Below are 55,609 nucleotides of genomic sequence, written 5' to 3' on the forward strand. Positions count from 1 at the left end.
CCCCGTGCGGATCGTCGACCTGGTCCGCGAGTACGCCCGCGCCGTGCACGTGCCCGACGTGGACATCCGCTTCACCGGCCTGCGCCCCGGCGAGAAACTCAACGAGACGCTCTTCGCGGAGCAGGAGCGCCTCGCCCGCACCTCGCACGCACGCATCCTCGCCGCGACCCCTGTCACCGCCTCGGCAGCGCCGATCAGCCTGCTCCCCGCCCTGTACGACGTCTCCGAGCGCAACGACACCGTCGGGGTCCGCCGGATCCTCGCCGACCTGCTCCCGGGCTTCCCGGCGCTCCCGTCCGCCGATCAGCGGCACGCCGGACTGGCCGACCCGTACCCGGACGGCTTCTGATGTCCGCGCACCGCGAGTGGCCGGGCTGGGAGCCGCGACAGAGCGTCCGGCACCGCCGCCGGCTCCTGGCCAGAGTGCTGGTCCTCGGGCTCGTCATCCTCCTCGTTCTCCTGGGGTTCGGCGCCGGCGGCCTGTGGTGGGCCACCGATCACTACGGCGACCAGGTCGCCCGGATACCCCATGCCTTCCCCGAGGGTCCGCGACCCGAGAAGACCGAGGGAACGACCTTCCTGCTGGCCGGCGTCGACAGCCGCTCGAAGACCCCGACCACCGGGAAGGACGCGACAGCCGCGCTGTGGAAGTACGGCGCCCAGCGCAGCGACACGCTGATGCTGGTCCATCTCGGTCCCGACGACCGCACGGCATCCGCGGTGTCGATCCCCCGCGACAGCTGGGTGCCCGTCCCCGGGCACGGCCACGCGAAGATCAACGCCGCGTTCTCCTGGGGCGGCCCGGCCCTCCTCGTCCAGACGGTCGAACAGCTCACCGCCGTGCGGATCGACCACTTCGCCGTCATCGACTGGCACGGCTTCCGGTCGCTCACCGACGCGGTCGGGGGTGTGCGGATCATGGTCCACGAGGATGCGTACGACCCGGAGCAGCGGCGGCACTTCACCGCGGGCACCCACACCATGAACGGCACCGAGGCGCTCGCCTACGTCCGTCAGCGCCACGGACTCCCCGGCGGTGAACTGGACCGGATCAAGCGCCAACAGCAGTACCTGCGCAGCCTCGTCGGTGAGATCCGCGCCAGCGCCACCAGTCCTCTGAGGATTCCCCGAACGCTCGACGCCCTCACCCACGCGGCCAGCGTGGACGACCAGTTCTCCAACGCCGACCTGCGCGGCCTGGTGCTCGGCCTGCGCCATCTGAACGCCGCGGATGTCTCCTTCGCCACCGCACCGATCGTCCGGTCGGACCTGATCGACCGGCAGTACGTGCTGATCCTCGACCGGAGCGGGCTGCGCACGCTCTGCCGGAGCATGACGACCGGCCATCCGCCCGGCACCGGAAAGTGAGGCGGGCCCGTGCGCCTCAGCCGTCAGGCGCTGCGACCTTTCCGTCCAGCGGCCGCACCGGAGACAGCCGGGCGGACCGGACCGGCCGACCCGCACGGCACCACGCCCGGCGCACCGGCACGGCGCCTCTTCCCGGGCATGGGCTTCAGCGCGCTGGCACAGATCGCCCCCCTGCTCACCAACCTGGCACTCACGCCCTACCTGATCCACCACCTGGGGCTCGACCGCTTCGGCGTGTGGTCACTGATCCTGGTGTTCCTGGCCACACTCTCCGTGCTGGACGGCGGCATCGGCGCCTCGCTGGCCCGCTTTCACGCCTACCACGGAGCCCGCGGCGACAAGGACGGCAGCGGCCGGCTGGTCGTCGGCTCGCTCGCGGTCTTCGTCGCACTCGGCGGGCTCGTCACCGGGCTTGGCGCGCTCCTCGCCCCCGTCCTCGTCTCGTCGCTCGACATAGCGCCGCATCTGAGGGAAGAGGCCCACCACCTGCTGATGGCCCTCGGCCCCCTGCTCACCCTCGCCCTGGCCGCCAACTCCGCCATCGCGCTGCTGCAGGCCAACGCCCGCTTCGCGAGCCTCGCGGCCGTCAGCGGCGGGTCCTGTCTGGTCTACGGCGCGGCCGTGGTGACGATGATCGACAACGGCACCGACCTCACGCTGCTCGCCCTGCTCACCGCGGGCCGGTATCTCCTCACCACGGTCGGCGGTCTGGCGGTCGGGAAACGGCACATCCGCATCCGGCGCCCCCTGCTGCCGCTGCGGGAGGAGCGCCGCGAGTTCACCGGCTACGCCTCCCGGATGCAACTGGCGGGGTTCACCGTCTTCCTCAACGGAGAGGTCGACGCCGTGGTGATCGCCGCGCTGCTGCCGGTGCGCTACGTCGGGATCTTCGCCGCCGGCTACCAGGCGGCCACCGCTCTGCGCAGCCTGCCGCTGTACGCGTTCCCCCCGATCCTGACCAGGATGACCCACGTCTACGTGGGCCACGGACTCCCCGGCGCGGTGCGGGAGTTCCACACCCTGCAGTTCCGCTGGCTGCCGGCCGTGCTGATCTACGGGGCGGCGACGACCGCGGCGGTGAGCCTGGCGGTACAGGTGTGGCTGGGCCCCGAGTTGGCGCTCAGCGGAGCGGTGGCCGCCGTCCTGCTGGCCGGATACGTGGTGCAGGTGGCCTTCACCGGGATGCGCACCTGCCTCGTCCGGGCCATCGGCCGCCCCGGACTGGAGACGCGCTACTCCTGGTGTACGACAGCTGTGAACCTCGTCCTCACAGTGCCGCTGACCATCGCGTTCGGGGTCGTCGGCGTCGTCCTGGCCACCTCGCTCGGGCTCGTGGCCGGCTCCCTGTACTTCGTCGTCCTGTGCCGACGACTGGCCGGCCTGCGCGAACAGCGCCTGCCGAGACGGTGGGTGCCGGCCACCGCGCTGGCCGTGACCACAGCCGTCGTCGGGGACCTGCTGGTTCTGCGGCTGGGATGGCACGGCGCGCTGCCGCTGCTGCTGGCCGGCCTGCCGGTGGCCGCGGGCCTGACCCTCGCCTGGCTGCTCATCGGCCGCGAACTCGTCAGCAGTCACCGCACCCGGGCGCACCGCACGCCCGCCTGAGGAAGGAGACATCATGACCGCAACGACCTCGCGGGGGCGTGGCGACGCCGGCCCCCGGCGCGTCCTGATCGTGGCTCAGCTCGACGGGTACGCCAACAGCGTCAAACCCCTGGCCATCGAGCGGTATCTGCGGGACCACGGTCATGACGTACACATGGCGGACACCTACTGCCTGGCGCGGGCGTCCAGGACCCCGGGCTCCCTCGGCCGACTGCTCCCGGGATCCCCGCGTCCCCTGAAGCTGATGCTCTACGCGAACGACGTCGCCTCCAAACTGCTCACCCGGCGATGGGGGTTCGGGCGCCGTCACCTCTCGCGCCACGTCCTGCTGACGGACCACCGGCTGCGCCGACGCATCCTCAGCCGCGATCTCGCGCTGGACGACTTCGACCTCGTCATCTGTGAAACCCCCTATGACGCGGGAGTGCTGAAGACGGCCACGTCCGCCCAGACCCTCTACGACTGTCCCAACCCCTGGGCCGACGAAGTGCTCAACGAGGGCAGGCTCACCGCCCGCCAACACCGGAAGTTCCGTCACTGGGAGAAGGACTTCCTCGAAAGCATGGAGTACCTGTCGTTCTCCTGGGAGACGTACGGCCGGTACGCGCAGGCTCAATACGGGCTCAGCGGGAACAACTTCCTCCAGCTCAACTGGGGGTGCACACCGTCACCCGAACGCGCGCGCTTCGCCGGACCGCCACGCGTGGCCTACCTCGGCTCGCTCGCCGGGCAATTCATCAACCTTCCCCTGCTCTCCCGGCTGACCCGGCTGTATCCGCACATCGACGTCTACGGCGGACCGCCGCCCGACCCGTCCCTGGGACTCAACTACCGCGGCTACGCGACCGCCGAGATCCTGCGCGACTACCAGTTCGGGCTGATCACCTGCACCCGGGACCCCATCCGCGAGGAAGGCTTCTCGGCCAAGCACCTGCACTACCTGGCGTACGGTCTGCCCGTCCTGGTCCCCGGCTGGCGGCGCAACCTCGACCTACTGCAGGGGTCGGTGCCCTATTCCGAGGATGATTTCGTCTCCGTGGTCGAGGCACTGAGCGACGAGGAGAAGTGGCGGACGGTCAGCGACAAGGCGTACGACCAGGCACGGCGGTTGGACTGGAACCGAACCCTGCAGCCGTTGGGGCGACTGCTGGACGGACTGCCGGAGGACAAGGGACGGGGTCGGGCACGAGCTGTCACCGGCCAGGTCTGACTCCGACACCCGAGGCCAGCGAGTCGAACCCCTGTCGGGCAGCGCGTTGCAGAGCGAGGGGAAGCCACCGGCATGCAACGGACTTGGCCCGGCTCAGGCCCCTGCTCGTGATCGCGTCCGCCAGCGTCGCGGAACGAGCTCTGCGATGTCGTACAGCCGAGTACGCAGCACGCTTTTGAGGTTGTGGATGACGGCTCGCCAGTCGCGGACGTGTTCAAGCATCTCGGTGGTCACGACGACGCCGAACGATTCGGTGCCGAATCGTTCAACAGCCGGACCCAGCGATTCCGCAATTCGCCGGATGGTGCCATTGACGTCACACGAACCGACTTCCAGTACCGACTGACCGGAAATATCCGCCCGGCTCGGGTGAGATCGTGCAAATTCGATGCATCCGCTAGTGCACATGTCGTCTCCTCGACGTTTCCGGCCGGCGACTGTAGTTCTGCCGCAACACGGTGACCACGTATTGCGCGTACCACCGGAATGCCGCTACGACGGCGCGGAGTTCATGTCCCCTTCTCCTTGCCAGGGCGAGCGCGATCCGGCAAGGGAATTCAATGAGAAGCGTCATGGCCGTCAGGGCCAGAGTCCGCCGGCGCGGCCAGTACAGTCGGGCGAATTCCGTCCTGCTGCGCAGGACGTGGAAGAGGCGGGGGCCCAGGACCTGTGACGAACTCACATTGCCCTTGTGGATCACGGGGGCATCCGCGAGGTAATAGCTGAGAAACCCCGCTCTTCTGGCCCGGTATGCGAGCTCGATCTCCTCGTAATAGAGGAAGAAGCGTTCGTCGAAGCCTCCCAGGTCCTCGAACAACGGCCGCCGCATGAGGAAGAAGGCGCCGATCACATGGTCCACCGGTTGGCTTTCCCTGAGCTCGTCGACCGAGATCCACTGTCTCGGGGCGAGGGAGGGGAGCAGTTGGGCGACACCCGTGGCCTTCGCCAGGAACATCGACAGTCGGGGAAACCGGGAGCACGACGGCTGGAGCCTCCCGTCGTCACTGATCATCTGTCCCCCGCAGATACCCACGCGCGCCGCCTCGGGGAGGGCCAGGAAACCGAGGACCCGGTCCAGTGTCTCCGGAAACAGCGTCGTGTCCGGGTTGAGGAACAGCACGAAGGGTGCCGTCCCCTCTTTGGCGCCCTGGTTGCACGCGGTGGCGAATCCGTGATTCTCGGCGTTGTGAATGACGTGCAGGGGGAGCGGCAAGTCGGCGGTCCGGTCGGCGGATCCGTCGCTGGACGCGTTGTCCACCACGGTCACCGAGTCCAGCGTGAAGGCCGCGTGCCGGGAGGCCACGAGGGAGAGCAGGCAGTTGCGCAGGTACGCGCCCGTGTTCCAGTTGACCACCACGATGTCGAGGCCGGGCAGGGGGCCCTTTGCCCCGACGGACGGTGAAACGGACGGGGAAGGAGCGGGGCTCGTCCTGTTCCCCGCCGACATCTGCCGCACCATGACCTCAGCCTTCCTGGCAGGCGGCTAGTGGGCCCGCACCCGCCGCCGTACGTTGCGCGCGGCGTCCAGGAGGGCGGGCGGGGTCACGCGCTCGACAGTCCTGCGGGTGCGCCTCTGGCGTTCGCCCGGACGCCGTTGATAGAGGGTGCTGTGCTCGGAACTGCGTTCCTCCGCCGGGCGGCCGTTGCTGTAGTAGTAGAGGGCGAGCGAGCGCCGGGTCCGATCGGGCGGGCAGGCCAGCGGCTCGGGGTGGCCGTGGTAGGCGAAGTCCGTCGTGGCGAAGACGACGAAGCGGTTGAAGACGGGAAGGACTTCCGTGACCGCGTGGGTCATCTCCCGGTCCCACAGTTCCAGAGCGCCCCCGTACGACTCCTGCCAGTTCCTGTTCAGGTAGACGAGGACGTTCAGCCGTCGGTCGAGGCGCAGTTTGGGCTGCCGGTTGAAGTCGGCGTGCACCTTGAGGAAGCCGCCCCGTTCGATCTGGTGCAGGCCCCCGCCCTCGAAGTACGGGTCCGGTACGAGACCGTCGATTCCGGTCAGCCGTTCCAGGAAACCGAGGAAGGCCGCACCGTTGAACTCCGCCAGCAGATGACGTGTGAACTCCCCGAAGAGCGCGTCCCCTTCACTGGCCAGCTTCTTCGAGGTGGACTTGTCGAACTGCTTCCAGGGGCCGTCGCCGGGCCGGGGGAACTCGGCCACGACCTGGTCCAGGACCCACTCGGGCAGGAAGTCGTCGATGACGACATGGGGGAAGGGCTCGGTGCCGCGGAAGCGGTCGCGAGACCGGTCGGCCAGCGGGAGCAGGTGGTCGTCCGAGAAGTGGTACGGCTCAAACATCGCTCATCATCCTTGGCTTCGAGGGGTGTTGGTGTCCGGTTGCGCCGACCCGGCCCCGCGTCGCGGCCGGCAGGACCGTGGCCGCGACGAGTGCGAAGGTCAGCGAATTGCTGATGCCGAAGGACCAGGGGCGCTCCAGCACGGAGGCGAGCACCACGGGCAGCAGGACGCAGCTCGCGGCCGGAAATCCCCGGGTGCCGCCCCGGAACAGCAGGTACGCCAGCAGGGCGGCGAACAGGAGCAGTCCGATGATTCCGCCCGCGTACAGGACGTCGATCCACTGGTTGTGCAGCGAGGGCGAGGTCGCGGCGGGGATGTCGCCGCCTTGGTACTTGGCGGACCAGGCCTTGCCGCCGTACCCGAGGAGCGGAGAGCGCGTCCACTCGTCCTTGGCCTGGTCCCAGATCGCGGCACGCAGTCCGAGATCGCCGAAGCGCGCGTGGCGAATGGGCACCGCGAAGCCGAGGAAGGTCGCCGCGGCGAGGGCCGCCCCGGCCAGGAGACCGCGGCCGGGTGACACGCCCGCGACCGGAGTCCTGGCGGACCGGTCGGGCAGCGTCGGCCGCAGCAGCGCCAGCAGGGCCACCGACAAGATCGCCGTGGCACCCGCCAGATAACTGCCGCTGGCGAGCGCCACGAAGGCGAGGTAGCAGGCCAGCAGGACGCGCACCTTGCCGCGCAGCCCCAGCCAGACGAAGGGGATGCACACCACCACCAGCAGGCTGAAGGTGTTCTCGTTGGTGAAGACGCCGGCGTAGAGGATGTTCAGGACGCTGCACGGGTCGTCGGCGCGGCAGGGACGTACGACGGTGGCCTGCTCGGCGAACGACTCGATGCCGCCCAGCACGGTGTACACCATCGCGACGGCGGCACCACCGAGCAACGCGGAGCGTCCGGGACGGGCCACCGCCGCCGCGAGCAGGGCCGCGAGCAGGGTGAACTCTCTCGGCGTCCACAGCGGTTGTCCGTGCAGGCCGTCGGAGGCGATCAGGGTCAGCACGATCACGGTCGCGATGAGGGGGGCCGTGTTGACCCGGGCCCGGGCGACCAGCAGTCGGCCGACGAGGAACAGCACACAGGCCGCGAGCATGAGGGAGTTCGTGACGAAGTCGATCCGGTTCACCCAGCTCGGGAAGCCGATCACCGTGTCGCCGAGGGGGTCCAGGCGCTCTTTACGGCCGCTGACGATCACATACGCCGTGGACGGCAGGTTGGCCAGGACCCCGATCAGCAGGACCAGGGTCGAGGTCAGATCCCAGTCGCCGAAGACGTGGGCCCTGCGCAGGGCGATCGTCCAGGGGATCAGGGACAGCAGGGTCAGGATCCCGATGATCAGTACCGAGGTGGACTGCTGTTGTGTCATCGGGAGCCTCCCGTCCCCCTACCGGCTGTGGCCGGCCGGGGTGCGTACGGCGTCGTGTGCGGGCGCCTCCCGGTCCGCGGACGCCGGAGCGGCATCGTCCTGTGCCATCGCGCGGCTCCGTCGCGGACCCCCGCGCCTGTCGGACGGCGCCGCGGTGACGACGGCACCGAGGGTGCGCGCCCCGACGGCGGCCAGGCTCTCGAGCGCGCCGCGTACCTGGCCGCACCGGGTCCTGCCGGCCCGGACCACGAGCAGGACCGCCTCCACCTCGGCGGCGAGGATCGCCCCGTCGGCGAAGGGCAGCAGAGGCGGGCTGTCCAGCACCACGAGATCCGCGTCCGCCTCCAGGGTGCGCAGCAACTGCCTCAGGTAGCGGGACGACAGCAGCGCGGCCGGGTCGGCCGTGGGAGTGCCGCCCGGCAGCACCGACAGCCGTCCGGCCTCCCAGGTCTGCACGGCCTCGGAGAGGGGCGCCCGGCCCGTGACGACGTCGGTCAGCCCAGGAGCCTCGCGCAGCCCGAGCGTCGCGGCCAGGCGCGGCCGGCGCAGGTCTGCCTCGACGAGCACGACGCGCCGGTCCGTGCGCGCGACGTCGACGGCCAGGTCGAGGGCGGTGTCCGCCTTGCCCTCACCGTGCACGGCGCTGGTGACGAGCAGTGAGCTCGGCATGCCGTCGTGGGGGAGGCGAAGGCGCGTCCGCAGCCGGCTGAGCGCTTCACCGCGCCGGGTTCTGCCGCCCTGGGGGCCGAACCTCGGCGTGCGGGGGGCGGGCTTGGGAAGGGCGCCCAGTGTCGTGATGCCCAGGCGGCTTCGGAGGTCGTCCGCCGAGCGGACCGCGGTGTCGAGCGAATTGCGCAGCACGGCTCCCGTGAGGCCGACGACGATGCCGGCGAGCAGACCGATCGCCACGTTCAGGGCCGGCCGCGGGCTCGTCGGCGAGGTCGGCGGCTCGGGATTGCCGACCACGCTGGCCTTGACCACCGGCGGCGCCGTCGCCGAGGCCGTCTCGATGCTGTCGATGTACTCGGTGAACCGGGCGGCCGTCTCGTCGGCGATCGCCTGGGCGCGACCGGGGGACCGGTCCGTCACCTTGATGTCGACCAGGGTGGTGTCGAGCGGCGCCTGCGCCGTGATCTTGTCGGCGAGCTGTTGCGGTGTCGTGTTCAGACCGAGTTTGTCGATGACGCCGCCCAGGATCGCGGGACTGTTCGCGATCTTCGTATAGGACTTGACCCGCTGCTGGGTGAACAGGCCGCCGGCGTACGCGTCGGCGCTGTTCCGGTCGTTGGTGGCGATGAAGAGCTGGGCCTTGGCCGTATAGGTGCGCGGCATGACGGCGGTCACGGCGACCGCCGCCGCCGCTCCCAGCAGGACGCACACCACGACGAACCGCCAGCGCCGACGCAGGACATCGACGTATTCACGGAGATCCACAGGAGCCCCCTCCTCGACTGGGGCGGGCGACTTGACCGTCCACCACGGTGAAGGCATATTCTTGTTTACGTCGTAAATGTACGTTATCAGCGTATTGCGCGGGATGTGAAGTCATGGACGGTCTGCTCGAACACTGCGCGATCACCCCCTACGGGCGGCGGACCGGCAGCTCACGGGTCCGCGTCTTCGAGTGGCTGGACCGCGTCGGCATCGACTTCACCGTCAGCAGCTACGCCTCGCTCCCCGACGCCACCCCGTCCCGGCTTGCCCGGCACCCCCTGGCCGTGGCCCGGGCGGAACTACGCCTGCACAGGCTCGCCGCCGCACGGCCGAGGCGCCTGCTGCTGCACCGGGAGGCGTCCCCGCTCAGCCGCGGCTGGTGGGAGCGGCGCCTGCTGGCGGGCGCGGAGTTCTCCGTGTACGACTTCGACGACGCCCTGCAGTGGGACCGGGGTGCCGGAGGCGTGGCGCGCAGACTGGCGCCCAAGGCCGACAAGGCGCGCACCGCCGTACGGCACGCCGACCGCGTCATCGCGGGCAACGACATCCTCGGGGACTGGGCCGCGCAACACCACGGCGACGTCGTGGTGATCCCCAGTTGCGTGGCGCCGGGGGACTACACGCCGAAGGCCTCCTACGCGCTGCACGACCCACCGCGGCTGGGCTGGATCGGCTCCCGCGGCAACGAGGCCTACCTGCTCCTGGTGGCCGGCGCCCTGGAGGAGATCCACCGCCGCAGCGGCGCCCGGCTGACGCTCGTCGGTACCACGCGGCCTTCGCTGGGCCGTCTGGAGGCCATCATCGACCGCGTCGCGTGGACCCCGTACAACGAGCGGACCGCGCTGGCCGACATCGACGTCGGGCTGATGCCCCTGCCCGCGACCGCCTACAGCCTGGGCAAGTGCGGCTACAAGCTGCTCCAGTACGGCGCCGCCGGGGTGCCCTCGGTGGCCACACCGATCGGGGTGAACGCGGACATCCTGCGCCGGTTCCGGATGCCGGCCGCCCGCGGCGACGGCGAGTGGGCCGAAGCGGTCCAGGGGCTGCTGGACGTCTCGGACACCACTCGCGAGCGGCTGGGACGCGACGCCAGGGCCGTCGTCGAGCGACGGTACTCCTACGACGCCTGGCTCCCGCGGTGGACGGCGGCTCTGGAACTTTCCAGGACGGCGCCATGACCGCGGCGACCGGCGAGGGGACAGGTGAAGGGACACCCGCCATGGACACCACCGCTCACGCGCGGCCGCCGGTTCTTCGGCAGCCCATGACACCCGTCCGCCTCACCCGCCCCCGCCGTGCCCTCGACATCGTCGTGTCGCTGCTGCTGCTCACCCTCCTGTCGCCCTTGCTGCTGTTCCTGGCCGTTCTGGTGCGTGCCACGAGTGGTGGGCCGGCGCTCTTCCGGCAGCGGCGGATGGGGGAGGGGGCAAGGGAGTTCACCCTCTACAAGTTCCGCACCATGCGGCGGGACGCCGCGGGTCCCGGGCTCACTGCCGGCTCGGACGCGCGGGTGACCGGCACCGGGCGCCTGCTCAGACGCTTCGGTCTGGACGAACTGCCGCAGTTCTTCAACGTCCTGCGCGGGGACATGACGCTGGTGGGCCCGCGCCCGGAGGGCACCGCACTGGCCCTCCGCTATCCGCCCGAGTGCCAATGGGTGTTCCGTCACCGCCCCGGGCTCACGGGCCCCTGCCAACTGCGGTCACGCGCCGACGCGATGCTGCTCGACGGCAGGACGGACCCCGAGAGGTACTACCTGGAGGTCATGGTTCCGCGCCGGGCCGCGATGGACGCGGAGGTCCTGGCGCGCCTCACCCCGGCCACCGTGCTGCTCTTCGTCGTCCGCACGCCGTGGTACCTGGTGTCCGCCGCGTGGGAGGGATCCCGCAGGTCCGCCGGCCGGTCGGGCGGGGACGCCGAAGAGGGCACGGGGGGAGGCCGGTCCTGATGCGTGCCGTCGTGACCGGGGCGGCCGGGTTCATCGGCTCCCATCTGTGCGCACACCTGCTCTCCCACGGCGACGACGTGCGAGGCGTCGACGCCGTCACGGACTTCTACGATCCCGCGCGCAAGTGGGAGAACCTCTCCCCCCTGCTGGGCCGGGACCGGTTCACCTTCCGGCAGGACGATCTGCTGACGGCCCCCCTGGAGCCGCTCTTCGCCGACGCGGACGCGGTCTACCACCTCGCCGGACAGCCCGGCGTCCGCTCCTCCTGGGGCGCGGACTTCGCCCTCTACGTGGAACGCAACATCCTGGCCACCCAGCGCGTCCTGGAGGCGGCCCGCGACAGCGGACTGCCACGGCTCGTGAACGCCTCCAGCTCGTCGGTCTACGGCAACGCCGAGACGTACCCGACCAGGGAGACGGCACGTCCCGGACCCGTGTCGCCGTACGGCGTGACCAAACTGGCCGCGGAGCACCTGTGCGAGACGTATCGCACCGCCTTCGCCGTGCCGGTCGTCTCCCTGCGGCTGTTCAGCGTCTACGGCCCCCGGCAGCGACCCGACATGGCGTTCTCCCGGTTGCTCACGGCGGCCTTCACCCGGCGGCCGTTCGTCCTCTACGGAGACGGGGAGCAGAGCCGCGACTTCACCTATGTCACGGACGTGGTCACCGCCATGCGCCAGGCCGCGCTCTCCTCGTGGAGCGGTGTGGCCAATGTGGGCGGCGGCTCCGAGGTGACGATGAATCAGGTCGTCGGCCTGCTTCGGCTGTTGGGGGCCTCCGTGCAGGTGGTGCGGGTACAGGGGCGGCCGGGTGACGCCCGTAGGACCGCCGCCGACATCGCCCTCGCCCGCGAGGCCTTCGGCTACCGGCCGACGACGGGCGTACGGGACGGACTCGCGGCGATGGTGGCGGCCGCACGTGTGGGCCGGCCGGTACCGGCCGTGTGACCGCAGCCGTATGGCCGCCCAGGGGTCGTGTCAGACCTGCGCCCCGCGGTAGTAGGCGACGATCTCCCTCGCCGACATCTCGTCGTCCCGTTTGCGGCCGAGGAAGTAGTAGGCGGCGGCGTCGTCCATCGCGTAGCTCGCCGGCACGAGGCGGTCCAGCCCCCGCAGCCAGAACAGCAGCCCTCGCGCCGCGCGGCCCGCGAGGGCGGAGCGTGTCAGCCCGCGCACCAAGTGGTCCGCGCTCCACAGCAGTTGGGTACCGGGGCCGGCGACGGGACCGGCGCCGAGTTCCTGGAAGCGGCGGAAGAGATAGCGGTGGCCGCTGGCGGTGAAGCGGGTGAAGTCGTGGGCACCGGCGTGTACCTGCTGCAGGAAGGGGGTCTCGGCGTAGACGAGTCCGTCCTCCTTCAGCACCCGGTGGACCTCCGCGACGACCCGGGCCGGATCGAGCACGTGCTCCAGCACCGCCTGGACCACCACCGCGTCGACGCTCGCCGGGGGCAACGGGATCTGGTGGGCGTCCGCGACCAGCTGCGTCACGGCGCTGGCGACGATGTCGAACCCGATGACCTGGACGCGCGGATCGCGGTAGACGGCGTCCACGCCGTTGCCGACGGTGGCCCCGCCCACGACGAGCAGCCGCGGCGCGCGGCCGGGCAGGCCGCGCAGCAGCAACTCGACGTTCCGGGCCGCCACATGGTTGGGCGGCTTGAACACGCGGCGCAGCGGGGCGGGAAGTGCGTCGGCGCCGCCACGGCGCGGCCTCGCGGGATCCGTGCCGCCGGCCGCCGCCAGGGCCGCGTCGCGGTCCACGACGCTGCGCTCGAAGTCGACGAGGACCGGCCACCGGCCGACGACGGGAAAGGCCAGGTGGGCGTGGTAAAGGCAGTCGGGGTCGGTGCAGTTGAAGCCCTTGGGCCGCCCCGCCAGCGGCGCCCGACAGCGCGGGCAGACCAACAGGGGCTCGATCGCCTCTACGTCCGCCAGGACCATGGGCTCTTCTCCTGCCGTCTGCCGTCTGCCGTCTGCCGTCTGCCGTCTGCCGTCTGCCGTCCGCCGTCCGCGGACAGGCGTCCTGTCCATTCTCTGATGAATTGACCTGATGTGCCCAAAGGGTGATGATGTACGTATACGACGTAAATATACGGCAATGGGTGATCGGCCATGTGGAACGCGACGCTCGTGACCGGCTCGGGGCGGTCCGACGGCCAAGTGGCGAGCTGGCCCGCGTCGCCGCCGCAGGTGACACCGGCGGCCACGCTGCCTGCGCCGCCGGTGCTGCCTCGCATCAAGGTCCTGCACGTCGTCACCCGCTTCGTGGCGGGAGCCGGCGGCAACACGCTGCTGTCGGCCCGGGGCATGGACCCCGAGCGGTACGAGGTGTGGATCGCCGGGGTCCCGGGGGGCGACCTCTGGGACCGGGCCCGCGCCGCCGGTCTGCGCACCGTCCAGATACCGGGCTTCCGGCACACCCTGACCCCCGCGGACCTGCTGGTGCTGGGGCGGCTGGTGCGCCTCATCCGGCGCGAGCGGTTCGTCGTCGTGCACACCCACTCGGGCAAGGGCGGATTCCTGGGACGGGCCGCCGCGCGGCTGTGCCGTACGCCGGTGGTGGTGCACACCTTCCACGGCTTCAGCTTCCACCCGTACATGTCCCGCCCCAGGCGCACCCTGTACCGCCGACTGGAACGGACGACGCGGCGATTCACCCATGCCTTCCTCGCCGTCTCACCGCGGGTTGCCGAGGAGGCGGTCGCGGAGCGCCTCGCCCCGCCGGGCCGGGTCCACGTGGTGCCGTCGGCGGTGGACCTGGAGCACATACCCGAGCGGTTCGACCCCGCCGCCCGCAGAGTGCTCGGCGTCCCCCGCGAGACGCCCCTCATCGGCACCGTGGGCCGGCTCGACGCCCAGAAGGCGCCCCACGACTTCGTCCGGATGGCCGCCGCGATCCGTGCCGTACGCCCCGACACCGCGTTCGTCATGATCGGCGACGGGCCGCTGGAGGACGAGGTCCGGCGGCTCGCCGCCGATCTGGACGTCGACGTGATCTTCACCGGCCATCGGCCGGACGCGTCCTGGCTGGTGGCAGGAGTGGACGTCTTCGTGACGACCTCGCTGTACGAAGGCCTGGGCCGCGCCCTCACCGAGGCGCTGGCCACCGCCCGCCCCGTCGTCGCCACAGCCGTCAATGGCGTGCCCGACCTGGTCGAGCACGGTGCCACGGGCCTGCTCGTGCCGCCCCGCGACCCGGAAGGCGAGGCCCGCGCGGTCGGCTGGCTGCTCGACCACCCGGGGGACGCCGCCGAGATGGCGCGGCAGGGCCGTCAGCGGGTGCGTACGTCCTTCCACCCCCGGGCCATGTGCGCGGCCGTCGACGCCTGCTACCGCGAACTGCTCGGCCTGCCGCCCCTCCCGGCCCGCGTACCCGCCGTTCCCTCGTGATATCTCTCGGACCACGTCCCCATGGAGACCACCATGCGTCTGACAGTCATCGGCACCGGCTACGTCGGAGCGGTCCACGCCGCCTGCATGGCGGACATCGGGCACGAGGTCCTCGGCGTCGACGTCGACGCGGAGCGGATCGCCGCGCTCGCCGGCGGGCGGTCGCCCTTCTACGAGCCCGGCCTCTCCGAGATGCTCATGAAGGCGGTGGCCCTGGGCAGGCTGGGCTTCAGCACCTCGCCGGCCGAGGCGGCCCGGTTCGCCGACACGCACTTCATCTGCGTCGGCACCCCGCAGCACCCCGGCTCGGACGCCGCCGATCTGCGTCATGTCGAGGCCGCCGTCGACGGCCTGGCGCCGCATCTGCGCGACAGCGGGTACGAACGGGTCCTGGTGGTCGGCAAGTCCACCGTGCCGGTCGGTACGGCGGACCGCCTGGCCGGGCGGCTGCGCGCGGTGGCTCCGGGCGCCGAACTCGCCTGGAACCCGGAGTTCCTCCGTGAGGGCTGCGCGGTCCAGGACACCCTGCGGCCGGAACGCGTCGTGGTGGGCTCGTGCGCGGAGTGGGGCGAGGCACGGCTGAGGGAGATCTACGCACCCCTGCTGGGTGCCGGAACCCCGTTCATCGGCACCGATCCGGCCACCGCCGAACTGGTCAAGCTGGCGTCGAACTCCTTCCTCGCCACCAAGATCTCCTTCATCAACGCCATGGCCGAGATCTGCGACGCCACCGGCGCCGACGTGCTCACGCTGGCGGAGGCGATGGGCCGTGACTCCCGTATCGGCCCCTGCTTCCTGGCCCCCGGACTCGGCTTCGGCGGCAGCTGTCTGCCCAAGGACATCCGGGCCTTCGCCACCCGCGCCGAGGAACTCGGCCGGGGCGAGTCGGTGGCCTTCCTCCGCCAGATCGACGAGATCAACACGCGCCAGCGCGCCCGCACCGTCGACCTCGCCCGACAGCTCGCCGGCGGAGGCTTCGAGGAGCGCAACGTCGCGGTCCTGGGGGCTTCCTTCAAACCCCGCAGCGACGACGTACGGGACTCGCCCGCGCTCGCGGTCGCCGACGCGGTCCGGCGCCGGGGAGCCCAGGTCCGCGTACACGATCCCGAGGCGGTCGACAACGCCCGGGCCGCATACCCGGCGCTCCAGTTCGCCCTGGACGTGACCAAGGCGTGCGAGCAGGCCGATGTGGTCCTGCATCTCACCGAATGGCCGCAGTACCAGGAGCTCGACCCCGCCGCCCTCGCCGCGGTGGTGCGTGTCCCGGCCGTCGTCGACGCGCGCAACACCCTCGACGCGGCGGCCTGGCGCTCGGCGGGATGGACGCTGCGCGCGCCGGGCCGTCCGCGGCTCGGCTGACCGGGAGGAGGATCCCATGCGTGTCGTGGTGTCCGGTGGAGGCGGCTTCCTCGGATCGCATCTGTGCGAGGCGCTGCTCCGCAGAGGCGACAGCGTCCGCTGCCTGGACAACTTCACCTCCAGCAGCTCGGCCAACGTCGCCCCTCTCCTGCGCGAGCCCGGCTTCGAGTGCATCCCCTGCGATGTCACGGTCCCGTTCAGGGTCTCCGGGAGCGTCGACGCCGTCGTCCATCTCGCCAGTCCCGCTTCGCCGTTCGACTACTGCCGTCTGCCGCTGGAGACGCTGGCCGCCGGCAGCCGGGGCACGGAGAACATGCTGCGGCTGGCGGTCCGCCACCGGGCCCGTTTCGTCCTGGCGTCCACCAGCGAGGTCTACGGCGATCCCCGGGTGCATCCCCAGGACGAGGACTACTGGGGGAACGTCAATCCCATCGGACCCCGCAGCGTCTACGACGAGGCCAAGCGTTTCGCCGAGGCCCTCACCATGGCGTACCGGCGCAGCCAGGGCACCGATGCCGGGATCGTCCGGATCTTCAACACGTACGGCCCCCGCATGCGCGCGCACGACGGCCGCGTGGTCTCCACCTTCATCCGGCAGGCCCTCCGGGGGGAAGCACTGACCCTCTTCGGGGACGGCGGCCAGACCCGGAGTTTCTGCTACGTCGACGACATGGTCCGCGGCCTGGTGGCGATGATCGACACGGATCAGCCGGGTCCCTTCAACCTCGGCAATCCGGGGGAGCGGACCGTGCGGGAACTCGCCGAGCTGGTGCTGCTGATCACCGGATCGGGCAGCGGTCTGCGCTTCCTTCCGCTGCCCGTCGACGACCCGGTCCGTCGACGCCCTGTCATCACCCGCGCGCGTGAAGAGCTCGACTGGCACCCGCGCGTGCCGCTGGAAGCAGGGCTGCGGCACACCGTCGACTGGTTCGCGTCGCAGCCGGACACCCTCGCACGGCCGCGGGAGCGATCCCCAGTGGGGCCGCCCTCATGAATCCTTGATCGCGTTGTCAGTGCAGCCTGCCACCATGCGGTCATGCTTCACGACGATTCTCCGCCCGCTCCAGAGGGGCGCCCGACGGGCCTCGCAGCCCGGCTGATGCGTGCGCTGACCGACCCGGAGGTCCGGATCGAGATCCCGTACGACGACCTGCCGCGCCTCTCAGACGAGGAACTCGGCACCCTGCTGGCCGAGGCCCAGGCCGTCCGCACCTCGGCGCCGCACGAGGCGAGGATGCTCGCCCTCGCGCTCGAAGGCGCGGCCAGGGACCGGCGGCCGCGCTACACGCCCGAGGCGTGCCGCCGGATGATCGAGGCGCTCACCGCGCGGAGCGAGGACCATGACCGGGTGGACCTGACGCCGGGCGTGCGGGCGCTGGAGCACCGCACGGGTCCGCTCACCGAGGTGGCCGGGGCGTTGCGCACCCTGGTCGCCTCCCTCCTGGCGAAGGACTCCGTACGGCAGTTGTACGCGCTGATCACGATCGCCGGACTCGGGGACGAGGCACTGCTGCCCGAGGTGGTGGAGCGCCTGTCCCGGGACCTGGGCCCCATCCTCGCGGACGAGATCGCGGTCGTCGCCGGCCTTCCCCGGGCCGAACGGACGCAGCTGTCCGAGACGTTCCGCGAACACCGGCACATCTCCCCGAACTCCCCCGCGGACGTGTGGTACCGGTCCGCGGAGAACCCGGCCTACGCCGCCTTCGCCCGCCGCGCGCTGGAGGCGGCGGCGGAGCGGGCGGAGGCGATCCGGGCGGGGGAGATCCCCTACCGCGCGGACAAGGCGTTCACGGACCGGGAGATCACCACACTCGGACAGGCCGCGCGGGTCGCCCTGCGACGGGACGAGCCCTGGCTGCCGGACCTGTTCGACCGGCTGCTGCCCGGCATCTCCGTCGCCCCGACGGCCGCCAGGACCCTGCCCTCGCAGGGACTCCTGTACGAACTGGTCCGCGCCGCCCAGGACTTCCCCACCCCCGAGCTGGTCACCGCGATACGCGCGGTGCGCGGGACCGTCCGGCACGCCGGGGTGCCCAAGCAGCTCGACAAGATGCTCAAGAAGGTCGACGCGGCCCTCGCCGAGCGGACCGACGTGGCGCTGCGGCTGCCGACCCTGGGCTTCGACGCCGACGGCGTCCTGCGCAGGGAGCTGGACGGCGGCTACGCGGCCGTCGTCACGGTCGCCGAAACCGCCACGCTCGTCTGGGAGAAGGACGGCCGTCCGCTGCGCGGAGTCCCCGCGCCCGTCCGCCGCGACCACGCCGGCCCGGTCAAGGAGCTGCGTGACCTGGTGAAGCGGGTGAACACCCAACTCCTCACCCTGACAAGGGTGTTGGAGGGCGGCTTCACCGTCGACGCCGTCCATCCCTACGGCTGGTGGCGCACCGGGCTCGCCGGGCACCCGCTCGCCCGCACCCTGGTACGCCGGCTGATCTGGGAGGTCGAGGTCGCGCCCGGCACCTGGCGGGCCGTACTGCCGGAGACCGACGAGCTGCCCGAGGCGCCCGAGGATGCCTCCGTGCGGCTGTGGCACCCGATCCGTTCGCGGCCGGACGCCGTGCGGGCCTGGCGGGACCTGCTCGTGGAAGGCCGGATCCGGCAGCCGTTCAAGCAGGCGTTCCGGGAGATCTACCTCCTCACGCCGGCCGAGGAGGAGACCCGCGTCCACTCCAACCGCTTCGCCGCGCACCTCGTGCACTACCGCCGGATGTTCGCCCTGTTCCGGGCCCGGGGCTGGGCGAGCGACCTGCTCGGTCCCTGGGACGCCGGCGAACAGGACGCGGCGGAACGGACCCTCGGGGCGGGGCGGTGGCGGGTCCGCTTCTTCCACGCGCTGGCGGACCGGGACGGCGAGGGTGCGCTGGCCACGACCGACCAGGTGCGCTTCGCCCGGCTGGTCGACGGCGACTGGCGGGAGGCGCCGCTCACCGAGGTGCCGCCGCTGGTCTTCAGCGAGGCGATGCGTGACGTGGACCTCTTCGTCGGCGTCACCTCGATCGCCGCCGACCCCCACTGGACCGACGGGGGCCCCACACGCGCCTACTGGGAGCGGGCGGGCTTCGCCGAACTGCCCGAGAGCGCCCAGGCGCGCCGTGACGTCCTCGAACGGATCCTGCCGCGTCTGAAGATCGCCGACCGGTGCGCGCTGGACGGCCGCTTCCTGGTCGTGCGGGGCACCCTGCGCACCTACAGGATCCATCTGGGGTCGGCGAACATCCTGATGGAGCCCGACGGCTCCTATCTGTGCATCGTCGCGGCGCGGGGGAAGGGCGAGGGCAAGGTGTTCCTGCCGTTCGAGGACGAGCGGTTGTCGCTGATCCTCAGCAAGGCGTTCCTCCTCGCCGACGACACGGGGATCACCGACAGGTCCATCCTCAGCCAGATCACCCGAGGTTCCTGAGACGGCGCCATGCCGGACCGACGACGGCATGGCGGGCGTGACGACGACGGCATGGCGGGCGCATTGCAAGGTCGTGAAGCGGTGCGGGGGAGCCTTGACCGGCCTCCGGGCGGATGCCCAAGCTCATGAACATCCCCCCAGCCCCGCGAAGGGATCCACCATGACCACCACCGCGCCCGCCCCCACCACCGCCCTCACCGTGGAGCGCATCGGCGGCCGTATCGGCGCCGTCATCTCCGGCGCCCGCCTCGGCGGCGACCTGGACGCGGCCACCGTGGCCGCGATCCGCGCCGCGGTCCTGGAGCACAAGGTCGTCTTCTTCCGCGACCAGCACCACCTCGACGCCGACGGCCACGAGGCGTTCGCCCGGCTGCTCGGCGAACCGGTCGCCCATCCGACCGTGCCGTCCGTCGACGGCAAGTACGCCTTCGCCGTCGACAACGACCACGGCGGCCGGGCCAACCAGTGGCACAGCGACGTCACCTTCGTGCCCGCCTTCCCGGCCTTCTCCGTGCTGCGCGCCGAGGTCGTCCCGCCCTACGGCGGCAACACCCTGTGGGCCAACACGGCCGCCGCCTACGCCCATCTGCCCGCACCGCTGAAGACCCTGGCCGAGAGCCTGCGCGGGGTGCACACCAACGACTACGACTACGCGGCCTCGCGCCCGGACGCCCCGTCCGAGGAACTGCGGCAGCACCGGCAGATCTTCACCTCCACCACGTTCCGCACCGAGCACCCGGTGGTGCGCGTGCACCCCGAGACCGGCGAACGGGTCCTGCTGCTCGGCAGCTTCCTCCAGCGGCTCAGCGGGCTGCGCAGCGGCGACTCCCGCGCGATCGCCGGCGTCCTCCAGTCGCATGTCGAACGGCCGGAGAACACCGTGCGCTGGCAGTGGCGCGTCGGCGACGTCGCCCTGTGGGACAACCGCGCCACCCAGCACTACGGCGTCGACGACTCCGACGACCACCGGCGCGTCCTGCGCCGCGTCACCGTCGACGGCGACGTCCCGGTCGGCGTGGACGGCCGCCGCTCCACGCTCCTGGCACCGACCTCGGTGCCGGAACCCTCGTACGGGATCGCCTCCGGCGCCTCCACCGACGGCGGGCTCGCCGAGGCCTGAGTCACTCCAGGCCGATGCGCGCGCCCGGCCCCAGGGGCAGGTCGAAGCCGTAGAAGATGCCCAGGATCGCCAGCCAGACCAGCAGGAAGGGCACGGTGAAGATGGCCAGGCGGGCGATCAGCGTGCCCAGCCGGGCGTCGGGTTCATAGCGGCGCGGCAGGGCCAGCAGCAGGAACACGTACGGGTTCATCGGGGTGATGATGCCGGTGGCCGAGTCGCCGATGCGGAAGGCGGCCTGGCTGAGGGCCGGGCTCATGCCGAGCAGCATGAACGCCGGCACGAAGACCGGGCCGACCAGCGACCACAGCGCCGACCCGGAGACGATGAACAGGTTCAGACAGGCCGCCAGGAGGACGAACGCGACCAGCGCCCAGAAGCCGGTGAGGCCGATGGAGTCGAGCCCGGCCGCCGCCTTCACGGCGAGCAGGACTCCCACGTCGGACCAGTTGAACAGGGCGATGACCTGCGCCGCGACGAACATCAGGACGATGTAGCCCGCCATGTTCCGCACGGAGTCGGTCATCGCCGCGACCACGCCCTCCGCGCCCGTCAGCGCCTTCACCGTGAAGCCGTAGGTGAGCCCGGCGAGCAGGAACACCCCGAACAGCACCGGGACGACGCCGGTCAGGAGCGGCGAGGGGATCAACGCCCCGCCCTCGCCGCGCAGCGGGGCACCCTCGGGCAGCCACAGGCACAGGACCGCGGCCACGTACGACACGACGACCAGGCCGGTGAGCAGCAGTCCCCGGCGCTGCACCCGGGTGAGCGTGAGGTCCTGTTCCTCGGGCTCGTCCGGACCGGGCTCGTAGGTGCCCAGGCGCGGTTCGAGCACCCGGCCGATGAGGAAGCCGCCCAGCAGACCGAGCACCAGGCTGCTGGACGCGGTGAAGAAGTAGTTGACCAGCAGGTTCAGGTCGAGGCCCCGGGCGGCCGGCAGGACCGAGGCCGCCTGCTGCGTGATCCCGATGTAGAGGGCGTCCAGCGAACCGATCGTGAACCCGGCCGCGTAGCCCGCGCCGACACACGCGAACCCGCCGATGAGACCGGCCACGGGATGACGCCCCGCGCTCTTGAAGACCACGGCCGCCAGCGGAGGCAGCACGATCAACGCCACATCGCTGATCATGTGGGCCTGACAGGCGATCAGCGCCACCAGGTACGGCAGCAGCGCCCGGGGCGCACGGGCCAGGGTGGCCCGCATGACGGTCTCCAGGAGCCCGGCCCGCTCCGCGACCCCCACCGCCATGACCATCAGCAGCACGGCCGCGATGGGCGGGAAGGTCGCGAAGTTGGTGACGAGGTTCTCCGTCAGCCAGCGCACCCCCTCGCCGGTGAACAGCCCGGTCACGGCCTTGGTGTCGCCGGTGCCGGGCACGGTGACGGTCGTCCCGGTCAGCGCGAGCACGGTGGAGACGACCGCCAGGAGCAGGAACAGCGCGCTGAACAGCACGATCGGATGGGGCAGCGCGTTGCCCGCCCGCTCGACGACCCCGAGCACCCGGTCGACACCGGTGGGCCGCCGCTCCCGCGGGGACTCACTGCCCGGAGCGGGCAGGCCGGTGAGTGAGGTCATCAGCGCCGCCCTCCCGGCAGCAGGCGCCTTCCCGGCAGCAGGAGGTCCTTGCGTACGACGCCGTCCTGGACGACGCAGACGATGTTCGCGGGATCGCCGAGGACGCCGATGTCGGCCAGCGGATCGCCCTCGCAGACGACCAGGTCGCCGGTACGGCCGGCCGTGAGCGTGCCCAACCGGTCGGCGACGCCCAGGAGTTCGGCCGAGGTCCGGGTACCGGCGACGATCGCGGCCATGGGGTCCATGCCCAGGTCCACCAGATAGCTGAGCTCCATCAGGTTCACGCCGTGCGGGCCGACGGCGGCGTCCGTGCCGAGCGCGATGCGGGCGCCGTACTCGATGGCCCGCGCGATGTTCTCCTTCGTCGTCCCCGACCAGCGGATCTTCTTCTGGTAGTGGTAGTCGGCCATCGTCTCCTTGTCGATGCCCGCGTACACGGTGGACAGCGTGGGGACGACGAACACGCCCCGCTCGGCGGCCAGGTCCAACGCCCGCTCGTCCAGGCCGTATCCGTGCTCGATGCTGGTGACACCGCCGCGGATCGCGTTGAGGATGCCCGCGTTGCCCTGGGCGTGGGCGGCGACGGGCCTGCCCCCGTGCCGGCGGGCCTCGTCGACGACGGCCCGGATCTCCTCCTCCAACAGGCCCTCGTCGTCGGGATCGTCGTAGGGACTGCCCATCCCGCCCGTGGCGCAGACCTTCACCAGGTCGGCGCCGTCGCGCAGCACCCGGCGCACCGCGAGCCGGGCCGCGTCCGTGGAGTCGGCGATCTCCGACATCCCGGCGCTGAGGTCTGTGCCGTCGGGCAGGCGGACGTCGGCGTGGCCCCCGGTGTGGCTGATGATCCGTACGGCGGTGTGCAGGCGCGGCCCCACCACCCGGCCCGACTCCACGGCCGTACGGAAGCCCGCCGACAGGCCGCCCAGGTCGCGGGCGGTGGTGATGCCCGCGTCGAGGGTCTGCCGCAGCCGCGTCGCGGTGTCCAGGGTGACCAGCACCGGGTCCAGCTCGGCGCGGCGGCCGGGCGGCGAGCCGTGCGCGTAGGCGAGGTGGACGTGGCAGTCGAAGAACCCGGGCAGCACCGTGCGGCCGCCGGCGTCCACGACCCGGACCGGGGCGTCGGCCTCGCCGGCCGGGGGCGCGGCCGGCGCGGGTCCGGCGTAAGTGATGGTGCCCTGGGCATCGATCGTGACGACGGCATCGTCCACGGGGGACGAGCCGGTGCCGTCGATCAGCCGGGCGTGCTGGATCCGCAGGGCGGTGCGGGCGGCCTCGGGCGTCGTGGCGTCGGGCGTGGCGTCGGTCATGGGTCGTGGCACTCCTCGCTGTCGGCTACAGGCGATGGGAGTGTGGGATGGGCAGGAGAATTCGGTTCGAGGGTGCAGCTTTCGCGCCCGATTCCCCCGACGCGCGCAGGGAAGTGCCGCCCCGGGGGACGCAGGATCGTGCCGCCGCACCCGCCGGCGGGACGGCCGCCGTGGAACTCGACGAGCTCGACCGCGCCGTCGTACACGCCCTCCAGATCCACCCCCGGGCCCCGTGGACGCTGGTCGGTGACGTGCTCGGCGTCAACCCGGTCACCGCGGCCCGCCGTTGGCACCGGCTCCAGGCTGCGGGCTTGGCCTGGGTGACCGCCTACCCGCGGCTGGACAACACGCGGATCGTGGTGACCGGTGTGGTCGAGGTGGACGCCGCGCCGGGCCGCGCCGAGGAGGTGGCGCTGACGTTCGCCGCGCACCCGTCGGTGCCGAACGTCAAGCTCACCGCGGGCGGCCGGGACCTGGTGGCCGCCGTCCAGGCCCGCAGCCTGGACGAACTCGCCCGACTGACCACGGAGATGTTCCGGCGGACCCCCGGCGTGCGGGCGACCCGCACCCACGTGTCCACGGGGATCCCCACCGAGGGCAGCCGCTGGCGGCTGCGCAGCCTGGACGCGGCCCAGAGCGCGCGGGTCGAGGCGGCCCTCCCGCCGGCCGGCGGCTCGCCCGGCCCGGCCGCCGAGGTCCGCTGGGACGAGCTGGACGCGCGACTGCTGGAACTGCTGAGCACCGACGGGCGGATGTCGCTGCGCGACCTGTCGGACCGCACCGACACCAGCCTCACCACGGTCCGCCGCCGGACCCGGTCACTGCTCGCCCACCGGCTGAGCCTGCGCTGCGATCTGGCCCGGCCGTTGTCGGGGTGGCCGCTGTCCGCCGTGTACTTCGCCTCCGTGCCGGGCCGGTTCGTCGCGGAGACCAGCCGGGCACTGGCCGGTGTCCGGGAGGTGCGCTCCTGCGCGATCACGGCCGGGCCGCACAACCTGGTGATCGACGTCTGGCTGCGGCACCTGCACGACGTGCACGCCTTCGAGGCCCATCTGTCGCGGAAACTGCCCCGGCTCACCGTCGCCGACCGCTCGGTGGTGCTGCGCACGGTCAAACACATGGGGCGGCTGCTGGACCACGACGGCCGCTGTGTCTCGGTCCTGCCGCTCCGGCTCCTACGGGAGGGACTCGAACGCCGTACCGCCACGCCCGCCTGTATAACCGGACCATGATCTACCACGCCGTGCCGCTCGCCGACTGGAGCGCCGACCCGGACCGCCCCTACGCCCCCGCCTCCCTCGGCGAGGAGGGCTTCGTGCACTGTTCCCCCGACGAGGCGACGACCCTGGCCGTGGTGAACGCCTTCTACCGCGACGCGCCGAGGCCGCTGCTCGCGCTGGTCCTCGACGAGACCCGGCTCGGCGCGCGCACGGAATGGGAGGCGCCGGTGCCCGTACCGCCGCCCGGTGTCGCGGACGGCACCCTGTTCCCCCATGTGTTCGGGCCCCTCGACCGGGACGCCGTCGTCCGGGTCATGGAGGTCCGGTGGGACGAGGACGGCCGGGCCACCGGCCTGGCGCGGGCGCGCTGACCGGATCCGTCGTCCCCGTGGCGGGACGGCTCAGACCGAGCAGCCCACATGGGCCAGCGCCTGCTTGAGCAGGACGCCGTGGCCGCCCGGCATCTCGCTCTGCACCGCGGGGGACAGTGCGTCCTGCGGGCTGAACCAGACCAGGTCCAGGGCGTCCTGCCGGGGGCGGCAGTCGCCGGCGACCGGCACCACGTAGGCGAGCGAGACCGCGTGCTGACGCGGGTCGTGGAACGGCGTGACGCCCTGCGTCGGGAAGTACTCGGCCACCGTGAAGGGCTGGAGGGAGGCCGGCACACGGGGCAGCGCGACCGGGCCGAGGTCCTTCTCCAGGTGGCGCAGGAGGGCGTCGCGGACCCGCTCGTGGTGCAGCACCCGACCGGACACCAGGCTCCGGCTGACCGTGCCGTCCGGACCGATGCGGAGCAGCAGTCCGATGCTGGTGACTTCGCCGCTGTCGTCGACGCGCACGGGCACGGCCTCGACGTACAGGATCGGCATGCGGGCGCGCGCCATCTCGAGCTCGTCGGAGCTGAGCCAACCGGGCGTGGTTTCGGTCATGTCAGACATTGCTTGATCATACTTTCAGGTGGTGGCGGAAAAGCGGTAGACCTGGCGGGCATTGTCCGCACCGGCCCACGTGGCGATGCGCAGGGCGTCGGGCAGGCTCAGCTCGTCGGCGTCCACCCGCTCCTGGAGCAGCCCGGCCAGCCCTTCCCGGAAGGCCAGCGCGCCCAGGTGGTAGAACTCCGCCACACCGTAGGCGTCGGAGCTGTACAGCAGTTTGCGGAACGGCGTGATCTCCAACACCTCCGCCAGGACCGCCCGCGCCCGGGCGGGGCCGACGTAGTGCAGGGTGAGCCCCACGTCGACGTACACCTGTTCGAAGACGGTCGCCAGATAGGCGGCCTGCCGCTGATACGGCCAGCAGTGCAGCAACAGCACCGGGATCGTCCCGGCGGTCAGATGCAGCCAGTCCGTCAGGAGCGTGGGGTCCACGCGGTGCATCCGGATGTCGGCGTCGCCGAACCCCGTGTGCAGCTGGAGGGGCAGTCCCAGGTCCACGGCGGTCCACAGCAGATGCCGTACGAGCACCGGGTCGGCCAGCCTGCCGCCGGTCGCGAGCCAGTGCCCGGCCGCCGCGGTGACCTCGGAGCCGGAGGGGCGTGCCGGGTCCAGGGCGAAGCCGGTGCGGTAGGCGGCGACCGACTTCACCGCCACCACCCCCGGTCGCCGCACGGCCCGCTGCGCGGCCGCCCGGAACCGCTCGCCGTACTCGCCCGGCTCGACGCCCTCGGCCGCCACCGCCTCCGCCACGTTCTCCAGCCGTACGACCTCGAAGGCGCCGGCGTCGGCCACCGCGGCCAGTTCCCGTGGCGCGGTGAGGCGCTCCGTGGCGTATCCGGTGTCCACGCAGAACACGTCGGTGCCCGCGGCCGCCAGGAACCGGCGGTTGACCTCGTGCGCGCCGAGCGCGGCCCGGCGGGCGAGGTACTCCTCGGCGGGCGCGTGCCGGGGCAGGTCCAGCAGCGGGGCGCAGTGGCGGCGGACGGCGACGCCGACCGGGCTGTCGAAGGGGGAGACCCCCGGCCAGTCCTCGCCCTCGGTGAGCAGCGAGCGGAAGGCCGGGCCGTCCAGGTCGGCCGTCACGACCCCGTGGCAGTGGTGGTCCACCAGACGCAGGGCGGCGAGCGTGTCGTGGACGGGACCCGCGCCCATGTCAGTACTTCCAGCGGTACGCCGCCGCCACCTGGTCGTCGTCCAGCCCGGTCACGGCCGCGATCTCCCCGAGGCGCACGGCGGTCACCGCGTCGGCGAGGACCGGGCCCAGCGCGGCGCGCAGCACGGTGTCCCCGCGGAACTCCTCGACGGCCTCGCCCAGCGAGGCGGGCAGCCGCCGCACACCCCGGGCCGCCGCCTCCTCGGCGTCCAGCCGGGCCGGGTCGCCGGTGATCTCCTCGGGCAGGGGCACCAGGGAGGTCAGACCGTCAAGGCCGGCGGCGATCGCGCAGGCAAGCGCGAGATACGGGTTGGCGGCCAGGTCGACCGGCTTGACCTCCAGGTTCGCGGCCTGGTCGCGGACGCCCGCGGTGCCGGTGACCACCCGCACCGCGGCCTCGCGGGTCTCCCGGCCCCAGGCGGTGAACACCCCGGCCCACTGGGACGGCCTGAGCCGCAGATAGCTCGCCGGACTGGGGGCCGTGACGGCCGTGAGCGCCGGGAGGCGGGCCAGGATGCCGGCCGCGAAGGACTCGGCCTCGGCCGTCATGCCGTAGCGGCCCGTGCTGCCGGAGTGCAGGTTGACGCCGTCGCGCCAGGCGGAGAGGTGGAGGTGGCCGCCGTTGCCGACGCCCCGGCCGACGACCGCCGGGGCGAAGGAGACGGCGAGGCCGTGGCGGGCGGACACCGCGCGGACGGTCTGCCGCACCAGCACGCTCCGGTCGGCCGCCGCCACCGGATCCAGGGCACCGACCGAGATCTCGAACTGCCCCGCCGCGTACTCCGGATGCAGCTGCTCGACCTCCACGCCCTGCGCGGCGAGCGCGGCCAGCAGATCGGCCGTGCAGTCGCTCAGCTCGACCTGCCGGGCGGCGCTGTACGCCGGGCCGGTCGTCGCGGGCACGAAGTCACCGCCGGGCGGGCCCTGTCCCACGGACCACTCGATCTCGATGCCCGCCCGGAAGGCGAGGCCGTGCCGCTCGGCCGCCTCGGCGACGATCCGGCGCAGCACGGTACGGCCGCACCCCGGATGCGGCTCGCCCTCCTGTGTGATCCGGTCGACCGGCGCCCACGCCCAGCCCGGCTGGCCCACCAGGGCCACCAGCCGGTCCAGATCGGGGTAGAGCCGCAGATCGCCGTCGGGTGAGCCGAGCACGTCCGTCGTCACGATCGAGTCGTCGGCGAGGAAGGTGTCGAACACCGGGGACATGCCGACGCCCCAGGCCGCCGCCGAGGCGAGCCGCGCCGTCGGGACGGTCTTCACGCGGGTGACGCCCGCGGTGTCGACGTAGGCGAGGACGACGCCGTGCACGCCCCGCCCGGTCAGCTCACCGGCCAGCGCGGCGGCCCGTTCGACATCTCCCGGGCGCCCGCCGGGGACGGGGTCGGCAAGCGTGCTCATACGTCCTCCTCCGTCCTCCCGGGTCCTCCATGACTGGCGGCGGGTGCCGGGCCCGCCCGCGTCAGGGTTTGACGGCCACCGCGCCGAACTGCGGCACCGGGGTGGGGGAGCCGGACTCGGCACGCCACTGCGAACACGACACCAGGCCCGGTTCCAGCAGCGTCAGCCCGTCGAAGAAGGAGGCGATGTCCTCGCGGCTGCGGGCGGTGATCGGCGGGGTGGCGTTCTCGTTCCAGAACTTCATCGCCGGGATCTGGCCCTCGCCGCCGAGATCGGAGTCGAACGTGGGGTGGGTCAGGGCGAGATGGCTGCCGGCGGGCATCGCCGCCATCACCCGGCGGGCGATGTCCCGGGCCTTGTCCACGTCGAGGACGAAGTTGAGGATGCCCAGCATCATCACGGCGACCGGCTGGTCGAAGTCCAGGGTGCGCGCGGCGCGTTCGAGGATGGCGTCCGGGTCGTGGACGTCGGCGTCGATGTAGTCGGTGACACCGGCGGGGGTGCTGGTGAGCAGGGTGCGGGCGTGCACCAGCACGATCGGGTCGTTGTCGACGTAGACGATCCGCGACTCGGGGGCGATCCGCTGGGCGATCTCGTGGGTGTTGTCCACCGTCGGCAGGCCCGTGCCGATGTCCAGGAACTGCCGGATGCCCCGCTCCTCGGCGAGGAACCGCACCGCCCGGCCCAGGAACCAGCGGTCGGCGCGGGCGATCTCCCGGATGATCGGGAACATGCCGGCCACGTGCTCGCCGACCTGCTGGTCGACCTCGTAGTTGTCCTTGCCGCCGATCCAGTAGTTCCAGACGCGCGCGTTGTGCGCCACCCCCGTGTTCAGCCTCGCCGATGTGCTCGCCGGGGTGTCGCTCTCGCTCACGTCCTCGCTCCTTCTTCCATACGGCCTTTCGCCGCCATTGTGCCGTCCGATGATCAGCTTGTCCCGGAAACGGCGACAGCTTGTTCCGGGAAACGGCGGCGGCGAGGGGTGTCCGGCGCGCCCCGCCACTCGAACGCGCCGCCCGGCATGCCCGCCCCCGCGCCGGCGACGACACTGACCGGGCACGGTTCCCGGCCCCGAGGAGCGCCCATGCCGCCCGGATTTCTCACCAGGGCGATCGCGGCGCTGCTCGGCCGCGAGGGCCGGTCCCTGCATCTGCGGGCGGCCGGCGGGGCGACGTTCGTCCTGCTGGTGGTGATGCTCACCGGTTCGTGGGCCGTGGTCGCGGCCGAACAGGGCGCGCGGGGCGCCAACCTGACGACGTACCCGAGGGCCCTGTGGTGGTCGGTCGAGACCGCCACGACGGTCGGCTACGGCGACTTCTTCCCCGTGACCCCCTGGGGCCGGGTCGTCGGCACGGTGGTCATGGTCGTCGGCATCACCACGTACGGCATCGTCACCGCCGCCCTGGCCACCTGGTTCGTCGGCCGCGAGCAGCGGCGGCGCCGCCATGTCGCCCACGACGCCCACGTGTTGGGCGAGGAGACCGCCCGTGTCCTGCGCGAACGGTTCGACCGGCTGGAGCGGTTGGTGGCCGGGGAGGAGGCAGGGAGGGGGAGCGCCCCTGATCCGGGCCTCTTACCCGTTACCGACCAGTACCCCGCTGTATGACACAGGTGAACTCTGAGGTACGGTCTCCACCGATCCGCAACCACTCTCAGGCTCTGGGCCGCTACGGGCGGTGTCGAAGGGGGCGGCAACACACCATGGAATTCCACCTGGTCGACGAAGGGGAGTCGGCGCCGGGCGACGACGCGCCGCTGGAGGCGCTGGCTCCGGAACCCCTGCTGACCCGGGACTACGAGACGCGGCCCGCGCTCGTCTACGAGCGCCTGCGCCAGCGCCACGGTCCGGTCGCGCCGGTCGACCTGCTCGGCGTGCCCGCGTGGCTCGTGCTGGGCTACAAGGAGTCCCTCCAGGTGCTCCAGGACGACGCCGCCTGGCCCAAGGGCCTGGAGAACTGGCGGGCCCGCACCGAGGGCCGGGTGCCCGTGGACTGGCCGCTCGGCCCCTCCCTGGAGGTCAACCACATCCTGATCCAGGGCGGCCCCGGCTACCCCGCGCTGCGCGGCGCCTGGGACACCGCCCTGCGGCCGTTCCAGGACCCGCGCCACCCCCAGGCCAAGCGGCTGAAGTCGGCCGTCACGGTCTACGCCGACGAGCTGATCACCCTGCTCGCGCAGGGCGGCCGTACGGGCATGGCCGACCTGTCGGCGCAGTTCTCCCGCCCGCTGCCGCTGATGGCGGCGAGCCATCTGCTGGGCTTCCCCGGCTCGCAGGGCGACGACGCCCTGATGGACATGTGGCGGGTGCTGGACGCGGGCCCCGACGCCGAACCCGCCCTTGAACGGCTCCTGGAGACGCTCATGCGGCTGGCCGCCGCCAAGCGGGAGCGGCCCGGCGACGACTTCCCCTCCCACCTGCTGGCCGCCCACCCGGACCTGTCGGTGGACGCGCTGGCCCGGGAACTGTTCATGCTGCTCGGCATGACCTCCGACCACGTCGGCATCCTCATCTCCAACACGGTGGTCGAGGTGATCTCCGGGGAGAGCGAGGGCGGGGTGCGGGCCGCGCTGTCCGCCGGGATGGTCCGGGAGACCATGAACCGGGTGGTGATGCGCAAGCCGCCGCTGGTGAACTTCGTACCGAGGTTCGCGGCCCGGGACACCCGGCTCGGGAACTACACCCTCCGGGCCGGCGACCCGGTGTGGGTCTCCTCCGCCGCCGCGCACGCCGATCCGCTCTTCGCCGGGCAGATGGCACCGGGCTCCACCCTCAGCAGCAGGGCGCACCTGTCGTGGGGCGCCGGGCCGCGTCAGTGTCCCGCCCGCGAGCTGGCGTCCGTGACGATCGCGGCGGCCGGCGTGGGCCGTCTCTTCGAACGGTTCGGGCATCTGGAACTCGCCCTCCCGGTCGACCAACTGCCCTGGCGCTCCTCGCCGTTCATGCGCGGCCTGCGGTCGCTGCCGGTGCGCTACGAGCTGGCCTCGGCGACCGTGCCGCCGCTGCCGGTGCCCGCGGCGGCCGCGGCGGCCGCAACGGCGGTGGCCGACCCGGCCGAGAAGCGGCGGTCGTCGCTGTGGCGGTATCTGACCGGACTCATCCGGCCCGGCGGCTGACGGCCGGTCACGGAGCGGGCCGCACCTGCCCGTTCTGCCAGGCCCAGGCCGCGATCTCCACGCGGTTCCGGGCCGCCAGCTTGAGCTGGACGCTGGACAGGTGCGTCTTGACCGTGGAGAGGGAGACATACAGCTCGGCGGCGATCTCGGCGTTGGTACGGCCCTGGGCGACCAGCCGGACCACGTCGAGCTCGCGGTCGGTCAGCGGCTCGGTGACCGGCGCGGTCCGGGCCGGGACGGCCGGCGGCGGTGTCCTCGTCTGCGTGACGTGCTTGAGCAGCCGGACGGTGACCGAGGGGGACACCAGCGAGTCACCGGCCGCGGCGGCCCGGACCGCCTCCGCGAGCAGGGTCGGCCCGGAGTCCTTGAGCAGGAACCCGCAGGCGCCGCCGCGCAGCGCCCCGTACACGTACTCGTCGAGGTCGAAGGTGGTGACCACGACCACCCGCATCGGGTCGGCGACCTCGGGGCCCGCCAGCAGCCGGGTGGCCTCCAGGCCGTCCAGCTTCGGCATCCGGATGTCCAGCAGGCACACGTCCGGCCGGACCCGGCGGGCCAGCGCCAACGCCTCCTCGCCGTCGGCGGCCTCGGCGACGACCGTGATGTCGGGCTGCGCGTCCAGGAAGAAGCGGAAGCCGGTGCGGACCATGTCCTGGTCGTCCGCGATCAGGACGCGGATGGGGGCGCCGGGCGAGGTCGCCGGGGTGGGGCTCGTCATGGCTCGATCATGCCTCAGACCCTCCGGGGAGCCACGGGTGGACGGCTCGCCGGTGCCCGGTCGGCGGGCCGTCCGAGCGGCGGCGCAGCGCGGACCGCCTGTCGGGTCCAGCACCTTCGGTGGGGGGCCCGCCGGGCGCGGCAGGCCGTAGGTCCGCCGCCGGTCGAGGAGGCCGGCCGCCGCGGTGAGTGCGGCGGAGGGGGGTCGCGACGACGAAGCCGGGGCCGGGGCACGGGACGAAGCCCGGCGTCGGGGGCACGGGCCGACGAGGTTGCTCGCCCCGTCGGCCTCAAGGTCGTCGCCGGAGCCGCGCCCCTGCCCAGGGCAGCGGTGGTACCCCTGCCGCGGGTGCGGTCCTCGGCGACGGTGGCGGCCGGGGGCCGTGACACGGCCTGGGTGACACGTCGATCGGGTCGCTGTTCAATGGGGCTGCACAGGTCGGTCCGGGAGAGCGGGATTTCCGGGCCGGGAGAGGAGTCGCCCCGTGTCCCCTGCCGCCGTGCCGCCGGTCGGTGCGCGGATCCGCCGGGCCCGGCTCGCGCGAGGGCTCGGGCTGCGCGCGCTCGCCCGCGAGGTCGGGGTCTCCGCGAGCCTCGTGTCGCAGATCGAGACCGGCAAGAGCCAGCCGTCGGTGAGCACCCTGTACGCCATCACGACCGTGCTCGGCATCTCCGTCGAGTCGCTCTTCGACGCCGGGGAGGGCGAGGCCGCCCCCGTGGTCGCGGCGCCGGGCCCCGTCCCGCAGGCCCTCGCCGCGTTCGCCGCCGACCCCGGGCGCCGCATCGGCCCGCTGGTCGGGCGGGCCGAGCGGGAGACGCTGGAGCTGGACTCGGGTGTCGTGTGGGAGCGTCTCGGCCATGTTCCGGGCACCGATGTCGACTTCCTGCTCGTGACCTACCGGCCCGGCGGCGCATCCTCCACCTCCGGCCATCTGATGCGGCACCCGGGCACCGAGTACGGCTATCTGACCTCGGGCGAACTCGTCCTGACCCTCGGCTTCGAGGAGCACACGCTGCGCCCGGGGGACGCGGTCTGCTTCGAGTCGACCACCCCGCACCGCTACCGCAACGACGGCACCGAACCGGCCGTCGGGATCTGGTACGTGGTGGGCCGGAGTGTTCAGTAGCACTTGACACCTCTCCCGCCCGGTCGTTCACTCGGAGGTGGGGGTGGTCGTCATGGCGATCCGTACCTACGGCCCCAATGCCGTCGACTGGGAAGAGCGCGTCGACCTGGACCGGCTGCGCCGCCAGCGCCTGGCCCGGCTGCACGACACACTGAACCGCTCAGAGCTCGGCGCGGTGCTGAGCTTCGACTTCGCCAACATCCGCTACATGACCGCCACGCACATCGGCACCTGGGCGATGGACAAGCTGATCCGCTTCGCCCTGCTGGTGCGCGGCGGCGAACCGGTCGTCTGGGACTTCGGCTCCGCGGCCCGCCACCACCAGCTGTACAACCCCTGGCTCGACTACGGCGACGGCAAGGACGGCCCGCCCACCGGAGCCCGCGCCGGCATCTCCACCCTCCGCGGTGCCTTCCACCCCGACGCCGGCATCGCCGAGGACGTGGCCCGCAAGATCGCCGGCGAACTCCGCGAACACGGCCTGGCGGACGAGCCGTTGGGCATCGACGTGGCCGAGATGCCGGTCCTCGCGGCCCTGCGCGCCGAGGGCATCGACGTCGTGGACGGCCAGCAGGTCTTCCTGGAGGCCCGCCGGGTCAAGACCGGCGACGAGATCTCCCTGCTCACCCAGGCCTGCGCGATGGTCGACGCCGCCTACGAGGAGCTGTACGGCTATCTGCGGCCAGGCGTGCGCGAGAACGAGTGCGTCGGACTCGTCAGCAAGGTGCTGTACGACCTCGGCAGCGAGTACGTCGAAGGCGTCAACGCCATCTCCGGCGAACGCTGTTCACCCCACCCGCACGTCTACAGCGACCGCCTGATCCGCCCCGGCGACCCCGCCTTCTTCGACATCCTGCACAGTCACCTGGGCTACCGCACCTGCTACTACCGCACCTTCGCCGTCGGCAGCGCCTCCCGCGCGCAACGGGACGCCTACGTGCGTTGCCGCGAATACATGGACCAGGCAATCGCCCTCGTCCGCCCCGGCGCCACCACCGCTGACATCGTCCAAGTGTGGCCGCGCGCCGAGGAGTTCGGCTTCGCCGACGAGACCGCCGCCTTCGCCCTCCAGTACGGCCACGGCGTCGGCCTGTCGATCTGGGAGAAGCCCATCTTCAGCCGGCTCGTCTCGTTGGACCATCCCGAAGTCCTCGAAGAGGGCATGGTGTTCGCCCTGGAGACCTACTGGCCCGCCGCCGACGGCTGGTCCGCCGCCCGGATCGAGGAGGAGCTGGTCGTCACCGCCGACGGCTGCGAGGTCATCACCAAGTTCCCGGCCGAGGACCTGCTGGTGGCGGGCCGCAAGTACTGGACCGTGGGCGGCGAGCTGAACACCGCGCGCGAGGCCCAGTCCCACCTGAACACGGGGAACGCCGATGGACAGCGGTGAACTCCTCGCCCGGTACGAGCAGATGGCCGTCATCCGCCGTACCGAGAAGGCCGCCCACGACCTGTTCCTCCAGGGCCTGGTCAAGGGCACCACCCATCTCGCCGCCGGACACGAGGCGATCGCCGTCGGCGCGAGCGCCGCCCTGCGCGACGACGACTACGTCTTCGCCACCTACCGGGGCCACCACCACGCGCTGGCCCGGGGCGCCACCCCCGAGGAGTGCCTCGCCGAACTCATGAGCCGGGCCACCGGGTTGTGCGGGGCCAAGGGCGGCTCCATGCACCTGACCAAGGCGTCCACCGGCATGCTCGGCTCCTACGCCATCGTCGGCGCCCACCTGCCGATGGCCGTCGGCGCCGCCTGGTCGGCCCGGCTGCGCGGCAGCGGCCAGATCGCGGTCGCCTTCTTCGGCGACGGCGCGACCAACATCGGAGCCTTCCACGAGGCGCTCAACCTGGCCGCCGTGTGGAAGCTGCCGGTGCTGTTCGTGTGCGAGAACAACCTGTACATGGAGTACACGCCCATCGCGGACGTCACCGCGGTGGACCGTCCCGCCGCCGACCGGGCCCCCGCGTACGGCATCCCAGGCGAGGTCGTCGACGGCAACGACGTCGTCGCCGTACAGGAGGCGGTGGCCGCCCTCGCACGGCGGGCCCGGGCCGGAGACGGGCCCGCCGTGCTGGAGGCCGCGACCTACCGGCACTTCGGGCACAGCCGGACCGACCCCGCCACCTACCGGCCGGCCGAGGAGGTCGAACGCTGGCTCAAGCACGACCCGTTGGACCTCGCCCGCGGCCGGCTGACCGAGCTGGGCGTGCCCGAGGAGACGGTCACCGCGGCCGACGAGCGGGCGCGGGACGTCGTGGAGCGGGCGGTCGAGGCGGCGAAGGGCGCACCGCCGCCCGATCCTCGCGAGGCGCTGACCGACGTATGGGCCGACGGGAGTGCGGCATGGCGGACGTGATCACGTACCGGGAGGCGGTCGCCGAGGGCCTCGCGCGGGAGATGCGCCGGGACGCGTCCGTGGTGTGCCTCGGGGAGGACATCGGCGAGGCCGGCGGGGTGTTCAAGACGACCGCCGGACTGCTGAAGGAGTTCGGACCGGAGCGGGTGTGGGACACGCCGATCTCCGAACAGGCCATCGTGGGCGCGGCGATGGGCGCCGCGATGACCGGGATGCGGCCGGTCGCCGAGATCATGTTCTCGGATTTTCTGGCCTGTTGCTGGGACTACCTCGCCAACGAGATACCCAAGGTGCGGTACATGACGGGCGGTCAGGTCACCGTGCCCCTCGTCGTGCGCACCGCCAACGGCGGCGGGCTCGGTTTCGGCGCCCAGCACTCGCAGGCCACCGAGAACTGGGCCCTCACCGTCCCCGGCCTGAAGATCGCGGCACCGGCGACCCCGGCCGACGTGATCGGCATGATGGCGGCGGCGATCCGCAGCGACGACCCGGTGGTGTTCTTCGAGCACAAGGGGCTGCTGGCCTCGAAAGGCGCGCCCGCGCCGCCGGAGCACGTGGTCGAGCTGGGGCGCGCGGCCGTCGTGCGCGAGGGCGCCGACGTGACGCTGGTGGCCCTGGCCTCGATGGTGCCGGTGGCGCTGAAGGCCGCCGCGCTCCTCGCCGAGGAGGGCGTCGGGGCGGAGGTCGTCGACCTGCGCTGCCTGGTGCCGCTGGACATGAGCACCGTGCTGGCCTCGCTCGGCCGGACCTCGCGGCTGGTGACCGTGGAGGAGAACCCGTACCAGGGCGGCTGGGGCGCGACCGTCGTGTCGGTCGTCGCCGACGAGGGTTTCGGACTGCTGGACGCACCGGTACGGCGGGTGGCGGGGGAGTGCGTGCCGCTGCCGTTCGCCGACGCGCTGGAGGAGGAGGTCATTCCCACCGTCGACAAGGTCGTGGCGGCGGTCCGGAGCCTCGCCGCGTACTGAACACCCCTGGGAGGTAGAACGATGACCCGTCGGATACTCCTGCGCGCCGGTCATGTGCTGTCGATGGACCCCGCCGTCGGGGACCTCCCCCAAGGGGACGTCCTCATCGAGGACGGCACGATCGCGGCGGTGGACCGGGAGATCAGCGCCGACGCCGAAGTGCTCGACATGACCGGCCGGATCGTCGTCCCGGGCTTCGTCGACACCCACCGGCACACCTGGGAGGCACCCCTGCGCAACGTCGCCCCCGACGCCACCCTGGACGACTACTTCGTCGACATCCTCGACACCTTCGCCCCGCTCTACACCCCGGAGGACGTGTACGCGGGCAACCTCTCCGGCGCGCTGGAGTGCCTGAACGCGGGCATCACCACGCTGGTCGACTGGTCGCACATCAACAACACGCCCGCGCATCCGGACGCCGCGATCCAGGCGCTCACGGAGAGCGGCATCCGCGCCCAGTACGCGTACGGCAGCGCCAACACCTCCCTCGCCGACTACTGGTTCGACAGCGGGATCGCGATCCCGGGCGAGGACGTACGGCGCGTCCGCGACACCTACTTCGCCTCCGACGGCAACCTGCTGACCATGGCCCTCGCCACCCGCGGCCCCGGCTTCTGCACCGACGAGGTCGTCACCGCCGAATGGGCCCTGGCCCGCGACCTGGACATCCCGATCACCGTGCACGTGGCGATGGGCCGGCTGGCCGGCCGCTTCGGCATGGTCAAGCAGTTGCACGACCTCGGTCTGCTCGGCCCGGACACCACCTACATCCACTGCTGCTACCTCCACGAGGACGAGTGGCGGATGCTCGCCGACAGCGGCGGTACGGTGTCGATCGCGCCGCAGGTCGAACAGCAGATGGGGCACGGCTGGCCGCCCGTGATGAAGGCCCTCGAGTACGGACTGCGCCCCTCGCTCAGCATCGACGTCGTCACCACCGTGCCCGGCGACATGTTCACCCAGATCCGCGCCGCCTTCGGCGCCGAACGCGCCCGCGTCAACGCCGACTGCTGGAAGGCCAATCTGCCCGTCCCCGAGACGATGTTGACGGCACGTCAGATGCTGGAGATCGCCACGCTCAACGGCGCCCACGTCGCGGGCCTGGAGGACCGCACCGGCTCCCTGACCCCCGGCAAGCGCGCCGACGTCGTCGCGATCGACGCCACCGCGCTCAACATCGCCCCGGTGCACGACGCGGCGGCCGCGGTGACGCTGAGCGCCGATGTCTCCAACGTCGACACGGTCATCGTCGACGGCGTGATCCGCAAGCGCGACGGGAGGCTCACGGCCGACGTCGACCGGGCGCGCCGGCTGGTGGTGGAGTCCCGCGACCGGCTGCTGGCGGCGAAGGAGGCGAAGGGCGCCGTATGACCCGACATCTGGTGCGCCGCGCGGCCGACGCCCCCGACCTTCCCCACGCCCCCCACGGCCACCGGCGCCGGACGCTGGTCGGCGAGGAGGACGGCAGCGTGCACACCGGCTTCGGCCTGTGCGAACTGCGGCCCGACGGCACGGTGGCGGCCCATGTGCACTCCTACGAGGAGAGCTTCCACATCCTCGACGGGACCGTGGTCCTCGATGTGCCGGAGGGGTCGTACCTCCTCGAAGAGGGGGACTACGGCCTGCTGCCGACCGGTGTCCCGCACGCCTGGCGGGGCGCCGGGGACACCGTCGCGCGCTGGGCCGACATGCTCGCCCCGGTCCCGCGGGCACGCTACGGCCACGACACCCAGGCGGTGCCCGCGCTGCCCGCGCGCGAGCCCGTCCGGCTCGACGTCCGCGATCCGCGCACCCGGTCCTTCGGCCACTTCGAGCCCGCGCAGATGGATCCGGGCAAGCAGTCCCAGGACTTGCTCGCGGTGTCGGCGAGCATGCGGACCGCGCTGCTGGTCTACAGCGGCATCACGGTGAAGATGATGGTCGACGGCGATCTGGGCGCGGTCGCCTCGACGATGTTCATGGTGCAGTACGCCCCCGACGGCGTCGCGGGCAGCCACGACCACCCCTTCGAGGAGACCTATCTGTTCCTCGAAGGGGAGGCGGACGCCGTGTTCGACGGCGTGCGGTACCGGCTCGGTCCGGGCGACTGCGCCTGGGCGGGCGCCGGTTGTGTGCACGGATTCGCCAACGCCGGTACCGGACCGCTGCGTTGGCTGGAGACCCAGGCACCGCAGCCGCCGGTGCGCCACTCCTACCGGTTCACCCGGGACTGGGAGTACCTGCGTGAGGCACTGAGGGAGACGTGATGAGCAGTGTGGTGGTGATCGGCGGGACCTCGGGCATCGGCCGGGAGTTCGCCCGGTGGCGGGCGGAGCGCGGCGACACGGTGGTGATCACCGGGCGCGACGCGCACCGCACCGACACCGTCGCCAAGGAGATCGGCGCGAGCGGCCTCGCCCTCGACCTCGCCCGGCCCCGGGAGATCGCCGCGGCACTGGCCGGTGTGGGACGCGTCGACCATCTGGTGATCGCGGGCGTCGCACGGGACGACAACCGGGTCACGGCCTACGACATCGACGCGGCCGTCCACCTGGTCACGCTCAAGCTCGTCGGGTACACCGAGGTCGTGCACGCGCTGCGCGAACGCCTGCACGACGACAGCGGGATCGTGCTCTTCGGCGGGCAGGCCAAGGAGCGCCCCTATCCCGGCGCGACGACGGTGGCGACCGTCAACGCGGGAATCACCGGGCTGGTCCACACCCTCGCCGTGGAACTCGCCCCCGTCCGGGTCAACGCCGTCCATCCCGGCGTCGTGGGCGACAGCCCCTACTGGCGGGACAAACCCGAGGAGGTCCGGGCCGGCCTGCGCGCCAGGACCCCCACGGGACGGCTCGCCACGATGGCGCAGGTGGTGGACGCCGTCGACTTCCTGCTGCGCAACGGCGCGGTCAACGCGGTGGATCTGAGCGTGGACGGGGGGTGGCTGCTGGGGTGAGGTGAGGGCAGGGGAGATCAGCGCTTGACGCCGACCCCGCCGTACAGCGAGACCAGGCCGTCCTCCTCCTGCTCGGGACGCCACCGGGACAGGGACACGATGCCCGGGTCCAGCACATCAAGTCCCTTGAAGAGACGGGCCACTTCGTCGTGCGAGCGGGCCACCAGCGTCACCCCGCTCGCCCGGTACGCCGCGATGCCCGCCTGCACCCGCTCGGGATCGAAGTCCGCCGTCATCGCCGACAGCACCAGGCAACTGCCCGGCGCCAGCGCGCCGACCAGCGTGTCCACGAGGTCGTGCGCCCCGTCGTCGTCGGCGATGAAGTGCAGCAGCGCGATCAGTGACAGAGCCACGGGCCGGTCGAAGTCCAGGACGGCGGCGGCCCCTTCGAGGATCCGCTCGGGCTCGCGGGCGTCGGCCTGGAGGTAGTGGGTCGCCCCTTCCGGGGTGCCGTACAGCAGGGCGCCCGCGTGCGCCAGGACGATCGGGTCGTTGTCGACGTACACGACCCGCGCCTCGGGGGCGACGGACTGGGCGATCTGGTGCAGGTTGGGTTCGGTGGGGATGCCGGAGCCGATGTCGAGGAACTGGCGGATGCCCGTCTCCCGCAGGACGACCCGGGTGGCGCGTTCCATGAACCGGCGGTTGGCGCGCGCCTGGCCCCGTGCGTCCCCCTGGGACAGGATCCGCCGGCCGAGTTCCTCGTCCACGGGGTAGTTGTCCTTGCCGCCGAGGAACCAGTCGTAGACCCGGGCCGGATGCGGTCTGCTCGTGTCGATCCGTCGGTCGGCCGACTCGGTCCCGGTCACGCGAGGCTCCTCTGCTCGACAGAATGGTGCTCGACAGAATGTGCGAGCAGTCTGTCACGGTCACCCGGCGCGTCGGAGACAGTCTTCGGCCACCTCCTCGTCGATCGCCGCCCGCACCAACGCGGCGGCCAGGGAGGCCGGTTGGGCATCGCCGCCTGCCCTGGCGAGGGAGACCAGCCGGTCGGGATCCTTCGGCAGGCCGAGCCGCTCCGCGCCCGACAGCGTCCTGCGGTCCAGGTAGGGCGCCACTTCCGGCCACACGCCCTGGACCTCGCGCAGGAAGATGTCGGCGCCGGAGGGCCCGATGCCCGGGAACTCCTGGAGCAGGCGCCGGAGTTCGGAGGCCTCACCGTCGGCCTCCGCGCGCAGCCGACGCAGGTCCCCGCCCCGCCGCTCGGTCAACAGTCGTGCCCCGTCACCGAGTTGGGTGGCCGTGCGCTCGTCGTAGCGCCGGTAGCCGCCCCGGCCCCGCGCGTCCACCCGCTCCTGCCGGTCGGCCTCGGGACAGCACGAGCAGCCGGTGCAGGGGCGCGCGCACGACGTGCCGCTGGTCGCTCACGGCTTCAGCGGATCGTGTCCGATGGTCATCAGCCGGTGGCGGCGGCTCGTCTCCTCGGCCTCGGGCTCGTTCTCCACGTCGGCCTCGGCGGTGACGGTGTCCACGACCTCGTACATGACTTCGATGTCGTCGTCGGTCAGGTCCGTGCGCCGCTTCTGGAGGAGCGCCAGGACGTGCTGCCCCGTCGGCTCGCCGGCGTGTTCCGGCAGCGGTTCCGTGAACTCGTCGGCGTCGCTCACCCGCAGCCAGGCGGCCAGTTCCTGCGAGGTCATGTTCACCACGCGGTGGAAGTCCTGCCACAGCGCGTCGAGTTCGAGGGCGTCGGTCATCGGATGCCCCTTCCGTACGTACGTGTTCCTGTGCGTGCGCAGTTCCGCGTCAGCCGTCCTTGGGCCAGTTCTCCGCGTCGAACATCCAGCGCTGCTTCTCCAGCTCCGCGGTGATGGTGATCAGCAGGTCCTGGGTGACCGGATCGGGCTCGTCGGTGGCCGCGATGCGCTCGCGCAGCCGTCCGATGGCGGTCTCCAGCGACTCGACCATCACGCCGACGACCTCGGTGTCGCGCACCCAGCCCTCCTTCGGACCGGGCAGGGTGAACGCCGACGCGATGGTCTCCGGCCGGCCGTCGGGCGGCAGGCCGAGTGCGGCGGCCCGCTCCGCGACCGTGTCCGAGAAGTCGCGCGCGGCCGTCACGACCTCGTCGAGCTGCAGATGGATCGACCGGAAGCGCGGCCCCACCAGGTTCCAGTGCGCCTGCTTCGCGATCAGCGAGAGGCCGAGAAGATCGACCAGAGTGCTCTGCAGTGCGTCCCCTGTGACCTGACGGGCAGATTCGGGAATCGTGCTCTTCACGACAGTCATACGGTGCTCCTTCTGCCGACGTCGTCACTCACGGGGCGCGGGTGCCCAGGGCGAATCGGTGCAAACAGGCGCTCATGAGGGCTGTGTCGACCACCCGCTCCCGCCGCTGCGCTACAGTCCAAAACTAGCGGTGCTAATTAAAGTGGTGCCGATCAAGCCGTCCCCGGCCACCGAGCGATGACGATCAGGAGTTCCGTCGTGCGTCCCGTCCACTTCGCGGCCGCCCGCCGCACTCCCATCGGCCGGCTGCGCGGCGCCCTGTCCGCCGTACGCCCCGACGACCTCGCGGCGACCGTGATCCGCGGCCTCGTCGCCGACGTGCCCACGCTCGACCCCGCCCGCATCGACGACGTCTACTGGGGCGCCGCCAACCAGGCCGGCGAGGACAACCGCAACGTGGCCCGGATGGCCGCGCTGCTCGCCGGCCTGCCCGAGACCGTGCCCGGCGCCACCGTCAACCGCCTGTGCGCCTCGGGCCTGGAGGCCGTCACCACCGCGGCCCGTGCCGTCGCCGCGGGCGAGGCCGACATCGTGCTGGCCGGCGGGTCCGAGTCCATGAGCCGCGCCCCCTTCGTCCTGCCCCGCCCCGACGAGGCGCTCCCGCACCGGATGGAGACCCACGACACCCGGCTCGGCTGGCGCCTGGTCAACCCGGCGATGAAGGAACTCCACGGACTGCTCGCCATGGGCGAGACCGCGGAGGAGGTCGCCGCACGGTACGGCGTGACCCGCGAACGCCAGGACGCGTTCGCGCTGCGCAGCCACCGACTCGCCGCCCGGGCCCGCAAGGACGGTCACTTCGACGACGAGATCATGCCGGTCGAACGCCCCGACGGGATCGTCGTCGACACCGACGAGTGCATCCGCGAGGACACCTCCGCCGAGAAACTGGCCCGCCTCAAGCCCGCCTTCCGCGCGGGCGGCACCGTCACCGCCGGCAACGCCTCGCCCATGAACGACGGCGCCGCCGGACTGCTCCTCGTCGGCGAGGACGCCCTGAACGACCTGGGCCTGGAGTCACTGGGCCGCTACGTCGCCGGCGCCTCGGCCGGCGTCCACCCCGACGTGATGGGCATCGGGCCGGTCCCCGCCACCCGCAAGGCCCTGGCCCGCGTCGACTGGACCGTCGCCGACCTCCAGGAGGCCGAGTTCAACGAGGCCTTCGCCGCCCAGGCCCTCGCCTGCGTGGACCAGCTGGGCATCGACCCCGACCTGGTCAACCCCACCGGCGGGGCCATCGCCCTCGGCCACCCCCTGGGCTGCTCGGGCGCCCGCATCCTGACGACCCTCCTCCACCGCATGCGGCGGACGGGGGCCGAGCGAGGCCTGGCGACGATGTGCGTGGGCGTGGGGCAGGGGAGCGCGGTGCTGGTTGAGCGCCACCAGGGCCTGTCCGGCGGAGCATGTCGCGGACGCGGGGGCCCTAGCGGTCACCGGCGGTGGTGAGCCGCGGAGTTGTTCACGCCACGGCGGTCCCCTCCAGTTCGACCAGCTGGCCGGGGATCGCCAGCCGGGTCACCCCGAGCATCGTGGTGGTCGGTGCCACCCGTGCGGCGCCCAGCCGGGACGCCAGCACGCCGTAGTGCGGGTACAGCAGGTCGACGTCGGTGGTGTAGACGTTGAGGCGGACGAGGTGCGCGAGGGACATGCCGGCCTCGGCGAGCACGGCCTCCAGGTTGTCGAGGCTCAGCGCCAGCTGCGCGGCCATGTCGCCGTCGTGCAGGGGCTTGCCGTCGGCGCCCATCGCGGTCTGTCCGGAGCAGTACAGGGTCCGGGTGTGCCCGGAGACGACCTCGCCCTGGTTGAACCCCATCTCCACCGACCACGTCACCGGATTGACCGCCGTTCGTTCCACTGCCACATCAGCTCCCATCGCTTCGCATCGCCTTGCATCGCTTTTCGCTGTCCGTGGCAGGAGCCTTCCAACAAATCACGACACCCTTAGTCATGTATTCGCCTAGGGTTTCCGTATGCGCGCCGATCGGCTGGTCTCGCTCGTGCTGCTGTTGCGTCAGCGCGGCCGGCTGACCGCGGACACGCTCGCCCGCGAGCTGGAGGTGTCCACCCGTACCGTGCTGCGCGACATCGAGGCACTGTCGGCGGCGGGCGTCCCGGTCTACGCCGAACGCGGCCGGCACGGCGGGTTCGCGCTGCTGCCCGGTTTCCGCACCGAGCTCACCGGACTGAACCACGACGAGGTCCTCGCCCTGCTCACCGCCGGATCGGGCCGCGGCGAGCGGGCGTTCGGCCTCGGCTCGGCGCTCGCCTCGGCCATGCGCAAGGTGGTCGACGCGCTGCCCGAGAGCCACCGGGCCACCGCGAGCGACGCGGCCCGGCGACTTCTCGTCGAGCCGGAGACCGATCTGCTCTCACGCCGGCCGGTCGCCGAGACCGTGCCCGACACGACGATGGTCGTGATCCGGCGCGCGGTGCTCGCCGGACACCGGCTGCGCCTCCACTACGCGGCCACGGGCCAGACCCCTGGGTGGCGCACGGTGGACCCGATCGGCCTGGTCACCGTCCGCGACCGGAGCTACCTGCTGGCCACGAGATCCGGCGCGGACCGCACCTACCGGCTGTCGCGGGTGCTCGCCGCCCAGGAACTCCCCGAACCGGCACAACGACCGGACCGGGTCGACCTGGACCGGGCCTGGCGGGAACGCTGCGCGCGGTTCCTGTCCAGCGGCCATATCGCCGTACTGGTACGGGTGAACCCGGAGAGGCGGGAGGAGCTGCTGACCTCCGCGGTGGCCGTCCGCACCGCGGCACCGGCACCGGCACCGGCACCGGACGGCTGGCTGCGGCTGGAGGCGACGTTCCAAGACCTGCGGCACGCCGAGTGGGCGCTGTGGCAGCTCGGCACGGACGCCGAAGCGCTGACCCCGCAGTCGCTGCGCACCGCCCTGCACGACCGCGCCGCCGCGATGGCCGGCCGCTACGGAGACCCGTCCTGAGAACCGCCCGCCGCCCGAGGGCCACCGCGACGAGGACCGTTTCGGCAAGGACCGCTTTGACGAGGACCGCTTTGACGAGGACCGCGCCGCCGGGCTTCCGGCGTCCGTCGGCCGGTACAGGCCCACGAGGCGAGACGGCACTTACCCCACCGGTTACTTGCACATAGCATCGGTGTTCGCATGAACACGATGACCCTGTGGCACATCACCGGCTGGGAGTTCGCCGCCCTCGCCTTCGCCGCCCTGCTCGTCGGCTTCTCGAAGACGGCCGTGAGCGGGGCCAACACGGTGAGCCTGGCGATCTTCGCCGCCGTCCTGCCCGCCCGCGCCTCCACCGGCGTCCTGCTCCCGGTGCTGATCGCCGGGGACGTGCTCGCCGTGCTCACCTACCGACGGCACGCGCACTGGCCCACGTTGTGGCGGCTGTTCCCGGCCGTCGCGGTGGGCGTGCTCGCCGGCACGCTGTTCCTGGTGTGGGCGGACGACGAGATCGTACGGACATCCATCGGCGCCATCCTGCTGCTGATGGCCGGGGTGACGGTGTGGCGCCGCCGCACGGCCGAAGCGGAGGAGGAGCCGGACTCGGTCGTCACCCGGGCGGGCCGGGTCAAGGCCCGCTCCTACGGTGTCCTCGGCGGCTTCACCACCATGGTCGCCAACGCGGGCGGCCCGGTGATGTCGATGTATCTCCTCTCCGCGGGCTTCCGCAAGCTCGGCTTCCTGGGCACCTCGGCCTTCTTCTTCCTGATCGTCAACGTCTCCAAGGTGCCCTTCAGCGTCGGCCTCGGCCTGATCGACGGCCGCTCGCTGCTCCTCGACGCCGCCCTCGTGGCGTTCGTCGTGCCCGGCGCGTTCCTCGGCAAATGGGCGGTGAACCGGATCAACCAGAAGCTCTTCGAACAACTGGTGATCGCGGCGACGATCGTGGGCGGCCTGCAACTGCTCCTGCGGTAGCGGTGAGTGCCGGGCCCGGCCGCCTTACCGCGTCAGCCCCAGCAGCGCCGGAAGATCCGCGAAGGAATCGATCACGTGGTCGGGCGTGCCGCTCGCCGCGTGATGGGTCTCGGGCAGGTACTTGCCGGTCCTGACCAGCACCCCGGTGATCCCGGCCCGCTGTGCCGCCAGCACGTCGGACTCGATGTCGTCCCCCACCATCACCGCCTGGTCCGCGCCCGCCCCGAGCCGTGCCAGCGCCGCCTCGAAGAACGCCGGGGACGGTTTGCCGGTGACCTCGGCCTCCACCCGCGCGGCCTGCTCCAGGCCGGCCAGGAAGGCACCGGAGTCGAGCCGCAGCCCGTCGGCGGTACGCCAGTACAGGTTCCGGTGCATCGCCACCAGCCGGGCCCCGCGCTGAAGTTGGCCGAAGGCCCGGTCCAGCGCCGCGTAGTCGAACTCGGGCCCGGCCCCGCCGACGACCACGACATCCGCGACCGTCTCCGTGTCCCGCGGATCCAGCAGCCGGACCTCCCCGAGATCCTCCCCGACGTCCCCGCTGTTCAGCAGGGCACACCGAGCGCCCGGCCGGTGCTCGGCGAGATACGCGGCGGTGGCGGCGGGCGCGGTCAGGATGTCCTCGGCCGTCACGGGGAACCCCGCGCCCTCCAGCGTCGCCGCGATCGACGCCCGCGTCCGGGACGTCGTGTTGGTGACCAGCACCACCCCCAGCCCGGCCGCACGGATCTCCCGCAGCGCCTCGACCGTCCCGGGCAACGGCTCCCACGAGACGGTGAGCACTCCGTCGATGTCGATGAGGACAGCACGCACGGACTCCATGCCCGGGACGATAGCGGCCGGGCACCTCGCGGACGCCGTCCGTGCACCGCACCCGGCGTGCCGTCCCGGGCCCGCGACTCGTACGCTCACCCCATGCCCCGCTCGTCCCCCCACGTGCTGATCCTCGGCGGCACCGCCGAGGCACGCGAACTCGCCGCCCTGCTCACGGCACGCTCCGGCATCCGCGTCACCACCTCCCTCGCGGGCCGCGTGTCCCGGCCCGGGACGGTCACCGGAGACGTACGCATCGGCGGATTCGGCGGGGCGGACGGGCTGGCCGACTGGCTGCGCGAACAGCACGTGGACGCTCTGATCGACGCCACGCACCCCTTCGCCGAGTCGATCACCGCCAACGCGGCACGGGCCGCCGCGGCGACCGGCGTGCCGTCGGTGGTGCTGCGCCGCCCCGGCTGGCGGCCGGAACCGGGCGACCGCTGGCACCCGGTCGGCTCCCTGGCCGAGGCCGCGGACCTGCTGCCGACGCTCGGCCGCCGCGTCCTCCTGACCACCGGCCGCCTCGGCCTCGCCGCCTTCGCCCACCTGACGGACCTTCACTTCGTGGTGCGCTCCGTGGAGTTGCCCGATCCCCCCATGCCCCCGCACACCGAAGTCCTCCTGGCCCGCGGCCCGTTCACCGTCACCGACGAATCCGCCCTCCTGGGCGCCCACTGCATCGACGTCCTCGTCACCAAGGACAGCGGCGGCTCGGCCACCGCCGCCAAACTCACGGCCGCCCGCCACCTGGCCCTCCCCGTCGTGGTCGTACGACGTCCCGCGCTGCCCCCGGGCGTCACCGCCCTGCCCGACGTGGCCTCCGTGCGGGAGTGGCTCGCTCTCGACCCACTGTGACGCGGACCGCCCGCGGACTCAGCGTGACGTGCTCGTTGCCCGGTCCGCCGTTCGCCGGGGCAGGCCGTGGCTCAGGTCCTCCACCAGCAGGCGCTTGGCGATGGTGTCCACCGCGGCGCGCAGGTCCGTGTCCGTCGGGCGGCCGATGTCCTGCTGGACGCGGTTCTCCAGCCAGGCGCCCCAGGCCTCGGTGATGACCCGTGCCTCGCGGGCGCCGGCATCGGTGTGGGAGAGGAGGTTGCCGTGGCGGGTGAGGTAGCCCTCGTCGACCATGCGGTCGAAGACGGGGAGCAGGACCTCGGGAGGCATGTGGCGGCGGGCGGCGATGAGACCGAGGCCGGCGTGGCCGACGAGTCTGGTGAACAGCTCGACCTGCATCACGGCCCAGGCGCCCGCGACGTCGAGCCGGGTCTCGGAGTCGCTCATGATCCGGCGCGCGGTGTCCAGGTCCGTGCTGCCGATGATCTTGCCCACGGTTGCTTCCAGCACCCGCCGCGAGTCCGCCCCGGACGGCTGCGCGAACCCCTCGCCCATGTCGGTCGAGCCCGCCCGCGCACTGTCCCGCAGCCGGACCTGTTTGAGGAACAGGGCGACCACGAACCCGACGGCCGCGACCGGCACGGTCCACAGGAACACCGTCTGGAGGGTGTCGGCGTAGGCCCCGATGATCGGGGCGGAGACATCGGGCGGCAGCTCGTGCAGAGCCTGCGGACTGGTCGCCGCCCTGGCGACGGTGGACGCGTCCACCGATCCGGCCCGCGAGGCGGAGGCGATCCCGTCCCTGAGGTTGGGCGTGAGGGAGTTGGCGTAGATCGTGCCGAAGACGGCAGTGCCGAAGGAACTGCCCAGCGTACGGAAGAAGGTGACACCGGAGGTCGCGGTGCCCAGGTCGGTGTACTCGACGGTGTTCTGCACGGCGATCGTCAGCACCTGCATGCACAGCCCGATACCGGTGCCGAGCACGAACATGTACAGCGACTCCAGCCACGCGCCCGTCGACGGCCCCATCAACGACATCAGGTACAGCCCGACGCCCATCACCAGCGAGCCGACGATCGGGAAGAAGCGGTACTGCCCGGTCCTGCTGACCACGTTGCCGCTGAACACCGACGCGATGAGCAGACCGATCACCAGCGGCAGCGTGCGTACACCGGAGACCGTGGCCGAGTCGCCGTCGACGTACTGGAGGTAGCTCGGCAGATACGTCATCGCGCCGAGCATCGCGAAGCCGACGATGAAGCTGAGGATCGAGCACACCGTGAACACCGGATTGGCGAACAGCCGCATGGGCAGCATCGGTTCGGCCGCCCGGGTCTCCACCCAGCAGAACAGACCGAGCGCGAGCGTACCGCCCACGAACAGGCCGATGATGACGGCCGAGCCCCACGCGTACTCGTTCCCGCCCCAACTCGTCGCCAGGATCAGCGCGCTGGCGCCCACCGCGACGAACGCGATGCCCAGGTAGTCCACGACCGGCCGGGCCGCCGACTTGACCACCGGAATCGTCCGGGCCGCCGCGATCACGACGAGCACCGCGATTGGGACGTTGACGTAGAACGCCCAGCGCCACGACAGATGGTCGGTGAACAGCCCGCCGAGCAGCGGCCCGATGACCGTCGCCACCCCGAACACGGCGCCGATCGCGCCCTGGTACTTGCCGCGCTCCCTGAGCGGGATGACGTCGGCGATCAACGCCATCGCCGTCACCATCAGACCGCCGGCACCGACCCCCTGCATCGCCCGCCAGACGATCAGCAACGTCATGTTGCCGGCGAGACCGCACAGGAACGAGCCCGTGATGAACACGACCGCCGAGACCTGGAAGACCACCTTGCGGCCGAACATGTCGCCGAACTTGCCGACCAGGACGGTCGACACCGTCTCCGCGAGGAGATATGCCGTCACCACCCACGACATGTGCTCGGCACCGCCGAGATCCGACACGATCGTCGGCAGCGCCGTGCCCACGATCGTCTGGTCGAGGGCCGCGAGCAGCACCCCCAGCATGATCGTCACGAAGACGATGTTGCGGCGGCGCTTGTCCAGCACGGGCGGCTGCGCGGCGGCGGAAGGCGCGGTTTCCTCGGCGACGGTCACGAGGTCACGATCACGCCGGTATGCCGCACCCGCATGTGGGCACGGTCCGCTCGGGTGGCGGGTCCCTACCGCTGTTCCGGGTTACGGCGCAGCAGATACGTGTCCATGATCCAGCCCTTGCGCTCCCGCGCCTCCGCGCGCAGCCGCTCGATGCGGGGGGCGGTCTCGGCGATCGGCCCGGCGGCGAGGATCTCGTCCGGCGTGCCTATGTAGGCGCCCCAGTAGATGTCGATGTCCTGGTCGGCGTACTGCCGGAAGGCCTGATGGGCGTCCAGCATCACCACCACGTCGTCCACCCCCTCGGGAAAGCCCTCGGCGAGCCGCCGGCCCGTCGTGATCTGCACGGGCCGCGCCACCCGGTTCAGCCCGGTACGGTGCCGGGCGACGAGCGCGGAGACACTGCTGATGCCCGGCACGACGGTGTACTCGAAGGCCACCGTGCCCCGCTCCAGGATCTCCTCCAGGATCCCGATCGTGCTGTCGTACAGCGCGGGATCCCCCCAGACCAGGAACGCGCCGGTCTCGTCCTCGCCCAGCTCCTCGGCGATCAGCCGCGCGTAGATGTCGGCGCGGGCGCTGCGCCAGTCACCCACGGCGGGGGAGTAGGCGGTGCCGCCCGCCGCCCGGTCGCGCTCCGGGTCACGCGCCTCGACCACGCGGTACGAGCCCTCGGGTATGTGCGTCTCCAGCATGTCCCGGCGCAGCCGCGTCAGGTCGCTCTTCACCTCGCCCTTGTCGAGGACGAAGAACACGGCCGTGCCGCGCAGCGCCCCCACCGCCTGGAGGGTCAGCTGCTCGGGGTCGCCCGCACCGATACCGATGACATGAATCTTTCGCACGCCACGAGTCTGCCGCACGGCACTGACAGCGCGGACACCGAGGTCAAGCCCGAGGCCAAGCCTGTGGGCGCGCCGTCACCGCCTCATCCCGCCCCGGGCCCCCGCAGCCGCGGCGCCCGCGCCCCCGCGTCGATGCCGCCCCCGTCCCGCTCCACGCTCCGGGCCAGCTCCCGGGCCCACGCGGCCAGTCCCGCGAGGTCCAGGTCGTGCGGCCGCTCCCGCCCGGTCGCCGCCGCCCACCGCGTCACCGCGTCCGCGCCGCGCCGCAGCAGCCGGGCGCCGCCGGTGACGTTGCCCCGGGCGGCGTGGGTGAGGCCGACGGAGAGCTGGGCGAGGCCGCGCCACAGCTCGCGTTCCTCCTCGGGGCCGGACTTCCAGGCGTCCTCGAAGACCTCGTGGGCGTGGAACGGTTTCCCCGCGTCCAGCAGCTCCTGCGCCTCGGCCACGCTCTCGTGCGGGGCGCGGACCACCCCCTCCGGCTGCCGGGCGACGCCTTCGGTGCCGTAGGGGAGCGGCCGCCCGAGCCCGTCCCGGGGTCGGGCATTGCGTGCCCGGCCCTCCTCGTCGCGGTCCCGCGCGTCCACCTGCCGTCCTGCGGATGTCCTGGCCATGGATCGATTGTCCCGCGTCCCGGCCCGCCGGCCACCGCCGCCCCGGGCCCGTCTTCGGCAGGGCCTCCGACGTGGGGTAAAGTGCTGTTCGCACGACCCCGCGGGGCACCGCGGGAAACACACCGGGACGTGGCGCAGCTTGGTAGCGCACTTGACTGGGGGTCAAGGGGTCGCAGGTTCAAATCCTGTCGTCCCGACGGTGCGAAGGGTCTTCGCGGGCGAGAGCCTGTGAGGGCCCTTTTCGCATGGGGCCTCTTCGTACGGCGCCTTCGGGATCAGGGCGCCGTTGCGTCAAACCGGTGAATCTCCTTGCGGGGTCAAGTCCTGCGTGCGCAGTGGGCCGTTGTGGGGGAAGTCCGCCCGTCGCGGAAGTGGTGGGGCGGGCACCCTTCGCCGGATTTCCACTGCGAGGAGCACGGTCGACGTGACAGAGAACCGGGTGCTGTCCTGGACCCCGCGAGCGGTCGTCTTCGACTGTGACGGCGTCTTGATGAGTACGGAGGAGTACTGCCTGCTCAGCAAGGTGCTCGTGCTGCGTGACCACGGTGTCGAGCCGGATGCCGAGGTGATCGCCTCGCTGAAGGGACTGCACTACAGCGCGGCCGGAGATGCCCTGGCCCGGTCGCTCGGCACGTCGGCGAGCGCCGCGGAATGCAGCGCGCAGGCACTGGCCAGGCAACGGGAGCTGTACCGCACCCACCCGTCGCACGCGCTGCCCGGTGCGCTGGATCTGGTGAAGCGGATCAGCGCGGTGATGCCGGTGGTCTGCGCGACCAGCTCCCCGCACGACGCCGTGGAACATGTGCTGGCCGAGGCGGGAATCCTGCCGTACCTGGTGTGCGTGACCTCCCCGACCGTGGGGTTCGCTCCCAAGCCGGCCCCCGACACGTATCTGGCCGCCGCCGAGGCCTGCGCGGTCGAGCCGGCCGACACCCTTGCCGTGGAGGACTCCACCAGCGGGATTCGTTCCGCCGTGGCCGCCGGTATGCGCGTACTGGGCGTCGGCCCCGAGCCGTCTGCGGAACAGCGCGCCCTGGTCGACCACTGGGTTGCCTCCTTGGACGACCCGGAGTTGACCGACTGGGCACAGCGCCTGGCCCTTCCACACGGTGAGGGGGCGTCGGCATGCGTGTAGCCCTGGTGGCGCAGAACGGCAAGAAGGAACAGCTGCGGGCCTGGGCTTCCAAGCACAGGGCGACACTGGCCGGCCACGACCTGGTCGCGACCGGCGGGACCGCCCAGGTGCTGACCGAATGCGGACTCACCGCCCGTGCGCTGGCCTCCGGACCGCTCGGCGGCGATCTGCATGTGGCCCACCTGGTCGCCACCGGCGAAGTCGACTTCTGCGTCTTCCTGCGCGACCCGGCCGTCCACCCCGCGCACGAGGCGGACGTCGCCGCGCTGGTCCGCCTGGCACTGGTGCACGACGTACCGCTCGCGCAGAACGAGTCCACGGCCAACGCGGTACTCACCGCACCGCTCTAGGAGCTGCCCGTTCGACGGGCCTCGCTCCGACGGGCCTCGTGTCGGGCGCGTGGCGGGCACAGCACATCGATTCGCAGCAACCGGAAAAGGTACAGATGGGACTGGCATACCTACGCTCGGACGCGGACCGGGCGATGGACGTCGGCATGGGCCGCGTCCTGGTACGGGAGACGGCCGGATGCGGCAGGGACATGGTCCTCGCACTGCGCACGGCACAGGGGACGAGCAAGGTGACCGCGCCCTACTGGATGGGCCGCCGCTTCCTCGGCGCGGCGGGCCGCCCGCTCGCCGACGACACCCCGATCTCGCTGAGCTTCCTCACCCCCCGCAGAGCGGCCCGCGTACGCATCCGCAGGAACCAGAGCGACCTGCTCATCCTGTGGCAGGTCTTCCTGAAACGCTTCTACGAACTCGGCGTCCACTACCGCCTCGACAAGGACATCGACACCCTCGACACGATCGTCGACCTCGGCGGCAACACCGGCCTCGCCGCCTCCTACTTCACCGCCCGCTACCGCCCCCGCACCCTGCTGACGGTGGAGCCGATCCCGCAGAACCTGGCCGTCCTGCGGCACAACGCCACGCTGTCCGGCCTCGACTGGAAGATCGAGCCGGCGGCCGTGGCCGGCGAGTCCGGGACCGCGGAGTTCACCGTGAGCGCGTTCTGGGACACCTGCACCGCCGTGCCCGCGGTCGCCGACCTGCGCCGCACCCGCTCCTACCGGCTGGAGAACGTCCTGGCCCGCCCGAACGTGCGGGTGCCCGCGCTCACCGTGGGCGAGCTGCTCACCAAACACGGCATCGACCACGTCGACCTGCTCAAGGTCGACGTCGAGGGCAGCGAGGCCGAGGTGTTCGGCCAGGTCCAGCCGTGGATGGAACAGGTCGAGCGGATCGTCCTGGAAGTCCACGACAAGTACATCGACGGCGACGTCGTCCGGAAGACGATGAGCGCGGCGGGATTCCGTCAGGTACCGCCGCGCGTCCCCGAACCGGCCGGCTTCAATCCCGTCGAGCTGTACGTGAAGTCATGAGCGACAGCGGCACCAGGGCACGCACGGCCGACCTCGCGGCGCTGATGACGGTCACTCCGCCCGTCGCCGTGGTGTTCGACTGCGACGGCACGCTCATGGACACCGAGCCGTGTGCCGATGCCGCACGCGGCGCCGTGTTCGCCCGCCGGGGACAGGTCTACGACGATGCGGCACGCGCCGCTCTCGTGGGTCTGTCCGTGGCGCAGGGCGGAGAGGTGATGGCGCGGCTGTTCGGGGGCAGCGCGCCGCGGTTGGCGGAGGAACTGGCCGAAGAGCTCCTGGCCGCGGTGGCCGACGGGGCGCGACCGATGCCCGGTGCGGCGGATCTGGTCGCACGGCTGGCCGCCAGGGTGCCGGTCGCGGTGGCCAGCAACGGACCACGCGTACTCCTGGACAAGTCGCTGGCACAGGGCGGCCTGTCCCGATGGCTGCCGGTCACCGTCTCGGGCGACGACGTCACCATGCCCAAACCGCACCCCGCCTGCTACCTCGCCGCCTGCGCGGCACTCGACGTCGACCCCGCCGGCGCCCTGGCCGTCGAGGACTCCCTCGTGGGCGCCCGCGCGGCCCATACCGCCGGAATGACCGTACTCGGCGTGGGCACGCTGGTCCGCGGTCCGCATGTGCACGCCCACGTCCCCGCCCTCGACGATGCCGCGCTGCGCCACTGGCTCGCCGGATGGTGAGCGGCGGGGAGCGGGGCTCGGCCTGACCAAGATCACCGGGTATCTCGATTCGGGTTCCCTTTGCGCGACCGCCCCAACGCGGGATCGTTCCAGGCCCGGAGCTTGTCGGGGTTGAGCATGACCCACACCTGGGCGACACGGCCGTCGGTGACGTCGAGGCCGATGACGGCGGCGACCTGGCGGCCGTACCGGGCGACGAGGCCGGTGCGGCTGTTGACAGAACGGGTGGTCAGGGTGGTGCGCGAGTGGCCGGCCAGGAGGGTCAGCAGGCTGTCGGCGACCGGCCGGCTGCCGTGGACCGGCCCGGTCAGCGCCCGCACCTTGCCGCCGCCGTCGAAGAACGCCGTGACGTCCGAGCACAGCAACGACGCCAGCAGGTCGCCGTCCTCGGCCACGCACGCCCGGTGCACGGCACGGGCCACGGCATCGTGCTGGTGCGGTCCCGTGGGCCGGGAGTGCTGCGCGTGCAGCCACCGCCTGGCGCGGGCGGCGAGTTCGGCCACCTCCGGTTCCGTGCGGCCCACGACGTCGGCGATCGCGTGGGGGGCCATTCCGAACACGCGGAGCACGAACGCCGCGCGCTCGTCGGGTGACAGCGACTCCAGCGCGCCGAGCGCGGGCTGCCTCCGATGATCCTTCTCGCCCTCCGTCGCACCCCGGCCGGGCGACGCCAGCCGGTCCAGACAGATCCCGCCCGCGGTCTTCGTCAGCCATGAGCGGGGCACGACGATTTGCCGGCGCACCGTTTCGGACAACCCGTACCACCGGCGGTAGGTCTCGTCGACGACATGCTCCGCCGCACTCGGACTGCCCAGCATCCAGTGGGCGACGTCCAGCAGGAACCGACGCTCCTCCAGCAGTTCCGCGATCGGCACCGCATCGCCCTGGTCCATTCGGCATCCTCCTACTGGCACGCACCGCACGCGTCGACGCCGTCGACGTCGGCTCACCCTCTTGGACCGGGAACTCGCGGATCTCGTGACATGGGCACGGAACCGAATACGGAACCGAACGCGATTCGGCGGCCGACAAGGCGGGGTGGCCCTTCACGGAAGCGAGGGCCACCCGAAAAGAGCTTCTTACTTCTGCTGCGCGAGCCAGTCGCCGAACTTGGTTTCGGCGATGTGCGCGTCCGGCCCCGGAAGGAGCGTGGTCTCCTGCAACCGGGCGCCCCAGTACGTGGCGTTCGGGTCGGTGACGATCTCACGGGGGTCGTTCTTGGTGGCGAGTCCCCGGCGGATGAACTCCTCGAGCTCGAACGCCTCGGGACCCGCGACCTCCACCACGCCGTCGACCGGCGTACCGACCGAGGCGCGGCCGACCGCCGCGGCCACGTCGTCGGAGACGATGGGCTGGATCCTGCCGGCGGGGAGGCGGACGGTGTTGCCCTCGGTGACCCCGTCGGCGAGTCCCTTCGCGAACTCGAAGAACTGGGTCGCGTGCACGATGGTGTACGGCATGCCGGACGCCGTGATCAGGTCTTCCTGGGCCTGCTTGGCGCGGAAGTACCCGCTGCCCTGGAGGCGGTCGGTGCCCACCACGGACAGCGCCACGTGGTGCCGCACGCCGGCCTCGGCCTCCGCCTTGAGCAGGTTGGTCGTGGAGGTGCGGAAGAACTCCATGACCGCCTCGTCGTCGAACGAGGGGGAGTTGGACACGTCGACCACGACCGACGCGCCCTTGAGGACGTCGGCCAGCCCCTCGCCCGTCAGCGTGTTGACGCCGGTGTTGGGCGCGGCCGCGACCGCCTCGT

At 72.0% G+C, this 55,609-nt stretch carries 53 protein-coding genes, 1 tRNA gene and 2 pseudogenes (2 of these 56 running past the window's edge); 32 read left to right on the top strand and 24 right to left on the bottom strand.

The window, feature by feature from the left end; translation table 11 throughout:
* The 4 genes in view from K4B79_RS34820 to K4B79_RS34835 are tightly spaced (at most 13 nt apart) and all read left to right on the top strand, a layout consistent with a single transcriptional unit that may run on beyond the window.
* Positions 1–349: the final stretch of a DegT/DnrJ/EryC1/StrS family aminotransferase gene (locus K4B79_RS34820; RefSeq protein ID WP_232031356.1), read on the top strand. The gene continues 2,510 nt to the left of window position 1, outside the view; 349 of the gene's 2,859 nt are visible here — the last part of the coding sequence; its start codon lies beyond the left edge, outside the window; its stop codon occupies positions 347–349.
* Positions 349–1,368 (top strand): LCP family protein, encoded by a 1,020-nt coding sequence (locus K4B79_RS34825; protein ID WP_232031357.1) that lies wholly within the window; start codon positions 349–351, stop codon positions 1,366–1,368. The genes K4B79_RS34820 and K4B79_RS34825 overlap by 1 nt, the downstream gene beginning before the upstream one ends.
* A gap of 9 nt (positions 1,369–1,377) precedes the next feature.
* Complete coding sequence (locus K4B79_RS34830) at positions 1,378–2,973, top strand: lipopolysaccharide biosynthesis protein (protein ID WP_232031358.1); 1,596 nt, start codon at positions 1,378–1,380, stop codon at positions 2,971–2,973.
* A 13-nt stretch (positions 2,974–2,986) separates the two neighbouring features.
* Positions 2,987–4,183, top strand: coding sequence for a glycosyltransferase (locus K4B79_RS34835; protein ID WP_232031359.1), 1,197 nt, complete (start codon positions 2,987–2,989; stop codon positions 4,181–4,183).
* A 93-nt stretch (positions 4,184–4,276) separates the two neighbouring features.
* Here K4B79_RS34835 and K4B79_RS34840 read toward each other — a convergent pair whose 3' ends face one another.
* Genes K4B79_RS34840 through K4B79_RS34860 form a run of 5 tightly spaced genes read right to left on the bottom strand, consistent with a single transcriptional unit; the run spans position 4,277 to position 9,276 of the window.
* Complete coding sequence (locus K4B79_RS34840; protein ID WP_232031360.1) at positions 4,277–4,591, bottom strand: hypothetical protein; 315 nt, start codon at positions 4,589–4,591, stop codon at positions 4,277–4,279.
* Entirely contained in the window at positions 4,581–5,642 is a 1,062-nt protein-coding gene (locus K4B79_RS34845; protein ID WP_308280568.1) for a glycosyltransferase family 2 protein, read from the bottom strand. Before K4B79_RS34845 ends, K4B79_RS34840 begins: the two co-directional genes overlap by 11 nt.
* A 24-nt stretch (positions 5,643–5,666) precedes the next feature.
* The gene (locus K4B79_RS34850; RefSeq protein ID WP_232031361.1) at positions 5,667–6,479 is read right to left on the bottom strand and encodes a 2OG-Fe(II) oxygenase; all 813 of its coding nucleotides are present in this window, start codon (positions 6,477–6,479) and stop codon (positions 5,667–5,669) included.
* On the bottom strand, positions 6,472–7,842 hold the full coding sequence (locus K4B79_RS34855; RefSeq protein WP_232031362.1) for an O-antigen ligase family protein: 1,371 nt from the start codon (positions 7,840–7,842) through the stop codon (positions 6,472–6,474). The genes K4B79_RS34850 and K4B79_RS34855 overlap by 8 nt, the downstream gene beginning before the upstream one ends.
* Positions 7,843–7,860: 18 nt before the next feature.
* Positions 7,861–9,276: a polysaccharide biosynthesis tyrosine autokinase gene (locus K4B79_RS34860; protein WP_232031363.1), complete on the bottom strand. Its 1,416-nt coding sequence runs from the start codon at positions 9,274–9,276 to the stop codon at positions 7,861–7,863.
* Between the two features lie 113 nt (positions 9,277–9,389).
* Here K4B79_RS34860 and K4B79_RS34865 point away from each other — a divergent pair, with 113 nt between their 5' ends.
* The 3 genes from K4B79_RS34865 to K4B79_RS34875 are packed head-to-tail and all read left to right on the top strand — an operon-like array spanning position 9,390 to position 12,171.
* Entirely contained in the window at positions 9,390–10,454 is a 1,065-nt protein-coding gene (locus K4B79_RS34865; RefSeq protein ID WP_232031364.1) for a glycosyltransferase family 4 protein, read from the top strand.
* A 41-nt stretch (positions 10,455–10,495) separates the two neighbouring features.
* Positions 10,496–11,224 carry a sugar transferase gene (locus K4B79_RS34870; RefSeq protein WP_232031365.1) on the top strand — a complete coding sequence of 243 codons (729 nt, stop codon included), beginning with the start codon at positions 10,496–10,498 and terminating at the stop codon, positions 11,222–11,224.
* Positions 11,224–12,171: an NAD-dependent epimerase/dehydratase family protein gene (locus tag K4B79_RS34875; protein WP_232031366.1), complete on the top strand. Its 948-nt coding sequence runs from the start codon at positions 11,224–11,226 to the stop codon at positions 12,169–12,171. Before K4B79_RS34870 ends, K4B79_RS34875 begins: the two co-directional genes overlap by 1 nt.
* Positions 12,172–12,201: 30 nt before the next feature.
* Here K4B79_RS34875 and K4B79_RS34880 read toward each other — a convergent pair whose 3' ends face one another.
* On the bottom strand, positions 12,202–13,164 hold the full coding sequence (locus K4B79_RS34880; RefSeq protein WP_232031367.1) for a class I SAM-dependent methyltransferase: 963 nt from the start codon (positions 13,162–13,164) through the stop codon (positions 12,202–12,204).
* A 171-nt stretch (positions 13,165–13,335) separates the two neighbouring features.
* Between K4B79_RS34880 and K4B79_RS34885 the strand changes: the two genes are divergently transcribed.
* From K4B79_RS34885 to K4B79_RS34905, 5 genes are all read left to right on the top strand, one after another.
* Positions 13,336–14,613 (top strand): glycosyltransferase family 4 protein, encoded by a 1,278-nt coding sequence (locus K4B79_RS34885; RefSeq protein WP_232031368.1) that lies wholly within the window; start codon positions 13,336–13,338, stop codon positions 14,611–14,613.
* 33 nt (positions 14,614–14,646) lie between these two features.
* A complete protein-coding gene (locus K4B79_RS34890) occupies positions 14,647–15,972 on the top strand; it encodes a UDP-glucose dehydrogenase family protein (RefSeq protein ID WP_232031369.1) in 1,326 nt (441 codons plus the stop codon).
* A gap of 16 nt (positions 15,973–15,988) precedes the next feature.
* Positions 15,989–16,966, top strand: a complete 978-nt coding sequence (locus tag K4B79_RS34895; protein WP_232031370.1) for a UDP-glucuronic acid decarboxylase family protein — start codon at positions 15,989–15,991, stop codon at positions 16,964–16,966.
* A gap of 42 nt (positions 16,967–17,008) precedes the next feature.
* A complete protein-coding gene (locus tag K4B79_RS34900) occupies positions 17,009–19,372 on the top strand; it encodes a DUF4132 domain-containing protein (protein ID WP_232031371.1) in 2,364 nt (787 codons plus the stop codon).
* A 160-nt stretch (positions 19,373–19,532) separates the two neighbouring features.
* Positions 19,533–20,492: a TauD/TfdA dioxygenase family protein gene (locus K4B79_RS34905; protein WP_232031372.1), complete on the top strand. Its 960-nt coding sequence runs from the start codon at positions 19,533–19,535 to the stop codon at positions 20,490–20,492.
* 1 nt (position 20,493) lies between these two features.
* Here K4B79_RS34905 and K4B79_RS34910 read toward each other — a convergent pair whose 3' ends face one another.
* Together K4B79_RS34910 and K4B79_RS34915 are read right to left on the bottom strand one after the other, a co-directional pair.
* Entirely contained in the window at positions 20,494–22,065 is a 1,572-nt protein-coding gene (locus K4B79_RS34910; protein ID WP_232031373.1) for an AbgT family transporter, read from the bottom strand.
* Positions 22,065–23,372 (bottom strand): metal-dependent hydrolase family protein, encoded by a 1,308-nt coding sequence (locus K4B79_RS34915; RefSeq protein ID WP_232031374.1) that lies wholly within the window; start codon positions 23,370–23,372, stop codon positions 22,065–22,067. The genes K4B79_RS34910 and K4B79_RS34915 overlap by 1 nt, the downstream gene beginning before the upstream one ends.
* Positions 23,373–23,542: 170 nt before the next feature.
* Between K4B79_RS34915 and K4B79_RS34920 the strand changes: the two genes are divergently transcribed.
* On the top strand, positions 23,543–24,604 hold the full coding sequence (locus tag K4B79_RS34920; RefSeq protein ID WP_232031375.1) for an Lrp/AsnC family transcriptional regulator: 1,062 nt from the start codon (positions 23,543–23,545) through the stop codon (positions 24,602–24,604).
* Positions 24,601–24,963, top strand: coding sequence for a DUF952 domain-containing protein (locus K4B79_RS34925; protein WP_232031376.1), 363 nt, complete (start codon positions 24,601–24,603; stop codon positions 24,961–24,963). Before K4B79_RS34920 ends, K4B79_RS34925 begins: the two co-directional genes overlap by 4 nt.
* Before the next feature lie 30 nt (positions 24,964–24,993).
* Here the strand turns inward: K4B79_RS34925 and K4B79_RS34930 are convergent, their stop codons facing one another.
* The 4 genes from K4B79_RS34930 to K4B79_RS34945 all read right to left on the bottom strand — a co-directional run bounded on the left by K4B79_RS34930 (position 24,994) and on the right by K4B79_RS34945 (position 28,955).
* Positions 24,994–25,521, bottom strand: a complete 528-nt coding sequence (locus K4B79_RS34930) for an NUDIX hydrolase family protein (RefSeq protein WP_232031532.1) — start codon at positions 25,519–25,521, stop codon at positions 24,994–24,996.
* A gap of 24 nt (positions 25,522–25,545) precedes the next feature.
* Positions 25,546–26,679: an amidohydrolase family protein gene (locus tag K4B79_RS34935; RefSeq protein WP_232031377.1), complete on the bottom strand. Its 1,134-nt coding sequence runs from the start codon at positions 26,677–26,679 to the stop codon at positions 25,546–25,548.
* 1 nt (position 26,680) lies between these two features.
* Positions 26,681–28,081 carry a glutamine synthetase family protein gene (locus K4B79_RS34940; protein WP_232031378.1) on the bottom strand — a complete coding sequence of 467 codons (1,401 nt, stop codon included), beginning with the start codon at positions 28,079–28,081 and terminating at the stop codon, positions 26,681–26,683.
* A gap of 61 nt (positions 28,082–28,142) precedes the next feature.
* Complete coding sequence (locus K4B79_RS34945; protein WP_232031379.1) at positions 28,143–28,955, bottom strand: SAM-dependent methyltransferase; 813 nt, start codon at positions 28,953–28,955, stop codon at positions 28,143–28,145.
* A gap of 210 nt (positions 28,956–29,165) precedes the next feature.
* Here K4B79_RS34945 and K4B79_RS34950 point away from each other — a divergent pair, with 210 nt between their 5' ends.
* Complete coding sequence (locus tag K4B79_RS34950; RefSeq protein ID WP_232031380.1) at positions 29,166–29,687, top strand: potassium channel family protein; 522 nt, start codon at positions 29,166–29,168, stop codon at positions 29,685–29,687.
* A gap of 95 nt (positions 29,688–29,782) precedes the next feature.
* Positions 29,783–31,195, top strand: coding sequence for a cytochrome P450 (locus tag K4B79_RS34955; protein WP_232031381.1), 1,413 nt, complete (start codon positions 29,783–29,785; stop codon positions 31,193–31,195).
* 7 nt (positions 31,196–31,202) lie between these two features.
* Here the strand turns inward: K4B79_RS34955 and K4B79_RS34960 are convergent, their stop codons facing one another.
* The gene (locus K4B79_RS34960) at positions 31,203–31,913 is read right to left on the bottom strand and encodes a response regulator (RefSeq protein WP_232031382.1); all 711 of its coding nucleotides are present in this window, start codon (positions 31,911–31,913) and stop codon (positions 31,203–31,205) included.
* 484 nt (positions 31,914–32,397) lie between these two features.
* Between K4B79_RS34960 and K4B79_RS48390 the strand changes: the two genes are divergently transcribed.
* The 7 genes from K4B79_RS48390 to K4B79_RS34995 are packed head-to-tail and all read left to right on the top strand — an operon-like array spanning position 32,398 to position 39,299.
* A complete protein-coding gene (locus K4B79_RS48390; protein ID WP_232031383.1) occupies positions 32,398–33,039 on the top strand; it encodes a cupin domain-containing protein in 642 nt (213 codons plus the stop codon).
* 52 nt (positions 33,040–33,091) lie between these two features.
* Positions 33,092–34,429, top strand: a complete 1,338-nt coding sequence (locus K4B79_RS34970) for a M24 family metallopeptidase (RefSeq protein ID WP_232031384.1) — start codon at positions 33,092–33,094, stop codon at positions 34,427–34,429.
* Complete coding sequence (locus K4B79_RS34975; protein WP_232031385.1) at positions 34,416–35,393, top strand: thiamine pyrophosphate-dependent dehydrogenase E1 component subunit alpha; 978 nt, start codon at positions 34,416–34,418, stop codon at positions 35,391–35,393. Before K4B79_RS34970 ends, K4B79_RS34975 begins: the two co-directional genes overlap by 14 nt.
* A complete protein-coding gene (locus K4B79_RS34980) occupies positions 35,381–36,361 on the top strand; it encodes an alpha-ketoacid dehydrogenase subunit beta (protein ID WP_232031386.1) in 981 nt (326 codons plus the stop codon). Before K4B79_RS34975 ends, K4B79_RS34980 begins: the two co-directional genes overlap by 13 nt.
* A 21-nt stretch (positions 36,362–36,382) precedes the next feature.
* Positions 36,383–37,735 (top strand): amidohydrolase family protein, encoded by a 1,353-nt coding sequence (locus tag K4B79_RS34985; protein WP_232031387.1) that lies wholly within the window; start codon positions 36,383–36,385, stop codon positions 37,733–37,735.
* A complete protein-coding gene (locus tag K4B79_RS34990; RefSeq protein ID WP_232031388.1) occupies positions 37,732–38,610 on the top strand; it encodes a cupin domain-containing protein in 879 nt (292 codons plus the stop codon). The genes K4B79_RS34985 and K4B79_RS34990 overlap by 4 nt, the downstream gene beginning before the upstream one ends.
* Positions 38,610–39,299: an SDR family oxidoreductase gene (locus K4B79_RS34995; protein WP_232031389.1), complete on the top strand. Its 690-nt coding sequence runs from the start codon at positions 38,610–38,612 to the stop codon at positions 39,297–39,299. Before K4B79_RS34990 ends, K4B79_RS34995 begins: the two co-directional genes overlap by 1 nt.
* Before the next feature lie 17 nt (positions 39,300–39,316).
* Here K4B79_RS34995 and K4B79_RS35000 read toward each other — a convergent pair whose 3' ends face one another.
* The 4 genes and pseudogenes from K4B79_RS35000 to K4B79_RS35015 all read right to left on the bottom strand — a co-directional run bounded on the left by K4B79_RS35000 (position 39,317) and on the right by K4B79_RS35015 (position 41,528).
* Complete coding sequence (locus tag K4B79_RS35000; protein WP_232031390.1) at positions 39,317–40,108, bottom strand: SAM-dependent methyltransferase; 792 nt, start codon at positions 40,106–40,108, stop codon at positions 39,317–39,319.
* Positions 40,109–40,168: 60 nt separating this feature from the next.
* A pseudogene (locus K4B79_RS35005) lies at positions 40,169–40,609 on the bottom strand (endonuclease); the annotation flags it as partial.
* Positions 40,610–40,663: 54 nt separating this feature from the next.
* Positions 40,664–40,996 (bottom strand): DUF3140 domain-containing protein, encoded by a 333-nt coding sequence (locus tag K4B79_RS35010; RefSeq protein ID WP_232031391.1) that lies wholly within the window; start codon positions 40,994–40,996, stop codon positions 40,664–40,666.
* Positions 40,997–41,045: 49 nt separating this feature from the next.
* Positions 41,046–41,528, bottom strand: a complete 483-nt coding sequence (locus tag K4B79_RS35015) for a Dps family protein (protein WP_232031392.1) — start codon at positions 41,526–41,528, stop codon at positions 41,046–41,048.
* Positions 41,529–41,726: 198 nt separating this feature from the next.
* Here K4B79_RS35015 and K4B79_RS35020 point away from each other — a divergent pair.
* Positions 41,727–42,911 (top strand): annotated as a pseudogene (locus tag K4B79_RS35020) (thiolase family protein); the annotation flags it as partial.
* 76 nt (positions 42,912–42,987) lie between these two features.
* Here the strand turns inward: K4B79_RS35020 and K4B79_RS35025 are convergent.
* Positions 42,988–43,383 (bottom strand): RidA family protein, encoded by a 396-nt coding sequence (locus K4B79_RS35025; protein WP_232031533.1) that lies wholly within the window; start codon positions 43,381–43,383, stop codon positions 42,988–42,990.
* 115 nt (positions 43,384–43,498) lie between these two features.
* On the opposite strand from K4B79_RS35025, the gene K4B79_RS35030 reads away from it, so the two are divergent.
* Together K4B79_RS35030 and K4B79_RS35035 are read left to right on the top strand one after the other, a co-directional pair.
* Positions 43,499–44,482: a helix-turn-helix transcriptional regulator gene (locus K4B79_RS35030; RefSeq protein WP_232031393.1), complete on the top strand. Its 984-nt coding sequence runs from the start codon at positions 43,499–43,501 to the stop codon at positions 44,480–44,482.
* 180 nt (positions 44,483–44,662) lie between these two features.
* Positions 44,663–45,436, top strand: coding sequence for a sulfite exporter TauE/SafE family protein (locus tag K4B79_RS35035; protein ID WP_232031394.1), 774 nt, complete (start codon positions 44,663–44,665; stop codon positions 45,434–45,436).
* Positions 45,437–45,460: 24 nt separating this feature from the next.
* Here K4B79_RS35035 and K4B79_RS35040 read toward each other — a convergent pair whose 3' ends face one another.
* Positions 45,461–46,255, bottom strand: a complete 795-nt coding sequence (locus K4B79_RS35040) for an HAD-IIA family hydrolase (protein ID WP_232031395.1) — start codon at positions 46,253–46,255, stop codon at positions 45,461–45,463.
* Between the two features lie 93 nt (positions 46,256–46,348).
* Here K4B79_RS35040 and K4B79_RS35045 point away from each other — a divergent pair, with 93 nt between their 5' ends.
* Positions 46,349–47,104 carry a cobalt-precorrin-6A reductase gene (locus K4B79_RS35045; RefSeq protein ID WP_232031396.1) on the top strand — a complete coding sequence of 252 codons (756 nt, stop codon included), beginning with the start codon at positions 46,349–46,351 and terminating at the stop codon, positions 47,102–47,104.
* An 18-nt stretch (positions 47,105–47,122) separates the two neighbouring features.
* Here K4B79_RS35045 and K4B79_RS35050 read toward each other — a convergent pair whose 3' ends face one another.
* The 3 genes from K4B79_RS35050 to K4B79_RS35060 form a co-directional block, all read right to left on the bottom strand.
* Positions 47,123–49,201: an MDR family MFS transporter gene (locus K4B79_RS35050; protein ID WP_232031397.1), complete on the bottom strand. Its 2,079-nt coding sequence runs from the start codon at positions 49,199–49,201 to the stop codon at positions 47,123–47,125.
* A gap of 65 nt (positions 49,202–49,266) precedes the next feature.
* Positions 49,267–50,040 (bottom strand): precorrin-6A synthase (deacetylating), encoded by a 774-nt coding sequence (cobF, locus tag K4B79_RS35055; RefSeq protein ID WP_232031398.1) that lies wholly within the window; start codon positions 50,038–50,040, stop codon positions 49,267–49,269.
* Positions 50,041–50,123: 83 nt separating this feature from the next.
* On the bottom strand, positions 50,124–50,651 hold the full coding sequence (locus tag K4B79_RS35060) for a DUF309 domain-containing protein (RefSeq protein WP_232031399.1): 528 nt from the start codon (positions 50,649–50,651) through the stop codon (positions 50,124–50,126).
* A 123-nt stretch (positions 50,652–50,774) separates the two neighbouring features.
* On the opposite strand from K4B79_RS35060, the gene K4B79_RS35065 reads away from it, so the two are divergent.
* The 5 genes from K4B79_RS35065 (at position 50,775) to K4B79_RS35085 (ending at position 53,856) form a co-directional block, all read left to right on the top strand.
* Positions 50,775–50,848: transfer RNA gene (locus K4B79_RS35065), tRNA-Pro, on the top strand.
* A gap of 227 nt (positions 50,849–51,075) precedes the next feature.
* Entirely contained in the window at positions 51,076–51,786 is a 711-nt protein-coding gene (locus K4B79_RS35070; RefSeq protein WP_232031400.1) for an HAD family hydrolase, read from the top strand.
* Positions 51,777–52,136 (top strand): methylglyoxal synthase, encoded by a 360-nt coding sequence (locus K4B79_RS35075; protein WP_232031401.1) that lies wholly within the window; start codon positions 51,777–51,779, stop codon positions 52,134–52,136. Before K4B79_RS35070 ends, K4B79_RS35075 begins: the two co-directional genes overlap by 10 nt.
* A 95-nt stretch (positions 52,137–52,231) precedes the next feature.
* The gene (locus K4B79_RS35080; protein ID WP_232031402.1) at positions 52,232–53,170 is read left to right on the top strand and encodes an FkbM family methyltransferase; all 939 of its coding nucleotides are present in this window, start codon (positions 52,232–52,234) and stop codon (positions 53,168–53,170) included.
* A complete protein-coding gene (locus tag K4B79_RS35085) occupies positions 53,167–53,856 on the top strand; it encodes an HAD family hydrolase (protein WP_232031404.1) in 690 nt (229 codons plus the stop codon). Before K4B79_RS35080 ends, K4B79_RS35085 begins: the two co-directional genes overlap by 4 nt.
* 32 nt (positions 53,857–53,888) lie before the next feature.
* On the opposite strand, the gene K4B79_RS35090 is transcribed toward K4B79_RS35085, so the two are convergent.
* Positions 53,889–54,749 carry a sigma factor gene (locus K4B79_RS35090; RefSeq protein ID WP_232031405.1) on the bottom strand — a complete coding sequence of 287 codons (861 nt, stop codon included), beginning with the start codon at positions 54,747–54,749 and terminating at the stop codon, positions 53,889–53,891.
* A 186-nt stretch (positions 54,750–54,935) separates the two neighbouring features.
* Positions 54,936–55,609: the 3' portion of an SDR family oxidoreductase gene (locus tag K4B79_RS35095; RefSeq protein ID WP_232031406.1), read on the bottom strand. Its footprint extends 73 nt past the window's final position; the window shows 674 of its 747 coding nt (coding positions 74–747); its start codon lies beyond the right edge, outside the window; the stop codon is at positions 54,936–54,938.

The sequence above is a fragment of the Streptomyces lincolnensis genome (genome assembly GCF_021173675.1).
In the GTDB taxonomy this organism is placed as follows: domain Bacteria; phylum Actinomycetota; class Actinomycetes; order Streptomycetales; family Streptomycetaceae; genus Streptomyces; species Streptomyces lincolnensis_B.

Bases quoted from the DNA above. Each gene is read 5' to 3' on its own strand.
- K4B79_RS34975 (WP_232031385.1), top strand. From the start codon at position 34,416: ATGGACAGCGGTGAACTCCTCGCCCGGTACGAGCAGATGGCCGTCATC.
- K4B79_RS34825 (WP_232031357.1), top strand. From the start codon at position 349: ATGTCCGCGCACCGCGAGTGGCCGGGCTGGGAGCCGCGACAGAGCGTC.
- K4B79_RS34855 (WP_232031362.1), bottom strand. From the start codon at position 7,842: ATGACACAACAGCAGTCCACCTCGGTACTGATCATCGGGATCCTGACC.
- K4B79_RS34870 (WP_232031365.1), top strand. From the start codon at position 10,496: ATGGACACCACCGCTCACGCGCGGCCGCCGGTTCTTCGGCAGCCCATG.
- K4B79_RS34915 (WP_232031374.1), bottom strand. From the start codon at position 23,372: ATGACCGACGCCACGCCCGACGCCACGACGCCCGAGGCCGCCCGCACC.
- K4B79_RS34925 (WP_232031376.1), top strand. From the start codon at position 24,601: ATGATCTACCACGCCGTGCCGCTCGCCGACTGGAGCGCCGACCCGGAC.
- K4B79_RS35085 (WP_232031404.1), top strand. From the start codon at position 53,167: ATGAGCGACAGCGGCACCAGGGCACGCACGGCCGACCTCGCGGCGCTG.
- K4B79_RS34840 (WP_232031360.1), bottom strand. From the start codon at position 4,591: ATGTGCACTAGCGGATGCATCGAATTTGCACGATCTCACCCGAGCCGG.
- K4B79_RS34900 (WP_232031371.1), top strand. From the start codon at position 17,009: ATGCTTCACGACGATTCTCCGCCCGCTCCAGAGGGGCGCCCGACGGGC.
- K4B79_RS35075 (WP_232031401.1), top strand. From the start codon at position 51,777: ATGCGTGTAGCCCTGGTGGCGCAGAACGGCAAGAAGGAACAGCTGCGG.
- K4B79_RS34960 (WP_232031382.1), bottom strand. From the start codon at position 31,913: ATGACGAGCCCCACCCCGGCGACCTCGCCCGGCGCCCCCATCCGCGTC.
- K4B79_RS34895 (WP_232031370.1), top strand. From the start codon at position 15,989: ATGCGTGTCGTGGTGTCCGGTGGAGGCGGCTTCCTCGGATCGCATCTG.
- K4B79_RS35080 (WP_232031402.1), top strand. From the start codon at position 52,232: ATGGGACTGGCATACCTACGCTCGGACGCGGACCGGGCGATGGACGTC.
- K4B79_RS34850 (WP_232031361.1), bottom strand. From the start codon at position 6,479: ATGTTTGAGCCGTACCACTTCTCGGACGACCACCTGCTCCCGCTGGCC.
- K4B79_RS34845 (WP_308280568.1), bottom strand. From the start codon at position 5,642: ATGGTGCGGCAGATGTCGGCGGGGAACAGGACGAGCCCCGCTCCTTCC.
- K4B79_RS35010 (WP_232031391.1), bottom strand. From the start codon at position 40,996: ATGACCGACGCCCTCGAACTCGACGCGCTGTGGCAGGACTTCCACCGC.
- K4B79_RS34985 (WP_232031387.1), top strand. From the start codon at position 36,383: ATGACCCGTCGGATACTCCTGCGCGCCGGTCATGTGCTGTCGATGGAC.
- K4B79_RS34970 (WP_232031384.1), top strand. From the start codon at position 33,092: ATGGCGATCCGTACCTACGGCCCCAATGCCGTCGACTGGGAAGAGCGC.
- K4B79_RS35045 (WP_232031396.1), top strand. From the start codon at position 46,349: ATGCCCCGCTCGTCCCCCCACGTGCTGATCCTCGGCGGCACCGCCGAG.
- K4B79_RS34990 (WP_232031388.1), top strand. From the start codon at position 37,732: ATGACCCGACATCTGGTGCGCCGCGCGGCCGACGCCCCCGACCTTCCC.
- K4B79_RS35090 (WP_232031405.1), bottom strand. From the start codon at position 54,749: ATGGACCAGGGCGATGCGGTGCCGATCGCGGAACTGCTGGAGGAGCGT.
- K4B79_RS34835 (WP_232031359.1), top strand. From the start codon at position 2,987: ATGACCGCAACGACCTCGCGGGGGCGTGGCGACGCCGGCCCCCGGCGC.
- K4B79_RS34940 (WP_232031378.1), bottom strand. From the start codon at position 28,081: ATGAGCACGCTTGCCGACCCCGTCCCCGGCGGGCGCCCGGGAGATGTC.
- K4B79_RS34880 (WP_232031367.1), bottom strand. From the start codon at position 13,164: ATGGTCCTGGCGGACGTAGAGGCGATCGAGCCCCTGTTGGTCTGCCCG.
- K4B79_RS34955 (WP_232031381.1), top strand. From the start codon at position 29,783: ATGGAATTCCACCTGGTCGACGAAGGGGAGTCGGCGCCGGGCGACGAC.
- K4B79_RS34905 (WP_232031372.1), top strand. From the start codon at position 19,533: ATGACCACCACCGCGCCCGCCCCCACCACCGCCCTCACCGTGGAGCGC.
- K4B79_RS34890 (WP_232031369.1), top strand. From the start codon at position 14,647: ATGCGTCTGACAGTCATCGGCACCGGCTACGTCGGAGCGGTCCACGCC.
- K4B79_RS34875 (WP_232031366.1), top strand. From the start codon at position 11,224: ATGCGTGCCGTCGTGACCGGGGCGGCCGGGTTCATCGGCTCCCATCTG.
- K4B79_RS34935 (WP_232031377.1), bottom strand. From the start codon at position 26,679: ATGGGCGCGGGTCCCGTCCACGACACGCTCGCCGCCCTGCGTCTGGTG.
- K4B79_RS34910 (WP_232031373.1), bottom strand. From the start codon at position 22,065: ATGACCTCACTCACCGGCCTGCCCGCTCCGGGCAGTGAGTCCCCGCGG.
- K4B79_RS34930 (WP_232031532.1), bottom strand. From the start codon at position 25,521: ATGACCGAAACCACGCCCGGTTGGCTCAGCTCCGACGAGCTCGAGATG.
- K4B79_RS35030 (WP_232031393.1), top strand. From the start codon at position 43,499: ATGCGCGCCGATCGGCTGGTCTCGCTCGTGCTGCTGTTGCGTCAGCGC.
- K4B79_RS35040 (WP_232031395.1), bottom strand. From the start codon at position 46,255: ATGGAGTCCGTGCGTGCTGTCCTCATCGACATCGACGGAGTGCTCACC.
- K4B79_RS34980 (WP_232031386.1), top strand. From the start codon at position 35,381: ATGGCGGACGTGATCACGTACCGGGAGGCGGTCGCCGAGGGCCTCGCG.
- K4B79_RS34885 (WP_232031368.1), top strand. From the start codon at position 13,336: ATGTGGAACGCGACGCTCGTGACCGGCTCGGGGCGGTCCGACGGCCAA.
- K4B79_RS34950 (WP_232031380.1), top strand. From the start codon at position 29,166: ATGCCGCCCGGATTTCTCACCAGGGCGATCGCGGCGCTGCTCGGCCGC.
- K4B79_RS35035 (WP_232031394.1), top strand. From the start codon at position 44,663: ATGAACACGATGACCCTGTGGCACATCACCGGCTGGGAGTTCGCCGCC.
- K4B79_RS35015 (WP_232031392.1), bottom strand. From the start codon at position 41,528: ATGACTGTCGTGAAGAGCACGATTCCCGAATCTGCCCGTCAGGTCACA.
- K4B79_RS34995 (WP_232031389.1), top strand. From the start codon at position 38,610: ATGAGCAGTGTGGTGGTGATCGGCGGGACCTCGGGCATCGGCCGGGAG.
- K4B79_RS35060 (WP_232031399.1), bottom strand. From the start codon at position 50,651: ATGGCCAGGACATCCGCAGGACGGCAGGTGGACGCGCGGGACCGCGAC.
- K4B79_RS34865 (WP_232031364.1), top strand. From the start codon at position 9,390: ATGGACGGTCTGCTCGAACACTGCGCGATCACCCCCTACGGGCGGCGG.